Origin of the sequence: Snodgrassella communis, from assembly GCF_914768045.1 — a bacterium.
GTDB lineage: Bacteria > Pseudomonadota > Gammaproteobacteria > Burkholderiales > Neisseriaceae > Snodgrassella > Snodgrassella communis.
Genome location: NZ_CAJZCD010000001.1, coordinates 115,343 through 173,013, shown reverse-complemented (window position 1 = coordinate 173,013; position 57,671 = coordinate 115,343). Strand labels below are relative to the sequence as shown.

Annotated in this window: 52 protein-coding genes, 2 tRNA genes and 1 pseudogene (2 of these 55 running past the window's edge); 33 read left to right on the top strand and 22 right to left on the bottom strand. The window is 43.8% G+C overall.

The annotated features are described in order from the left end of the window. Positions 1-474, top strand: the 3' end of a protein-coding gene (locus MJ761_RS00730) for a fatty acid desaturase family protein (RefSeq protein ID WP_093091095.1). The gene continues 615 nt to the left of window position 1, outside the view; the window shows 474 of its 1,089 coding nt (coding positions 616-1,089); its start codon lies off the left edge, out of view; it ends in the stop codon at positions 472-474. Between the two features lie 206 nt (positions 475-680). Here the strand turns inward: MJ761_RS00730 and MJ761_RS00725 are convergent, their stop codons facing one another. The 5 genes from MJ761_RS00725 to MJ761_RS00705 form a co-directional block, all read right to left on the bottom strand. Continuing rightward, the gene (locus tag MJ761_RS00725; RefSeq protein ID WP_093091330.1) at positions 681-2,078 is read right to left on the bottom strand and encodes an RtcB family protein; all 1,398 of its coding nucleotides are present in this window, start codon (positions 2,076-2,078) and stop codon (positions 681-683) included. Between the two features lie 450 nt (positions 2,079-2,528). After that, positions 2,529-3,719, bottom strand: coding sequence for a molybdopterin molybdotransferase MoeA (locus MJ761_RS00720; RefSeq protein ID WP_093091093.1), 1,191 nt, complete (start codon positions 3,717-3,719; stop codon positions 2,529-2,531). Next, positions 3,716-4,327 carry a molybdenum cofactor guanylyltransferase gene (gene mobA / locus MJ761_RS00715; RefSeq protein ID WP_093091091.1) on the bottom strand — a complete coding sequence of 204 codons (612 nt, stop codon included), beginning with the start codon at positions 4,325-4,327 and terminating at the stop codon, positions 3,716-3,718. Before mobA ends, MJ761_RS00720 begins: the two co-directional genes overlap by 4 nt. After that, positions 4,318-4,779 (bottom strand): molybdenum cofactor biosynthesis protein MoaE, encoded by a 462-nt coding sequence (locus MJ761_RS00710; RefSeq protein ID WP_093091089.1) that lies wholly within the window; start codon positions 4,777-4,779, stop codon positions 4,318-4,320. The genes mobA and MJ761_RS00710 overlap by 10 nt, the downstream gene beginning before the upstream one ends. Position 4,780: 1 nt before the next feature. Further along, complete coding sequence (locus MJ761_RS00705; protein WP_093091087.1) at positions 4,781-5,029, bottom strand: MoaD/ThiS family protein; 249 nt, start codon at positions 5,027-5,029, stop codon at positions 4,781-4,783. 202 nt (positions 5,030-5,231) lie between these two features. Here MJ761_RS00705 and moaA point away from each other — a divergent pair, with 202 nt between their 5' ends. Continuing rightward, positions 5,232-6,206, top strand: a complete 975-nt coding sequence (gene moaA, locus MJ761_RS00700) for a GTP 3',8-cyclase MoaA (RefSeq protein ID WP_093091085.1) — start codon at positions 5,232-5,234, stop codon at positions 6,204-6,206. Positions 6,207-6,271: 65 nt separating this feature from the next. On the opposite strand, the gene MJ761_RS00695 is transcribed toward moaA, so the two are convergent. After that, positions 6,272-7,915: a lactate permease LctP family transporter gene (locus MJ761_RS00695; RefSeq protein WP_093091083.1), complete on the bottom strand. Its 1,644-nt coding sequence runs from the start codon at positions 7,913-7,915 to the stop codon at positions 6,272-6,274. A gap of 618 nt (positions 7,916-8,533) precedes the next feature. On the opposite strand from MJ761_RS00695, the gene MJ761_RS00690 reads away from it, so the two are divergent. The 4 genes from MJ761_RS00690 (at position 8,534) to MJ761_RS00675 (ending at position 13,389) form a co-directional block, all read left to right on the top strand. Beyond that, positions 8,534-10,150 carry an inorganic phosphate transporter gene (locus MJ761_RS00690; RefSeq protein WP_239392827.1) on the top strand — a complete coding sequence of 539 codons (1,617 nt, stop codon included), beginning with the start codon at positions 8,534-8,536 and terminating at the stop codon, positions 10,148-10,150. A 174-nt stretch (positions 10,151-10,324) separates the two neighbouring features. After that, positions 10,325-11,461 (top strand): polyamine ABC transporter substrate-binding protein, encoded by a 1,137-nt coding sequence (locus MJ761_RS00685; protein ID WP_093091079.1) that lies wholly within the window; start codon positions 10,325-10,327, stop codon positions 11,459-11,461. Between the two features lie 504 nt (positions 11,462-11,965). Beyond that, positions 11,966-12,718, top strand: coding sequence for a 5'/3'-nucleotidase SurE (surE, locus tag MJ761_RS00680; RefSeq protein ID WP_093091075.1), 753 nt, complete (start codon positions 11,966-11,968; stop codon positions 12,716-12,718). A 53-nt stretch (positions 12,719-12,771) separates the two neighbouring features. Beyond that, positions 12,772-13,389, top strand: a complete 618-nt coding sequence (locus MJ761_RS00675; protein WP_037406225.1) for a protein-L-isoaspartate(D-aspartate) O-methyltransferase — start codon at positions 12,772-12,774, stop codon at positions 13,387-13,389. 80 nt (positions 13,390-13,469) lie between these two features. Here MJ761_RS00675 and MJ761_RS00670 read toward each other — a convergent pair whose 3' ends face one another. Further along, positions 13,470-14,060 carry a CHAP domain-containing protein gene (locus MJ761_RS00670; RefSeq protein ID WP_093091073.1) on the bottom strand — a complete coding sequence of 197 codons (591 nt, stop codon included), beginning with the start codon at positions 14,058-14,060 and terminating at the stop codon, positions 13,470-13,472. A 498-nt stretch (positions 14,061-14,558) separates the two neighbouring features. Between MJ761_RS00670 and MJ761_RS00665 the strand changes: the two genes are divergently transcribed. Beyond that, entirely contained in the window at positions 14,559-15,599 is a 1,041-nt protein-coding gene (locus tag MJ761_RS00665; protein WP_093091069.1) for a zinc-dependent alcohol dehydrogenase family protein, read from the top strand. Between the two features lie 84 nt (positions 15,600-15,683). Here the strand turns inward: MJ761_RS00665 and MJ761_RS00660 are convergent, their stop codons facing one another. The 3 genes and pseudogenes from MJ761_RS00660 to MJ761_RS10900 all read right to left on the bottom strand — a co-directional run. Continuing rightward, positions 15,684-16,691 carry an aldo/keto reductase gene (locus MJ761_RS00660; protein ID WP_176715039.1) on the bottom strand — a complete coding sequence of 336 codons (1,008 nt, stop codon included), beginning with the start codon at positions 16,689-16,691 and terminating at the stop codon, positions 15,684-15,686. A gap of 197 nt (positions 16,692-16,888) precedes the next feature. Then, a complete protein-coding gene (locus tag MJ761_RS10890) occupies positions 16,889-17,350 on the bottom strand; it encodes a LysR substrate-binding domain-containing protein (RefSeq protein WP_338054943.1) in 462 nt (153 codons plus the stop codon). A 316-nt stretch (positions 17,351-17,666) separates the two neighbouring features. Further along, a pseudogene (locus MJ761_RS10900) lies at positions 17,667-17,725 on the bottom strand (hypothetical protein); the annotation flags it as partial. A 774-nt stretch (positions 17,726-18,499) separates the two neighbouring features. Here MJ761_RS10900 and MJ761_RS00640 point away from each other — a divergent pair. The 3 genes from MJ761_RS00640 to MJ761_RS00630 are packed head-to-tail and all read left to right on the top strand — an operon-like array spanning position 18,500 to position 20,091. Beyond that, positions 18,500-18,724: a hypothetical protein gene (locus MJ761_RS00640; protein ID WP_093091065.1), complete on the top strand. Its 225-nt coding sequence runs from the start codon at positions 18,500-18,502 to the stop codon at positions 18,722-18,724. A 37-nt stretch (positions 18,725-18,761) separates the two neighbouring features. Further along, positions 18,762-19,043 (top strand): helix-turn-helix domain-containing protein, encoded by a 282-nt coding sequence (locus tag MJ761_RS00635; protein ID WP_093091063.1) that lies wholly within the window; start codon positions 18,762-18,764, stop codon positions 19,041-19,043. Beyond that, on the top strand, positions 19,036-20,091 hold the full coding sequence (locus tag MJ761_RS00630) for a reverse transcriptase family protein (RefSeq protein ID WP_093091061.1): 1,056 nt from the start codon (positions 19,036-19,038) through the stop codon (positions 20,089-20,091). Before MJ761_RS00635 ends, MJ761_RS00630 begins: the two co-directional genes overlap by 8 nt. A gap of 178 nt (positions 20,092-20,269) precedes the next feature. Here the strand turns inward: MJ761_RS00630 and MJ761_RS00625 are convergent, their stop codons facing one another. The 8 genes from MJ761_RS00625 to tsaB form a co-directional block, all read right to left on the bottom strand. After that, positions 20,270-21,070, bottom strand: coding sequence for an ABC transporter permease subunit (locus tag MJ761_RS00625; RefSeq protein WP_093091059.1), 801 nt, complete (start codon positions 21,068-21,070; stop codon positions 20,270-20,272). Beyond that, entirely contained in the window at positions 21,067-22,011 is a 945-nt protein-coding gene (locus MJ761_RS00620) for an ABC transporter ATP-binding protein (protein ID WP_093091057.1), read from the bottom strand. Before MJ761_RS00620 ends, MJ761_RS00625 begins: the two co-directional genes overlap by 4 nt. A 1,079-nt stretch (positions 22,012-23,090) precedes the next feature. Beyond that, a tRNA-Asp gene (locus MJ761_RS00615) sits at positions 23,091-23,167 on the bottom strand. A 32-nt stretch (positions 23,168-23,199) separates the two neighbouring features. Beyond that, a tRNA-Val gene (locus tag MJ761_RS00610) sits at positions 23,200-23,275 on the bottom strand. Between the two features lie 65 nt (positions 23,276-23,340). Further along, the gene (locus MJ761_RS00605; RefSeq protein WP_176715044.1) at positions 23,341-25,314 is read right to left on the bottom strand and encodes a monovalent cation:proton antiporter family protein; all 1,974 of its coding nucleotides are present in this window, start codon (positions 25,312-25,314) and stop codon (positions 23,341-23,343) included. A 101-nt stretch (positions 25,315-25,415) separates the two neighbouring features. After that, positions 25,416-26,264: a uracil-DNA glycosylase gene (locus MJ761_RS00600; RefSeq protein WP_093091051.1), complete on the bottom strand. Its 849-nt coding sequence runs from the start codon at positions 26,262-26,264 to the stop codon at positions 25,416-25,418. Continuing rightward, a complete protein-coding gene (gene rimI / locus MJ761_RS00595; protein WP_093091049.1) occupies positions 26,258-26,689 on the bottom strand; it encodes a ribosomal protein S18-alanine N-acetyltransferase in 432 nt (143 codons plus the stop codon). Before rimI ends, MJ761_RS00600 begins: the two co-directional genes overlap by 7 nt. Next, complete coding sequence (gene tsaB, locus MJ761_RS00590; protein ID WP_093091046.1) at positions 26,686-27,369, bottom strand: tRNA (adenosine(37)-N6)-threonylcarbamoyltransferase complex dimerization subunit type 1 TsaB; 684 nt, start codon at positions 27,367-27,369, stop codon at positions 26,686-26,688. Before tsaB ends, rimI begins: the two co-directional genes overlap by 4 nt. A gap of 245 nt (positions 27,370-27,614) precedes the next feature. Here tsaB and gluQRS point away from each other — a divergent pair, with 245 nt between their 5' ends. From gluQRS to MJ761_RS00545, 9 genes are all read left to right on the top strand, one after another. Continuing rightward, positions 27,615-28,511 (top strand): tRNA glutamyl-Q(34) synthetase GluQRS, encoded by an 897-nt coding sequence (gene gluQRS / locus MJ761_RS00585; RefSeq protein ID WP_093091326.1) that lies wholly within the window; start codon positions 27,615-27,617, stop codon positions 28,509-28,511. A 48-nt stretch (positions 28,512-28,559) separates the two neighbouring features. After that, positions 28,560-30,260, top strand: coding sequence for a thiol reductant ABC exporter subunit CydD (cydD, locus tag MJ761_RS00580; RefSeq protein ID WP_176715038.1), 1,701 nt, complete (start codon positions 28,560-28,562; stop codon positions 30,258-30,260). Then, entirely contained in the window at positions 30,257-31,918 is a 1,662-nt protein-coding gene (locus MJ761_RS00575) for an amino acid ABC transporter ATP-binding/permease protein (RefSeq protein ID WP_093091042.1), read from the top strand. Before cydD ends, MJ761_RS00575 begins: the two co-directional genes overlap by 4 nt. A gap of 383 nt (positions 31,919-32,301) precedes the next feature. After that, the gene (locus MJ761_RS00570) at positions 32,302-33,846 is read left to right on the top strand and encodes a cytochrome ubiquinol oxidase subunit I (protein ID WP_093091038.1); all 1,545 of its coding nucleotides are present in this window, start codon (positions 32,302-32,304) and stop codon (positions 33,844-33,846) included. 9 nt (positions 33,847-33,855) lie between these two features. After that, on the top strand, positions 33,856-35,007 hold the full coding sequence (cydB, locus tag MJ761_RS00565; protein ID WP_093091036.1) for a cytochrome d ubiquinol oxidase subunit II: 1,152 nt from the start codon (positions 33,856-33,858) through the stop codon (positions 35,005-35,007). A gap of 62 nt (positions 35,008-35,069) precedes the next feature. Continuing rightward, the gene (gene cydX, locus MJ761_RS00560; RefSeq protein WP_093091324.1) at positions 35,070-35,186 is read left to right on the top strand and encodes a cytochrome bd-I oxidase subunit CydX; all 117 of its coding nucleotides are present in this window, start codon (positions 35,070-35,072) and stop codon (positions 35,184-35,186) included. Between the two features lie 265 nt (positions 35,187-35,451). After that, a complete protein-coding gene (locus tag MJ761_RS00555; protein WP_093091034.1) occupies positions 35,452-35,733 on the top strand; it encodes a hypothetical protein in 282 nt (93 codons plus the stop codon). Between the two features lie 271 nt (positions 35,734-36,004). After that, positions 36,005-36,364: a DUF423 domain-containing protein gene (locus MJ761_RS00550; RefSeq protein ID WP_093091322.1), complete on the top strand. Its 360-nt coding sequence runs from the start codon at positions 36,005-36,007 to the stop codon at positions 36,362-36,364. A gap of 32 nt (positions 36,365-36,396) precedes the next feature. Continuing rightward, complete coding sequence (locus MJ761_RS00545) at positions 36,397-36,885, top strand: hypothetical protein (protein ID WP_093091032.1); 489 nt, start codon at positions 36,397-36,399, stop codon at positions 36,883-36,885. 111 nt (positions 36,886-36,996) lie between these two features. Here MJ761_RS00545 and MJ761_RS00540 read toward each other — a convergent pair whose 3' ends face one another. Further along, the gene (locus MJ761_RS00540; RefSeq protein ID WP_093091030.1) at positions 36,997-38,367 is read right to left on the bottom strand and encodes an NAD-dependent succinate-semialdehyde dehydrogenase; all 1,371 of its coding nucleotides are present in this window, start codon (positions 38,365-38,367) and stop codon (positions 36,997-36,999) included. Positions 38,368-39,661: 1,294 nt separating this feature from the next. Continuing rightward, positions 39,662-40,177 (bottom strand): pantetheine-phosphate adenylyltransferase, encoded by a 516-nt coding sequence (gene coaD / locus MJ761_RS00535; RefSeq protein WP_037406287.1) that lies wholly within the window; start codon positions 40,175-40,177, stop codon positions 39,662-39,664. 384 nt (positions 40,178-40,561) lie between these two features. Here coaD and MJ761_RS00530 point away from each other — a divergent pair, with 384 nt between their 5' ends. From MJ761_RS00530 to nagZ, 11 genes are all read left to right on the top strand, one after another. Further along, positions 40,562-41,758 (top strand): efflux RND transporter periplasmic adaptor subunit, encoded by a 1,197-nt coding sequence (locus MJ761_RS00530; protein WP_369796817.1) that lies wholly within the window; start codon positions 40,562-40,564, stop codon positions 41,756-41,758. Between the two features lie 3 nt (positions 41,759-41,761). Beyond that, the gene (locus MJ761_RS00525) at positions 41,762-43,699 is read left to right on the top strand and encodes a MacB family efflux pump subunit (RefSeq protein ID WP_093091025.1); all 1,938 of its coding nucleotides are present in this window, start codon (positions 41,762-41,764) and stop codon (positions 43,697-43,699) included. A gap of 112 nt (positions 43,700-43,811) precedes the next feature. Continuing rightward, positions 43,812-45,185 (top strand): TolC family protein, encoded by a 1,374-nt coding sequence (locus MJ761_RS00520; protein ID WP_239392826.1) that lies wholly within the window; start codon positions 43,812-43,814, stop codon positions 45,183-45,185. A gap of 521 nt (positions 45,186-45,706) precedes the next feature. Continuing rightward, positions 45,707-46,453, top strand: coding sequence for a DNA polymerase III subunit epsilon (dnaQ, locus tag MJ761_RS00515; protein ID WP_176715043.1), 747 nt, complete (start codon positions 45,707-45,709; stop codon positions 46,451-46,453). After that, complete coding sequence (gene ispD, locus MJ761_RS00510; RefSeq protein WP_093091019.1) at positions 46,450-47,157, top strand: 2-C-methyl-D-erythritol 4-phosphate cytidylyltransferase; 708 nt, start codon at positions 46,450-46,452, stop codon at positions 47,155-47,157. Before dnaQ ends, ispD begins: the two co-directional genes overlap by 4 nt. Further along, complete coding sequence (gene ispF, locus MJ761_RS00505) at positions 47,154-47,636, top strand: 2-C-methyl-D-erythritol 2,4-cyclodiphosphate synthase (RefSeq protein WP_093091017.1); 483 nt, start codon at positions 47,154-47,156, stop codon at positions 47,634-47,636. Before ispD ends, ispF begins: the two co-directional genes overlap by 4 nt. Positions 47,637-47,719: 83 nt before the next feature. Next, complete coding sequence (gene rpiA / locus MJ761_RS00500) at positions 47,720-48,388, top strand: ribose-5-phosphate isomerase RpiA (RefSeq protein WP_093091015.1); 669 nt, start codon at positions 47,720-47,722, stop codon at positions 48,386-48,388. Positions 48,389-48,585: 197 nt separating this feature from the next. Then, complete coding sequence (locus tag MJ761_RS00495; protein ID WP_093091013.1) at positions 48,586-49,218, top strand: thermonuclease family protein; 633 nt, start codon at positions 48,586-48,588, stop codon at positions 49,216-49,218. 12 nt (positions 49,219-49,230) lie between these two features. Further along, entirely contained in the window at positions 49,231-49,872 is a 642-nt protein-coding gene (nth, locus tag MJ761_RS00490; protein ID WP_093091011.1) for an endonuclease III, read from the top strand. An 86-nt stretch (positions 49,873-49,958) separates the two neighbouring features. Beyond that, complete coding sequence (locus MJ761_RS00485) at positions 49,959-51,431, top strand: DegQ family serine endoprotease (RefSeq protein WP_369796833.1); 1,473 nt, start codon at positions 49,959-49,961, stop codon at positions 51,429-51,431. Between the two features lie 185 nt (positions 51,432-51,616). Beyond that, positions 51,617-52,714, top strand: coding sequence for a beta-N-acetylhexosaminidase (nagZ, locus tag MJ761_RS00480; protein ID WP_239392825.1), 1,098 nt, complete (start codon positions 51,617-51,619; stop codon positions 52,712-52,714). Between the two features lie 66 nt (positions 52,715-52,780). Here the strand turns inward: nagZ and adhP are convergent, their stop codons facing one another. Further along, positions 52,781-53,794, bottom strand: a complete 1,014-nt coding sequence (gene adhP, locus MJ761_RS00475; protein WP_037406309.1) for an alcohol dehydrogenase AdhP — start codon at positions 53,792-53,794, stop codon at positions 52,781-52,783. 662 nt (positions 53,795-54,456) lie between these two features. Between adhP and truB the strand changes: the two genes are divergently transcribed. From truB to MJ761_RS00460, 3 genes are all read left to right on the top strand, one after another. Then, the gene (truB, locus tag MJ761_RS00470; protein ID WP_093091009.1) at positions 54,457-55,380 is read left to right on the top strand and encodes a tRNA pseudouridine(55) synthase TruB; all 924 of its coding nucleotides are present in this window, start codon (positions 54,457-54,459) and stop codon (positions 55,378-55,380) included. An 89-nt stretch (positions 55,381-55,469) separates the two neighbouring features. Next, on the top strand, positions 55,470-55,736 hold the full coding sequence (gene rpsO / locus MJ761_RS00465) for a 30S ribosomal protein S15 (protein WP_037406313.1): 267 nt from the start codon (positions 55,470-55,472) through the stop codon (positions 55,734-55,736). 675 nt (positions 55,737-56,411) lie between these two features. Next, the gene (locus MJ761_RS00460; RefSeq protein ID WP_141683399.1) at positions 56,412-56,738 is read left to right on the top strand and encodes a hypothetical protein; all 327 of its coding nucleotides are present in this window, start codon (positions 56,412-56,414) and stop codon (positions 56,736-56,738) included. Positions 56,739-57,283: 545 nt separating this feature from the next. Here MJ761_RS00460 and MJ761_RS00455 read toward each other — a convergent pair. Beyond that, positions 57,284-57,671: the 3' portion of an acyl-CoA thioesterase gene (locus tag MJ761_RS00455; protein ID WP_093091005.1), read on the bottom strand. Its footprint extends 188 nt past the window's final position; 388 of the gene's 576 nt are visible here — the last part of the coding sequence; its start codon lies beyond the right edge, outside the window — the gene reads right to left on this strand; the stop codon is at positions 57,284-57,286.

Below are 57,671 nucleotides of genomic sequence, written 5' to 3'. Positions count from 1 at the left end.
GGCTGGTTTGCCTTTCTGATGATAAAAGGATTGCATGTGAGTCTGGCAATCGTACTTCCTTTAGTTATTTGTCCTCAATTCAGTGTAGGATTTATTCTCATCACCTATGGACTAAGCCAACTGTGTGCTTCACTGATCTTTGTCATACTGATTCTTGGTACCCACTGGGCGAAAGCCACTTTTTACCAAGCGCCCACTGATGGCCTTATGCCACATGGTTCAACACAACATGTATTTAATACGACGCTTAATTGGCGATTAAAATATCCTATTATAGAATACTGGTTAGGCGGGCTGAATTTACACCTAACTCACCATATCTATCCCGGTTTCAGCCATCGCCATTACTTACATTTAACGGCGATTATCCAACAAATAGCTAAGCAATTTCAGATTGATTATCATGAAATTACTCTGCCTGAACTGTTTATACAGCAGCAAATTTTTTTAAAACAGATGGGGCGGGTTGAATGATGTTTAAGGAATAAAAGCAACCGCATTAAATCTTATTCCAGCCGGAAATAAATTATATTTTATCTTCTTATCAAAGACTTATTGGTGAAAGCCTATTCGGATAATGGACAATTTAATAGCATAAGCAATAATTCATTCTCACGTTCAATATCTCAACAGAACAATAAAAGCAGCCCAAACTGACAAAACTTGGGCTGCTTTTGTGATTACGCTTTAAAAGTGATCCAAGGTTTAAGTTTTACTACCGGCTGAATTAAATCAGCATTTTCTTGGGCTTCGATTACCGGGGTAATCGGTTTATACGCCGCAGGGGCTTCTTCACGTAAACGTTCCTCTTTTAAAGTAATACATTGCCATGACAAATTATCCTGATCAGACATAATTTGTTTGCTACGCATTGATTGCCGTTTTTCAGCTCTGCCTGCACCGTGCGAGCAAGACCATAACCAATCTGGATTTCCTTTGCCAACTGCTACATAAGAATAGTCTCCCATTGAGCCGGGAATTAATACAAATTCGCCATCATTGGCTGGTGTAGCTCCTTTACGGTGAATATTCATGCCATGCTCAGGTAAAATAATGTTATGCGAAATATCCACGATTAATTGACTATTATCGTGCTTAAAAATCGCCATTAGTTCTTTACGTATTAACTCAGTGATGACAATGCGGTTAATCCATGCATAACGTGCAGCAACGCCCATCGCCTGTAGGTAATTTTGTGCATCATCATCTGCTAAGCCAAATAAGCCTGATGTTGGATATTTTGCATTTGCAGGCCATAAGGCTTTGGCTTTATCCTGCCAGCGGTTGCCAATATAAAATCCCACATCACGCGAACCGGTATGAATCATTATTACAATAGCGTTTTTCTTTAATCCCATTTGATAAGCTAAATGTCGATCAAGGATTTCATCTACAATTTGTAATTCAACAAAATGGTTACCCGAGCCAACTGTACCTAAGCTAGCTGGGCGGATAATGTTTCGCGCCTCAAAAAAGGCCTCCGGCGCATATTTGCTATCCGCTGTAATTAATGACTGCCCTGATATTTGATTAATCTCCGCCAGTAGTCGCTTAAAATTGACTTCTTGCCACAAACCTTGTTGTGGTAATGCCGCTACCCATGCAGCTATACCATCATCAAACAATGCTTGAAAGGATTGCGGTGTAACAGGAATATTACGCTCGTCTTGCAATAATACGCGTTTGAGTTGCGCGATAATAGTTGCTTTTTGTTCATTCACTTGATCATAGCTTAAGCCAGTTGCTAAAAGCCGCATACCGCAATTAATATCAGTGCCAATGGCTGCCGGAATAACTAAGTCTTCTGTTGTTGCCACAATACTGCCCACTGGTGCAATTGCGCCCGGGTGAAAATCAGGTGTTGCTCGAGCTGCGCACACGTGGCCTAAGCTGTCAGGTACGTTGACTGATGCAAAATCCAGTAACTGCCTGACTGCTTTTTCTTCTAAAGGCAAAGCCTGAGGTAATAATACTTGAGCAGTTGTATTTTGTTGATGAAAAGTATAGATATTATTATAAAAATGACATTCAATCCCAAGTCGGGATAATCGTTTTTGTAAACGGATAAATGTAGACATCATTGCCACCTAGAAAACAATAAAAAAGCCTCCTCTTCCTGAGAGGATAATTACTGTTTTCCTGCAGCAGCACGATTCAGGAAAGCGGGCGCATTGTATATAAAGATTATTAAATTGTAAAGTATCGATAAAAAAGATATTTAGCTGATCTGCTATTTAAAAAAACTGATTTTGATAAAGATGTCTCAAATAATGGGTGTGTTTCAGTATAAAACACGTTGCGGATGCCTGTATTAGTCAGGAATGGCAACGTCTTTCCTAATGCATTCAGCAATAAGCTTACTTATTGTTATGCAAAAGGCAAGCTTACGGGTAGGCTACACGAATGCATACGAATTTTTAGGAGGTAAGGTCAATTACCCTCTAAAAGGCACAAGCGAATCAATAAAAAATGACAGAAAAGCCTATGTTTAGCATAGGCTTTTTTTCTTTATTAAGTAAATCAAATATTTATATAGGATAAACAGTCAACCATTGCCCATGCTGAATATCGGTTTGCGCGGGAATGTCGATTAATACCTGTGCATCAACGCAACCAGACAGCATATGAGATCCCTGCTTAGCCAATGGCTGTACTTCGGGGCCGTTATTGGTAAAGCGGATCGTGCCACGTAAAAATTCGCGCCGTTTTTGCTGATTGGGCACAATGCTAAAGGCAGCTTTGGCCTGATAGCATTCGGGTAATGCCTGCATGATATGACGGCCAGCTGCGGTTTGCAGTGCCGGTAATCCGAGCAGTTTGAAAGTAACAAAGCTGGCAACCGGGTTGCCGGGCAGCAGCATAACGCGGCATTGCTTAATATTGCCCCAGCCAAAAGGTTTGCCCGGTTTTATCGCCAGTTTCCAGTGTTCAATATTGCCTAGCTGTTGCAGGGCTGGTTTAACCAAATCGCGGTCGCCTACTGAGGCACCGCCGGAAATAATGATGCTGTGGCTGCTGTCTGCCGCCTTGGCGAGGGTATTGGTGATGATATCAAGTTTATCAGGCAGAATGCCACCATCAATAATTTCAATAAACGCATATTCGCTCAGGCTGGCCAGCAGCATCGGACGGTTGCTGTCGTATATCTGATGCTGTTGTAGCTGGCTATTGCCGCTTACCAGCTCATCGCCAGTGGTAAATACGCTGACGCGCAACTTCTGATACACATGCAGTTCGTTTGCGCCTTGTGAGGCAGCCAGCCCGATTGCCTGTGCGTTTAGCAGGGCACCTTTTTCCAGCAGGGTGGCACCTTGTTTCAGCTCTTCACCACGGCGGCGGATATTGTCACCGGTAGCAGGTGTGCGGGTGCTGCACAGGTTGTCGCCATTAACGCTGGTATTTTCCTGCATGATAACGGCATCGGTATTGTTCGGAATGCCGGCGCCAGTATAGATGCGCACAGCCTGTCCGTGTTGCAGGGTTAATTGCTGAGTGTCACCGGCAGCAGCAGTGCCGATAAGTTGCCATGCAGTGCAGTCCAGTCCGCAGACGGCGTAACCATCCATGGCACTGTTGTCGAATGCAGGGGCATCGGCAGTGGCGATAAGTGGTTGGGCAAGAATGCGGCCGGCAGCCTGATTAAGGGGGACGATTTCACTGTCGACTATACGGCTGGCCTGTTGTAGTAAGGTTTCCTGTCCCTGATAAAAATCCATCATGATGTTGTTGCTCCGCTGCGCGTGCTGGTAAACATAGCGCTGCTGTTATAGTTAGTAAACGGGGTGCTATCGGCAAAAGTAACGATGGCGTGGCGATAAGGCTGAATAATTGAGCGTACGCTGTGTTTGCCGCTGCTGTTCAGTTGTTGCCGGATCGGCTGCAAATGACGCCGGCGCATCTGACAGACAATGGGGTGCAGATTGCTGGCGTCGGCAGCACAAACGATATCCAGCTCGGGCTGCTTATGCAGTTCCTGATACAGACGGGAGATGATATTAGCATTTAATCGTGGCAGATCACACGGTACGATTTGCAGGTATTCAATATGTTCCGGTAAGGCCTGTGCTGCGCTGATGATACCGGCCAGTGGTCCCATCTGTGCATATGCAGGCAGATCGCGGTAAACCGGATAGCCATAAGTCTGTATCTGGGCAATATCGCGGTTGGCACTGATAATAATGTGGTCGCTGCAATCGCCAAGCTGGCGCAGAATATGTGCCAGCAGCGGCTGGCCGTTAAGCGGTAGTAAGGCTTTGTTGGCACCGCCAACGCGAGTGCCAAGACCGCCGGCAAGGACAATCAGGCCAAGCTGAGCATCTATTGCCATGACTGAGTGCGCTGCTGGTCGCTGTGTTTCATTTCTACCCAGTGCTGCTGGCCGTTGGCAAAATATTCTTTTTTCCAGAATGGCGCTTCGGTTTTCAGGTAGTCCATGATGAAATGATTAGCCTGATAGGCATGTTCGCGGTGACCGCTGGCGGTAAGTACCAGTACAATTTGTGCGCCTACTGGCAGTTTGCCTACGCGGTGAATCACGCAGACATAGGGTAATGACCAGCGTTCTGCTGCCTGAGCAATGATTTTGCTGATTTCGTGCTCGGTTACTTCGGGCATATGGGTAAGATAGAGGTGGCTGAGTGGCTGCTGCGGATTATCATGGCCACGCACTTTGCCAATGAAACTGACCACAGCGCCGCAATCAGGTGCGCTGGCGTCAACCAGTGCCAGTTCTTGGCTAAGGTCGAAATCTTCGTTTTGTATTTGTATCCGAATTTGCATTTTAGCCTCCGGTTACTGGTGGTAGCAGTGCTATGCTGTCACCGTCTTTAAGGGCAGCACAGTCATGCTGAATAATATTATTGACGGCAATTTTGTATACTTTACCGGCTGCCAGCACCTCACTAAATGGGGCACCACGCTGGCGCAGGTAGGCTAAAAGAGCATCGCTGTCGGTAAAGTTGGGAGATAGCTGTTCCTGTGTCAGGCCAAGCTCTTCGGCAAAACGTGCCAGATAAATCACGGTAATCATGATAAAAACATGGATCAATCAATAATTGTTTATTATGCCGTGTTTTTTCTTTTTGTGGCAGATGATTGTTGCTGATGCAATTGAATTTAAGGAGTAAAATGGGATAAAATGCGACTTTTTTCTTAATTATTCCAAATATTTGTCTTGTTTTTGTTTTTTGTTTCTGAAATGATTTTCCTTCTTACAGGCGCTTACTTTTCTCATGCTGATTGACCGCTTCAACAGACGTATTGATTATTTACGCATTTCGGTAACGGATAAATGCGATTTACGCTGTACCTATTGTATTCCTCAGGGATTTACCGAATTTGAAAAGCCAGCTAACTGGTTGTCGTTCGCGGACATTGAGCGTGTTGCCGGGGCTTTTGCCCGCATGGGCGTGTCTCGATTTCGCTTAACCGGTGGCGAACCGTTGTTACGTAAAAATCTGCCGGAGCTGGTAGCACGGCTGGCAGCTTTGCCGGGGGTAGAAGATTTGTCTTTGACCACCAATGGTACGCAGCTTAAACATTTTGCTCATGATTTACGTAAAGCAGGGCTGAACCGGCTGAATGTCAGTCTGGATTCATTGCGGCGTGAATGTGTGCAGGAGATTTCCGGCAAGGATAGCTTCGATAAAGTAATTGACAGTTTGCAGGTGGCACGGGATGCAGGCTTTGAACGGATTAAAATTAATATGGTGCCGCTGCCGGGGGTGAATACCGGTGATATTGAGGATATGGTGGCCTTTTGTATTGCCAATGGCTTTATTCTGCGGCTGATTGAGGTAATGCCTATGGGTGTAAGCGGGCGGAAACTGGAATATTTTAATCTGCTGGAGCTGATTGAAAATCTGCGACCGAAGTATCAGCTGCATGAGAGCCAGCGGGTATACGGAGGCGGGCCGGCTAAATATTGGGAAAGTGTTGATGGCCGTTTCACCTTAGGACTGATTACACCACGGTCACAGCATTTCTGTGCCACCTGTAATCGCGTACGCATGTCGGTTGATGGGACTTTGTATCTGTGTCTGGGGCAGGAACAAAGTATGGCATTAAAGCCATTACTGCTGGCTGATTGTTCAGAAGCACAGCTGGAAGATGCCATTCGGCGGGCGGTGGATTTGAAACCGGAAAAACATGAATTTAATGAACAGCCGGACAAAATTGTGCGCATTATGGCGAAAACCGGTGGTTAGCCATAGCGGTTATCACAGCCAAACAAAAGCCCGCTGTATTGAGCGGGCTTTTATTGTATGGGCAATCAGAACAAGGTTAATGTCCATGGCAGCAAATAGGTTTGTACGACGGTAAACAGTCCGGCAATCACACAGAAGAGCAGGCTGTGGCGCACGGTGAAGCGAAACAGATCAGATTCTTTACCAGCCAGTCCTACCGCAGCACATGCGATGGCAATAGACTGTGGTGAAATCATTTTGCCAGTTACTCCACCGACTGAATTAACCGCAACAGCAAGCACCGGATCCATACCTACCTGCATGGCCGTATTGGCCTGTAGGGCACCAAATAAGGCATTAGCAGAAGTATCGGAGCCAGTGAGGAAAACACCTATCCAGCCGAGAAATGGCGAGAAAAACGGGAAAGCTTTACCAGTATCGGCCAGTACCAGTGCCAATGTTGATGACAGGCCGGAATAATTAACCACATAGGCAAATGCCAGTACCAGACCAATTGACAGTACCGGATAGCGCAAATCGTAGAGGGTGTGTCTGAACGTATCGATAGCCAGACGTGGTTTTATTTTCAGAATCAATACGGAAATGAAGGATGCCAATAAGATGGATGTACCGACTGCACCTACCAGATTCAGCTTGAATTCGGCGGCGATAGGCGTGTTTTCTGCGACAATAGGCGCGGTTTTAATCACCAGATTGTCCAGCATAGGCCAGTGAATTTTGATTTGGCTAAATGAATTAAACCACGCTTGCAGGGGTTTGATTGTCCAGACGGCAACGCAGACTGTCAGAATGATAAAAGGTGACCAAGCTTGGGCAATCTGGCTGATGCTGTATTCTTTGCGTTTGTGCTGTTCACTTGGCTGCTGCATACCACTAAAGGTGAATATCTGTTTTGGCTGCCATTTTTGCAGAAACAGTGCCAGACACACCAAACTTACCAGCGCTGAGGTGACATCTGGCAATTCCGGCCCGATAAAATTGGCAGTAATAAATTGAGTGGTGGCAAAGGAAATACCGGAAACCAGCAGTGCCGGCCAAGTTTGGCGAATTCCGCGCATTCCGTCCATAATAAATATCAGGTAAAACGGAATCACAATAGACATCAGGGGCAATTGCCGGCCAGCAAGCTGGCCGATATGAAACGGATCAATACCGGATACCTGTCCGCCTACCAGAATGGGAATGCCTAGTGCACCAAAGGCAACCGGTGCCGTATCGGCAATCAGGCATAAACCTGCTGCATATAAGGGTTTGAAGCCCAGTCCTACCAGCAGTGCTGCACTAATGGCAACAGGTGCGCCAAATCCGGCTGCGCCTTCCAGAAAAGAACCAAAGCAAAAGCCAACAAGCAGTAATTGCAGACGCTGGTCTTCAGTAATAGAAAGAATGGATGCGCGGATAATGTCAAACTGGCCGCTTTTGACAGTAAGATTGTAGAGAAAAACGGCAGTAATAATAATCCAGGCAATCGGCCACAAGCCATAGAAAAAACCATATAGCGCAGCGGATAAGGCGAGAGTGAAAGGCATTTTGTAAGCTGCTACTGCCACAATAATAGCCAGAATCAGGGTAATGGCACCGGCAATATGACCTTTCATGCGCAAGGCTGTCAGTGCCACAAAGAAGAAGATAATCGGTAACAGGGCAGCCAGCACGGTGAGATAAATGCTGTTGCCTAATGCAGAGTAATTTTGTACCCATGTGTGCATGTAATTCCTCCTCAATGTATGAGTTTGTTTGTCATCAATTTAATGAAATAGACGTGCGTGATTTATGAAAAATAAATGTTATTGATTATTAATACGGACAATACAGATTGCAATAGCAATTGTTACTTTAAAAAATAAAAGCATAAACGTCAATATTTGTATTTTTATTTTAATAGAAGTAATTGCTGGTAACTGGTCTGAATTAAGTCAGTTTTTGCTTAACTGCATGGTAATTGTATGATGTAAATATATTAATTTATTACGATATTTGTCTGTATACTAGATAAAATCAATTCCCGTAATTTCAGCTTTATTGTAGTGACATATATGCAACCGAATTGTTCAATTTTTGTAAGATGGCAATAGTAGAGTTTAATTACCTTCTGTATACTGATGTAACTCAATAATGCAGATGAGGAATTCAGCTTTGCATTGTCAATAAAACTGAATGTACTGTAGGCACAGATATGTGGCTGTTTGTAAACAGATCGCAAGTGACTGGAAATGGCGAAATAAGCAGAATTTCCAACAATAGACAATAAACTTTTGTCTGTCACAAAATTGTCATATTGGTCTTTTACAATAAGTCAGAATAAAAGCTGGTAACAGGAGAAAACTGTGTCTGCGTCATCTGCGACTTCTTCGTCTGGGGCAATTATGTTGGCATCCGGGAAAACTGGTAAAGCAAGTAAAATAGTGTTTCTGCTGATCCTGCTAGGCGGTCTGGCTTATGCAGGTATTTGTATTTACCATGATTTGCAGGGTGTGCCCAGTTCTTCATTAATAGTATATGCATTATTAACAGTAGCATTGCTGATTGCACTGGCATTTGAGTTTGTCAATGGCTTTCATGACACCGCCAATGCAGTAGCCAGCGTTATCTATACGCATTCACTCAAGCCAAATACAGCAGTTATCTGGTCAGGAGCTTTTAATTTTCTCGGTGTGATGCTGTCCACCGGTGCTGTGGCCTATGGCGTGATTTCTTTGCTGCCGGTGGAATTAATTCTGCACATGGGCAGCAATGTTGGCTATGCAATGATTTTTGCTTTACTTTCCTCTGCCATTATCTGGAATCTGAGTACTTGGTGGCTGGGGTTGCCGGCTTCCAGCTCGCACACACTGATCGGTTCAATTATCGGGGTAGGCGTGGCCAATCAACTGATGTCAACGCATCAAAGTACCAGTGGCGTGAGCTGGAATCAGGTCATTCATGTGGGTGAATCACTGCTATTTTCGCCACTATTAGGCTTTATTCTGGCAGCGTTGCTGCTTATTGTAGCAAAAAGGCTGCTGCGTATTCCTGCGTTGTATCAAGCACCAGAAAACGATGCACCGCCACCTTGGCCGATTCGTCTGTTACTGATTTTTACCTGTACTACAGTTAGCTTTGCTCATGGTTCGAATGACGGGCAAAAAGGCATGGGACTGATTATGCTGATACTGATTGGTACAGTACCAATGGCGTATGCACTCAATCATGCCGTACCACAAGAGGAATGGGCAAAATTTTCCGCCAATTCACAGGCGGCGCAGAAAACCATCGAAGAATTACTGCCACCGGGGCTAGTATTGCATACCAATACCGATGTGCGTACTCAGGTAACAGCGTTGGTAGAAGACAAACAGGGTACACCAGAGCAACTGGCTGCACTGGCACAACTGATACAAATCGTTGAACATAATCTAAGTAAAAGCGACAGCCTGCGTAATTTGCCGCCTGAACAAGTGGGTAATATCCGTAATGATATGTATCTGGTTTCAGAATCTTTAACATTATTGCAAAAAAATACCCTGCATAACCAATATACACTTAACACAGTACAGACAAATAATTTAAACGCCTACCACCGATCGATTGACCATGCCACCAAATATATTCCAGTATGGGTAAAAGTACTGGTGGCTTTAGCACTGGGGCTGGGTACACTGGTTGGCTGGAGGCGTATTGTAGTCACCGTAGGCGAAAAGATCGGTAAAACCCATTTGTCCTATGCTCAGGGTGCTTCTGCTGAGCTGGTAACCGCTGCACTGATTTTGGCAGCAGATCGTTTTGGTCTGCCGGTGAGCACCACCCATGTACTGACTTCAGGGATTGCCGGTACTATGGCTGCAAATAAAAGCGGTTTGCAGAAATCTACTATCCGTAATCTGTTGATGGCATGGGTACTTACCTTGCCCGTATCCATTGCGCTGGCCGGTGGATTATTCTGGTTTTTCCGCCTGATTTTCTGATTGCAGATTACTGTTTTGTGTCCTTACTGGCAGCTACTCTGTAATAATTTGCCAAATGCTCTTGCAAGGCGCGTTATTTCACAGTTTAATGTCGGTTTAGTGGTGGCTGTGCTGGTGCACGTCATAAATACTTGCTTCCCGCCTTACCGCGGGCATACAAATTGGAAATCATGTATGAAAAAATCACTGGTATTGTCAGCCATCGTAAGTGTGCTGATGGTTGCCTGTTCGGATGCCGGTACAGCAAATAAAAATGCTGCCTCCAGTAACGCAGTTATGAATTCAACTGACCAGCTCAATATCTATAACTGGTCGGATTATGTTGATCCCGATACAGTTAAAGCATTTGAGAAAGAAAACAAGATTAAGGTTCGCTACGATTATTACGACAGTAACGAAACCCTTGAGGCCAAAATTCTGATTGGCCGTTCCGGCTATGATCTGGTTGTACCATCTATAGCCAACGTAGGCCGTGAAATCAAGGCGGGTGCTTACCAGCCGATAAATAAAAGCCAGCTATCCTATTACAACAATATTGATCCTGATCTGCTGAAAATGATGGATAAAGTAGATCCGGGTAATAAATATGCAGTGCCGTATTTCTGGGGTATGAATACGATCGGGATTAATACCGAACTGGTAGAAAAGGCACTGGATGGTAAACTGCCGGATAACTTGTGGGATCTGGTATTTAATCCAGCCTACACACACAAACTGAAAAGCTGTGGTATTTCCCTGTTTGACAGTCCTACAGAACTTTATCCACTGGCTTTGCATTATCTGGGGAAAGACCCGAACAGCAGTGAGCCTGATGATATCCGTGCTGCTACCAACCTGATTAAATCCGTGCGCAATGATGTGAAACGTTTCAGTTCTTCCGGCTATATTGATGATATGGCTCGCGGTGACCTGTGCGTGGCTACGGGTTATGGTGGTGATCTGAATATTGCCAAAAAACGAGCCGAAGATGCCAAAAGCGGGGTACATTTGCAGGTACTGGCTCCGAAAGAGGGTGTTGGGATATGGATTGACTCCTTTATGATTCCCAAAGATGCTCAGAATGTAGCCAATGCCTTAAAATACATCAATTACACACTCGACCCCAAAGTGGCAGCGAAAAATGGTAACTATGTCACCTTTGCTCCAGCCAGCAAACCGGCGCGGGCGCAGATGAACAGTGAAATCAGTAGCGATCCGAGTATATTCCCTACACAGGAAGTACTGGAGAAAAGTTTTGTGGTATCGCCCAAATCGCAGGATGCAGTCCGTTTGGCTGTACGACTGTTTCAGCAAGTAAAGGCGGGGCAGTAGTGGCTTTGTATACCAATGCAGAATTTTCTGCTTGAAATTATCTGCTGAGCTAGCTTAGAATTGAGTAATAAACGAACCGTTCCGGTTCGTTTTCTGCATTTATGCTGTATACAATAATATAGCGATAATAGACCAACTGCTTTAACTGTTGGCACCGTGAACGCCTGATTCACGATCAATATCTGTACCGGATATTGGCGTAATAGGGCAAAAATTGCCGATAAGGCTGCCAGAATGCATATAAACCCTTATAATTAACTGTCGGGGAAATGCCAAATGTATACAGATTGTTATAATTGAAGGTGCACAGAAAAAAATGTGGAATAACAAGTAGCAAATAAGCATACTGGCTGCACCTGAAATAATATCTGCTTTGCGCAGACTGCTTTGAGTATTAACCGCCTCCATGTATCCTGACAAATAAACGGGGTTGACTGGTCATAACAGGATAAACAGTCCTGAAAATATAGAGGCAGCCGGACAGAAATTTTGAATTGGATGGTTATGAAAATATTAATTTGCAATGATGATGGTTATTTATCAGCAGGGATTGCCTTATTGGCTAAGGTTGCAGCACAGTTTGCCGAAGTAAGAGTAGTAGCACCGGAAAGCGATCAGAGTGGTGTGAGTAACTCTTTTACCCTGAATCGCCCCTTGTCCATAAAAAAAGCCTCAAATGGCTTTTATTATGTTAATGGCACACCAACTGACTGTATCCATGTCGCCCTACATACCATGGCCGATTTTAAACCTGATTTAGTTCTGTCTGGTATCAATCATGGTGCCAACATGGGCGATGATGTTTTGTATTCCGGCACCGTAGCTGCTGCTACCGAAGCTTTTCTAATGGGTATTCCTGCTCTGGCATTTTCTATTAATGACCGCAGCGGCCAGTACTGGGCTACGGCTGAAAAAGCAGTGCATACAGTTTTAGCCCGAGTGTGTGCGCAGCCAGCAGCCGAGCCCGTTTTATGGAATATCAATATTCCGGCAGTTAACGCAGAAGCAGTGCAGGGCTATCAGGTGGCCAAACTGGGACGGCGGCATCATGATCAGTGTATTGTACCGTTTAATAGCCCGCGTGGAGAAACCATGTACTGGATCGGAGGCGTGGGTGCTGCCGATACCAGCAGGCAGGATACCGACTTTTGCGCCAATGAAGCCGGTTTTGTTACCATTACCCCGCTGACACTAGATTTAACCAACTACCAGCAACTGGGTACAGTAAACACATTTTTGCAAGATATACAGTGGTGACAACAGTGGGACAGGGCGTAAGCTGGACCGGATATGAATTCCGACGAGCACGGATGGTGGAAAGACTGCGGCAGATGGGAATCACACGAGCCGAAGTACTGGCGGCCATGTCTGCTGTGCCTCGCCATGTTTTTGTTGAAGAAGCACTGCGCTCCCATGCTTATGATGATATGTCCCTGCCGCTAGGGCTGGGACAGACCATCTCCCAGCCCTATACCGTAGCAGTGATGACACAGTTGCTGTTTGACAAACGCCCGATAAATAATAAACTGCGCATTCTGGAAATCGGTACCGGTTGTGGTTATCAGACAGCAATTCTGCAAGCACTCGGTTTACGTGACATCTATTCAATAGAGCGCCTGCGCCCGTTGCATGAACGTGCCAAGCAGAATCTGCGCGCAGTGCGCTTACTGGCTCATGCCCGGCTTGTATGCGGTGATGGTTATCTGGGTTTAGCGCAGGAAGCACCCTTTGATGGCATTATTCTCACAGCCGCCCCTAAAGAAGTACCACTGCCTTTATTGCAGCAAATGTCAGTAGGCGGCCGCATGGTACTACCACTGGATGAGGGCGGAGTACAGTTTTTATGGGTAATCGATAAAACTGCTGAAGGTTTTCAGGAAACCTGTGTACAGCAGACTTTATTTGTGCCACTGGTAAATGACAATTAAATATTAATCGCAATCCCAGCGGGCATATATCAATGTAGCTGCTTGAATCAATGGCGTACTAAGCATGGATAGTCATGACTTCAGATTTTACGTAAATAGCCCAATACACGGAAATTATCAATCTTCCATAATCCATCTTTATAAATTAATGGATAAGTAGCGCGACTGCTCGCGTAAGGGCCTGGATTCTGTTGCACAATTTCAATTTCATTATTACTAACCTTACTTATAATGGCAACATGGCCATATTGCGACCAGCTAAAAACAATAATATCATCAACTTTTGGCCGAGTTGGCGAACCATTATGAAACTGTAGCAAATTACGCTTTGGATTAATATGGCCATCGGCAATCGAAGCATCAAAAAAATCTTTAGCATGGCCATAACTATCGGGCATTTTATGCTTGAAACGCTCATAATAATAGCGTTTTATAAATTCAACACATTGATATTTTTGCCCTAAATTGTAACCATCCTTAGTTAGGTTACGCCCGCTGACATGACTTATTTGCCCATTGTAATATACATTGACACCATTAAACTGATCGACAACCTGACCAACCTTTTGCGCACCTGTTTGTCTTTGATCAAAAAACTGAGCATAAACAATAAAACTAAATAGCGATAAACCCAAAAACAATACAACACTTTTTTTATATCTATTAGCCATATAAACTCATTAATAGAATGATAATAATTTAGGAATAAAAATATGATTTATTTCTGAATATATAAATATTATAGCGGTATATAATAGAAACACAATTAATTTTTTCTGCCATATGCACTGATTAACAACATAATACTTGACATAATCATGCACAAAAAAGACCATATCCATAGCATAGTTGCCACAATATAACTGCATCAGATTCAGTTCGTAATAACACATGAGTACTATACCAATCACGCCAAGTGAATATAAACAGAAGCATAAATCTAAATATATCAGATTAATGTTTAATCCGTTAATTAAATGTATTTTGTATATCTAATATCTTATCTGTAGCAATAGCATTACTGTTACATCAATACCGGCTATAAGCCACAGTCTAAAATATCATAACCTAAACGAATCTGTTCTTTATCAGCTGGCATGGTATGATGATTAAACCGCTATAAACTAACGGCAAAATTGATTTAATTCAACAGCTAAGGAAAGATAACCATGAAAGTAGCAGTATTTGTTGCGCCCGGTGAAGTGGCCATACGAGAAATGGATAAACCTGTTATCCAGCAGCCTACCGATGCCATTATCCGTATTGTCCGTGCCTGTGTTTGTGGTTCAGATTTATGGTGGTTTCGCGGTATCAGCCAGCGCAAAACCGAAAGCCCCGTCGGGCATGAAGCCATCGGTATCGTCGAAGCTGTAGGCCATGCAGTAACGCATATTCAGAGTGGTGATTTTGTTATCGTACCCTTTACTCATGGCTGTGGACATTGTGCTGCCTGCAAAGCCGGATTTGACGGCAATTGCCAGAATCAGGAGCAGGGCGGCAATGGTGGCTATCAGGGAGAGTATCTGCGTTTTAGCAATGCAGACTGGGCGCTGGTTAAAATTCCCGGCCAGCCACAGGATTATTCCGATAGCGTGCTGAATTCATTGCTCACCTTAGCCGATGTTATGGCTACCGGCTATCATGCCGCGGCCAGTGCCGAAGTCAAACCCGGTGATACCGTAGTTGTCATGGGCGATGGTGCAGTTGGTCTGTGTGGTGTCATTGCAGCGAAATTGCGTGGTGCAGAGCGCATTATTGCCATGAGCCGGCATCCGGACAGAGCACAACTGGCGCAGGAGTTCGGTGCTACCGATATAGTACCGGAACGAGGTGATGAAGCAGTTGAAAAAGTATTAGCGCTCACCAGTCAGGCTGGAGCAGATGCCGTACTGGAATGCGTGGGTACCAAACAATCTTTACAGACAGCCATTGCAGTTGCGCGCTCGGGCGCCATTGTTGGCTGTGTAGGCGTACCACAGCAGACTGAAATCAAAACCGGCGATATTTTCTGGCGTAATATCGGTTTGCGTGGTGGTATTGCCAGCGTTACCACATATGATAAAAACCTATTGCTGCAAGCAGTTTTGAATGAAGGAATTCAGCCGGGCAAAGTCTTTAACCAGCGCTTTGATTTAGCCGATATTCAGGCTGCCTATCAGGCAATGGATCAGCGTCAGGCAATTAAATCGTTATTAATTATCAGCCATTGATTTAACAGTACCCCGCCACAGATTAAATTCAGTGGCGAGGTAGTTACTGCTTATTCACTTACTCAGACATGAGTATGCCTAAATTCAGAAGATACCTTTCATTCCTTCAGGCGTATACCGTTCTCCTTGAATTTGAATACTGTTTTTCAGATCATTTAATAGATTGACATCCGATTCTTCTAATTGCAACAAACTGGCCTGATTATTCTCGCGCAAGTATTTCTCATTTTTGGTACTCGGAATCGGTACAATATGTGCCCATTGTGCCAGCAACCATGCCAGCGCAATCTGCCCCATAGTACAATTGTATTTGATTGTCATGGGTTCTAATGCCTGTAGCAGCCGTTTATTATGTTCCAGATTATTATCTTGAAAGCGCGGATTGGTACGGCGGAAATCATTTTCAGCCAAATCTTCCTTATTCTGAATCTGGCCGGTGAGAAAACCGCGTCCCAGCGGAGAGTAGGGCACCAGACCGATATTTAATTTTTTCAGCAAAGGCAGTAATTCATCTTCAATATCACGTGTCCACAGCGAATATTCAGTCTGCACCACATCAACCGGATAAACAGTACAGGCACGCTGCAAAACCGGAGCGGAAACCTCACATAAACCAATATGGGTAATCTTGCCGGCCTGTACCAGCTCGGCCAGAACCTGCATCGTATCCTCAATCGCCGTATCCGGAGCAATGCGGTGAATATAAAATAAATCAATTTGCTCAATACCCAGTCTGGCCAGAGAATCATCGCAGCACTGCTTAATGTATTGCGGACGATTATTGATATTGCGGCTATAGCCGGTGGTATGACTTCTATCAATACCGCATTTAGTAGCAATAGTGAGCTGCGCGCGGGTAGAATCTGACAGCGTTTTCAGTACCGAACCAATCAGCTTTTCATTTTCACCGTGGCCATACATATCCGCTGTGTCTATCAAAGTAACGCCACAATCAATTACTTGATGCAATATCTTTTGTGCATGTGCTGTCTCCACAGCACCATAGAATTCGCTCAGTCCCATAGCGCCATAGCCAATGGCTGAGACAGTAAGATGCTGGCCAAGTTTTCGTTGGGGTAAAGAATGAGTCATTATTTATTATCCTATCAGAATTAATTGTGCCTGAACTGCTTTATCCAGTATTCCATATACTTATTTCAAATCAGGCAGATGCTTGATTGCTGAAATTGATAGTAAATAATTCAACCTGAGAAGAGAAATACAAAATTATTGATATAAAAAACATATCAAACTAAAGTATCTTTTTAGCATAGCAGCATACAAAGACTTTATAACGCCACAGAGGCCGTATGGTGAAGCTTAAAGTACTCAATCATCTCATTGATTATGGTGTTGTCCGCTGCCGACTTATGCCAGAGCAGATGCATATCCATCGATAGCTGCTGCTCATATTTTGCAGACAGCCTTTTATACACCACTCCCTGCGCATGAGCCTGTGCCATTGATGCTGGCAGCAACAACATACCCCTGCCCATAGCTATTTCCATCAGCATAGTTAAGAAGTTAGGTAGTTTCTGCTGCAAAGTCAGTGGGGTTGGTAATTGGCTGATTATCTTTTGCAGCCGGTCGTACAACGCCGGATTCTGATAGCGTTTGCACCAGTAAAGAGGTAAATCCACCACCGCATTTAAATCTATTTTTTTCCTGTGCACAAGCCGGATGGTTTTCCGGTAAAGCCAGCAGCATGGTTTCCTGATAGACAAATAAACTGCTGGCCTGATGACTGTCATGTTTATAATCAGAGATGATCACCAAATCAATATTATTTTTATTGAATTCAGCCAGCAGCTCCTTAGAAGAATAGTCCTGCTGCAACAGATCAATGTGCTGCTGAAAACGGCTACTAAATTCATGGAACAACGGAACAAAATTAAATCCCAGAATTTTAGTAATACCAATTGTTAACCGGTCAGCAGAGTAGGGGTTGATATTGCTTATTGCCAGTGATAAACCTTCCAGCCAGCTTCTGGCCTTATCTCGAAATTGCCTGCCCTGTGCAGTAAGCAGCACATAACGGGTATTGCGTACAAATAGCGTGGTTTGCAGTTTCTCTTCCAGCGCCTTAATTTGCTGGATAGTGGTGGCTGGCTTATCCCCAGCCTGCTGGCAGCCTTGCGAAAATTGCCTTCCTCACATACCGCCAGAAAATATTGCAGTTGCTTAATTGTAGGCAGATGCCGGCTGTAAATAGCCGAATTATCCAGCGTATATTCCGGCTGAACCGGTAATTGATTACACATATTTTCCCGCTTATCTCCCTTATCCTAGCTAATAAACCGTTCTGCATAGCGAAAGTATTTACACTGATACAGACAAAGCCACTTTAAATTAAACATTATAAACATTATATAGACTTTCTCATCAATACTCTGCTGCTAAATAAAATATCAATTATGATCTGTTAAGGTAAATTTTGTAGAGGAAATTTTATCTTATAAATTAAACAAAAATTATTTGAGATTGAAAATTTAAATTTTGTGATGTCAATATTATTACTAATAGTAAATAATATTGACATTTATTAAAAGGCTAATTATAATAAATTTAATTGATGGATGAACCGTCCATTTCGATCTTTAATTTTATTTTGAATCTCTTAGTTTTAAGTATTGTTGTGGAGAATTAACCTATTTTGGGTGCCACATTGTGGATATTTGCTTTATATGTCAGCTACAGCGCGCAACAGACGTAGTTCGTAGGCCGAAGTAAACTGGATAACGGAAGACGGAAAGCAGTAGTTGTGCATATATAAAAAAGTGCCAGGGTCTGAACGTGTGTAGGTGGGCTTCTGTGGTTGCTAATCGTACTAAACCGGCAACAATACTTGAAATCGCCAGGGCAGGTGTCTTGCCCGGTTTATATTAACTTATGGAGATTTTATGAAACAAAATGAAATTAAAGACCTTATTTGTTTGATTGAAAAAATTCTTGCAGATAAGTCGAATACGATTAGCGACCCTGCTCGGAAAGAGCTAGAAAGTTTTCTTTTGCAACTGAAAGAAGACAAAAGTAAGTTTTCATTACTTCCATATTTAAATGGTATAGCAAAAGTAATGGATATTATTGAGGTCATCAGTGAGGCAATTGAAAAATACTTTAGCTAAATATGGGCAAGCCCTACATTCGTTTTGGAAAATATTAATGAATATCGGTAAAGCAATAAAATTTTGTAGAGTATCAAAAGATATCTCATTAGAAGAGTTGCAAAATCGGACTGATTTATCTCAATCCTATCTTTCTTTGATAGAGAATAATAAAAGAAAGCCTACTTTAGATACTATTGAAAAAATCTCTAACTCTCTAGGTGTACCTATTGAAATTTTAGTATATTTAGCATCAGATAAGCGCGAATTAAATTTGTCGCCAAATATTGCAAAACTTTTTGATGAACAAATAATTAATTCGATTAAAAATAATGCTTAATTTACAATTTAAATACCCCTTAGCTGCTATTCAGTCAATTGAATCCTTAGCCAAGCATCTTAATATTGATTGTAATACAATTATTTACTTGTTAGGAAATATAGACTTTCTTTATGAAGGACCTATACCAATACTTAAATCTAACGGTAAAACCCGACCAATTTATTTATGTAAACCACGGTTAAAATATTTTCTTAAAAGATTAAATTCTAAAATATTTAAAGTAGTCTCTTATCCAGATTTTTTATATGGAGCTCTTCCTAATAGAGATACCTACACCAATGTATCTCAACATTTAAATGCGAAAGTTATTTGTAATTTTGATATTAAATCATTCTTTACTGCTATTACTTATGAACATGTATTTGATATATTCAAGAATTTTTTTCATTTTTCTGCAGAGGTATCTCAGGTACTGGCAAAGTTAACAACCGTTAATAATCAAGTTCCGCAAGGTTCTCCATGTAGTTCTTATATTGCAAATTTGGTTTTTTATCGGTCAGAAGTTAACGTGGTACAAAAATTAAGAAATAAAAATTTTGTTTATACCAGATTTATTGATGATATTAGTGTTTCCTCCTTATCTGAAAAAAAGAAAAAAGATATAGAGGAAGTACATAGAATCGTAATAGGAATGATAAGAGCTTATCAATTCAGTTTACAGACTGAAAAAATATCAATAGCACCTAGTCATAAAACTCAGTCGCTTACTGTAAACAAAATTAATATTGTAAAATCAAGACTATCAATCCCAAAGAAAAAAAGAGCAAATATAAGAGCTGCTTTGTATCAATTAGAGCAACATTTTCAAGAAAAGGATATGAAATTTGTAGTTAAAAATTTCGAAAGTGTTCAAGGAAAAGTACAATATTTAAGCAAATTTCATCCCAAAATTGCTGATAAAATGATGAAGAGGTTAGAAAAAATTCACATTAAAATTGCTCAACCTTTAAATCATTATAAGCGTAATAGATTAAAATCAGATATTCGAAAGTATAGAAATATAAATTTTATAAGGAATAAATCAGTCCTTACCGAAAAGATTTAATAATTTTTCTGCGCATATAAACTCCAAGAGTTTATGGTTGCAAATTTAGATTATATAGATATATTTCAAACAATATATTACCATCAAAGGCCAGATTGAAAAAAGGTGGTTTTGGTGTTAATTATTTTCCAAAAATGCTTTTGAATCTGGCCTGTTACTGGTTGGAGTAAAATAATTATTAATTAGCCAATGAAATATCCCGCCGTCTGAATATCAGCACAGCTATTAGGACGAAAATGCACGCATAAGTAATGTTGGCTAGTAAGGCGATATAGAATTCATTCTGTGCAGAATTCTCGATTGCATCTTTCATTAAATCAAATAAATAGCTATTTATATTTAAAGGGCATAATTTATATAGCCATCCGTCTGTTGGTAGGTCAAGATAAATTAAATTGATTAACGCCCACAGACCAGCAGCAAAGAAATAATACACAATACAGCAACCGGTAACAAAGGCAGGGCTGCTGGTCAAAGAAGAAAGCATTAGTGCAAATGCAGTAAAAAATACTGTAATCCCTAATATGTATAGGCTACATATTTTAGTATATTTTATTATTATACTAAGTTCTGGCAAATGGTGTAGTGTTAGTAACTGTAATAATAAAGTGATGATTACAAATATAATCAGCATCACTGGCATTAATATTGTTATTGCTCCAATTTTTGCCAGTAGTATTTTGTAACGTTGATAAGGACGTGTGAGGATAAATTTAATTGTACCTCTGGATATTTCTGAGCTCAGAATATTGGAAGCATAAATAATAGCGATAAAATTGATAAAATAGTAGCAAATACTTATGCCATAAAAAAATGCCTTGTTACAATCTGCAACTGAAAGTGAGTGCGTTGTCTTCGAAAATATAAAACCTATAGTGCTAAAATAAATAATTAATATAATCAGTAATATCAGTGGTATGATAATTACGCTGCGGACGTTGAATAGGTATTTACGCCATTCATTAATCAGTAATTTCATTGGTTAACCCTTTTTTGATTATCGCTATTGATGGTATCGAGGAAAGAGTCTTCCAGAGAGTAATGTGTAAGTTTTAGGCCGATTAAGGGAATATTGTTTTCAACCAGTAGTTTGGCAATTTTTGCACGTGGGTCGTGATCATTCTGGTTAATTGTGATTTCAAGGCTATTGAGCTGGTTGGTAACCTGATATCCATTTTGCTGTAGTATTTTTTCTGCCAGTAATACATCGCCATCTACTTCTATAGAAATAAGATTATTAGATTTACTGAGGAAATCTGCCATTGTGCCTGTGTATATTTGCCTGCCGTGGTTGACGATAATGATATCGTTAACGATTTCTTGTAGCTCGGAGAGAAGATGGCTGGAAATGATGATGCTGTTTCCATTGCAGATAAAGTTTTTCATCAGGTTGCGGAAGTCTTTCATTCCCTCTGGGTCGAGGCCATTCATGGGTTCATCCAGAATTAATACTTTGGGCTGATGGATGGTGGCATTTGCTACCCCTAATCTTTGCCTCATGCCTAAAGAATAGCCTTTAACTTTTTGATGCTCAGCACCTTTTAGGCCGGTAGTGGCTAGGGTATGCATTATTTTGTTTTTGCTGATTGGCTGGCGGCTCATATCAGCAAATACCTGTAGATTGTTAAAACCGGACATATAGTTATAAAACTCAGGGTTTTCAATTATGGTACCCAGATTGAATGCTGCCTGTTCGTGGTCTTGTTGGATATTATGGCCACAAATTTTAATTTCTCCTGAAGAGGGAAACATTAAACCTGTGAGCATTTTCAGCATGGTGGTTTTGCCGGCACCATTGGGGCCAATGAAGCCCATTATTCTGCCGGGTGCAATTTTAAATGAGATGTTATCCAAAATTTGCCGGCTTTTGATTTTTTTGGAAACATTTGTTACTTCAATCAGATAATCGGTATTTCCCACGATAAACCTTTCTTATTTTCTGGTTTGATGTAAATCGTTTTGTTGCTGTGTGATTAAATGCATTGTATACCTCTATATATAAAAATAAAAATTTATGTTGTTTTACCAATAATATAATCAATAAGATTTAAGTAAACATATTTTAACAATCATACTGGGCAATTGTCTATGGGTGGATGTTATTGGGTAGTTAAAGTTGTGTCTTTTGTATGTATATTGATGTTTTGATTGGTGTTTTATGGTGGCTTCCAGTAGGTTGTGTTGTTATTTATCGGGGTATGCTTTTTTAAATTTTTTATAGAGCCTGAAATCTAGCAGTTGTTTTATTATCTGGAAATTATTTTTTATCTCTTTGGTTATGCTAAGGGTAGAACTTTATTTTTCTGTCTATGCGCTATTCATTATTTTAGTATTTAATATATATATCTGTGTTGTTCTTCAAATCCGCTATTGTATTCTTGGTGGCTTTTGATGGTTATTTTGGGTTTTATGGCTTAGTTGGTCGCTAATAATTTGACAGTCTGGAAATAAGATTGATGAAAATACGGTGGATAATGGAATCTGTATTCTATGCTTTCTTTTTTGTTATTTATTTTTGATAAATGGTGGCGATTTTTGGTTTTGCTCTTTTCTGTAATTATGTTCTGGATTTTGAGTTTTTAATCCTGCTCATTTGTTTCTGTTTATTATTGCTGCGCAGAAGTTTTTATAATTTGCTGCTTGTTCTGGAGTGTTTATTTGTCTTTTTAGTTGTTAAAAGTATCGATATGTTTTTTATTCGTGTTGAGTGCATTGTTAATTATTTGGGTTGGGCAGGTTTGTATTATTTTTATATATAAAAGTTGATTCGATGTGTATGGTGTTTTCGGTTGTTTTTATTGGTGCTGGCTGGTTTTCTAAAAGATAGTGGCTATTGTCTTTATCAGTACTATTGCTGAATGGGGGAGCTATTTGTTTAAGGCTGATGATTCTGTTGCTTGCTGGTCTGGCTGCTGTAGCAGCTATGGCTAAGTTGAGGTTATTGGTTTTGGTTGTTAATAAAAAAGCACAGCAGAAGCTGTGCTTTTTTTATATTATTTTGGCGCGGCGGACGGGGCTCGAACCCGCGACCCCCGGCGTGACAGGCCGGTACTCTAACCAACTGAGCTACCACCGCGCAAGTTTCATGCTAGGCATAAAACAGTAAACTGGTGGGTGATGACGGAGTCGAACCGCCGACATTCTGCTTGTAAGGCAGACGCTCTACCAACTGAGCTAATCACCCGTGCTTTGGAAAGTCGGTATTAAACCAGATATGCTGTCTGCTGGCAAGTGCTGATTGTGAAAAAATTAGCTTGTTCCTTGTAGTGACCAGTTTTCAAAGAGAATTACTTTGTCTCTGAGACCCAATACTACTAGTGTATCGGAGGCTTTGAAGCGGAAATCCGGTGCAAATTCGCGTAGCTGGTGTGCGTTGCGGCGTACGGAGAGTAGTTTGATGTTCAGTTTGTCCAGCGGCAGTTCGTTGATGCTTTTGCCCACTAGGAAGGCATCTGGTGGCAGGGTGAAAGCCTGACGGTAGTAATGTACATTTTCATCAGAAATTTCGTCATCACTGCCAGCAAACAAGCCTTCAAGTTCTTGATAGCGGTTTTGGCGGATACGCTGCATGATCTGATAGACTTCATCAAATGGTCTGCCTGAGCTTAGCAGTGCTTCGCTGGCCAGTGTGAGGCTGGATTCTTTTTCGTCGGAAACGATGTCGTCTGCACCTATTTCGGTGAGGGTGGAGATGTTGTCATCGCTGGTGACGCGTACGATTACTGGCATGGTGGGGGCAATCAGCATGATGTTGCTGAGGATGTGTTTGGCCTCGGTCATGTCGTTGATGGTGATGAGTACGGTATTGGCGCGTTTTAATCCGGCTGCCTGTAATACTTCCTGTCTTTTGGCGTCTCCGAATGTAACTGGTTCTCCGGCTGCTTTGGCGGTAGCCACGCGTTCTGCATCTAGATCGATGGCGTAGTATGGTGTTTCTTCCTGTTGCAGGATGCGGGCTATGCTCTGGCCACAGCGACCGAAGCCGATAATGAGGATATGGTCGGATTTGCTCATGGTATCCACCAGTATGCTCTGTAAGTCGACTGCTTGTTCGTCCCAGCTGCGTTTAACCAGTAGTTTGGCAATTTTATCGGCACTTTTCATGATGAAGGGTGCCAGTACCATGGAAAGCAGGATGGCGGCAATGGTTGCCTGTTGCAGCTCAAGTGAGACTAGTTTGAGCGCACCGCTGATTGCCAGCATGACAAAGCCGAATTCACCACCTTGTGCCAGATACAGTGCAGTTTTGATGTTGTCGCTGATGTTTTCTTTCATGTAGCGACAAATACCATAGAGTACCAGTGCTTTGAGGATGATCAGTAATGCGCACAGTGACAGTATGGTTAACCAGCTGGACTGTAATACTTGTATGTTGAGTTTCATGCCGATGGTAATGAAGAAAAAGCCAAGCAGGATGTCGCGGAAAGGTCGGATGTCGTCTTCTACCTGATAGCGATATTCTGTTTCGGAAATCAACATGCCGGCAACGAAGGCGCCCAGTGCCAGTGACAGGCCAGCTAGCTGGGTGAGGTAGGCAACGCCCAGTGTGACCAGTAATACGTTAATCATGAACAGTTCGCTGGATTTGGTGCGCGCAATCAGGCGGAACCATGTCGGCATGATTTTGCCACCAACCACCAGTAATAGGCCAAGTGCCAGTATCATGGTTAGCAGGGCTTTGCCCATTTGTAATATCAGGCCGTCACTGCTGTGTGCCAGTGCGGGAAACAGAATCATTAGTGGTACGACGGCGATGTCCTGCATCAGTAATACGCCCATGATCATGTGGCCGTAGTGTTGCCCCAGTTCGTTTTTTTCTACCATGATACGGCTGACGATGGCGGTAGAGGACATGGTCATGGCGGCGGCGAGGGTAAATGCCCATGTGAGCTGGATACCCATGATGCCCAGGATGATGAAAAGAGCTGTTAGGGTGAGTGCAACCTGTAACCCGCCTAATCCGAGTACCAGCCGGCGCATGGCTTTAAGTTTGCCAATGGAAAATTCCAGTCCGATGCTGAACATGAGGAAGGTGATGCCGATTTCGCCAATGAATTCGGTGGCATGGTTCTGGTTGATTAAATGCAGCCAACCCGGGCCGGCAATGAAGCCAACTACGAGGTAGCCGAGCATGGCAGGGATGTGCAGACGGCGACAGATGATGGCAGCTAAAACAGCTACCAATAGGATCATCACGACAGGACCAAGAGAAATATGCATAATATGTTGATTTTATTTAATTAAAATTTTATTATCATATTTTAACATAGATACTTTGGCTTGTGCGGACTTATCTTTGGTAAGACTGTTTTTTTTGATGCAGATTATTGTAAATAGTTACGCAATTGTTTCAGTGCTGCCCATGCTGTGGCTTTTAGGTGGCTCTGGCGCAGTAAGCGTGCCGGATGAGGGGATATGACGTATGGGATGTTATGCAGGTTCTGTGCTAGGGTGTTCTGGTCGAGCTGGCTGTATATCTGACCCAGTAGGAGGATAGCTTGTGGTCTGATGTGCTGGATTTGTGCACTCAGGTAGGGCAGACATGCGCGCATGTGCTCGGCTGAGATGCGCAGGCTGACGTTGGGCGCACACTTTACTTGGCTGGTATAGAAAACTTCTTCGGCTGTGATATTGATGGCAGCCAGCATGTTGTTGAGTAGTTTGCCTACTTCTCCGCTGAAAAGTTGCTGGCTGCTGTCGTCTGGTGGTGCCGGATTGGAGCTGACCACCAGCAGACGTGCGTTGATTGCGCCGTAACCGGGCAGGGGAGTGCAGCGTTCCTGATGCAGATTGCAGCGGGTACAGGTTGGCAGTGTGCTGGGTATGGTGTCAAAACTGATGTTCAGTTCGTCTGCGATGGGGTTTAGGCTGCTGCTGTCGCTGCTTTCGTCTGTGTTTTTTTGTGCTACAGGTAGGGCAGCAGGAGCGCGCTGGCTGATGATTTGTTGTAAGGCGGCACGGTGACGGTTGACTGGTTGGGTTATGTGGGCATCAGTTGTAGACGGCGATTTGCCCGTGCTGACGGGTACGGTTTGGTGTGCGGGTGTTGCTTCGCTGTCTGTTTCTGTATTTTTTCCGGCTGTTGCCGGAATGATCAGATGAGCACTCTGTGATAACCACATGGGCCCGAGTCCCATGGCTTCGTGTAGGTAGAGATAGCGGCTGTCTAGCATGGTTTTTCCATTAGCACGGCATCTTCGCCATTGTGATAATAGTTTTTGCGCAGGCCACAACGTTGAAAACCGTTGTGTTTGTATAATTGTAATGCGCCGTTATTGCTGGCGCGAACTTCGAGCAGGATGCGGTTAATGTGGTGCTGCTGTGCCCACTGAAATAAATGTTCTAGTAATTGCTGAGCATACCCTTGTCGTCTGTGTGCCGGATGGGTATTGAGTAGATGGATTTCTGCTTCATCTGGTAATTTTTGCCAGACCAGCATGGCGATAATTCCGTGTTCAGGCTGGTCGATTACCCACACAGGCTGTAGCGTATTAATGCTGCTGCTAAGTTGTGCTGCCGACCATGGTGAGGGGTTGCACTGTTGTTCCAGTTCTTGTAAAGCGGGAATGTCGGTAAGAATGGCGTTGCGGATATTCATGCGGTCTGATTCGCAGCGCGTCTGGCTGCCTGTTCGGTGGCGGTTAGCGCAATTTTGTTGCGTACGTAAAGCAGGCTGGCATGGGCAGCATCGGTAGGGGCGTAACGGCCGGATAAGGCCAGTTGGGCATATTGCTGTGCGCCCGGCATAAGATTCTGCCCTGAAACTGGTAAGGTGATATCCAGTGCATAGGCGTTGCCAACGCCGCTAGCGGTATGCTGGCCAGCTGGCAGTCTGATGTTGTCGGCAGAATCGACTTGATAATCACTTAAGCGTTTATGATTCCGGGTGTCATACCAGGCAAAGAATAGTTCGTTCATGCGTGCATCTGTTGCGGCTAGTACGCAGGGTTGGTCTGGAGCCAGTGCAGCTACGGCATCCAGACAGGGAATGCCAATTAGGGGTAGGTTATTCGGCAGTGCCAGACCGGTAGCTACGCCCAGTCCGATACGTAATCCGGTAAATGCTCCCGGCCCTTGAGCGTATACTATGGCATTCAGTTGCGTCAGTTTGAGGTTGGCTGTGTCTAATAATTGCTGAATACGCGGTAGTATCAGTTCGGATTGTTTTGCACCCACTGCTTCGTAAATGCTGTGGGTGTGCCCGTTCTGATGAAGTCCCAGTGACAGGTAGTTGGTGCTTGTATCGATTATAAGCAGGCGCGAGTCGGAGCTAATCATGGTGTGCCTATATGTTCAGTTAGGTTGGATTATACCTTTTTATGGTTCTTGTTTTTAGTTCTGTTGCTGCTTTGATGGTAAAGGTGAAAATTATATTTGCTGATTCGGGGTGATTTTTTAATAAGTAATTGTTTATGTTGTTGTGGCTGCTGCTGATGGTGCATATTGGTTTGTACTTTTGCAGGGGTAATGTTAAGTTAGTTGTTATGTTGGCTGTATAGGGATGGATGTTGTCTGTGACTGATTTGTATGTGGGGCGCTTTGCTCCCAGTCCTACTGGTTTATTGCATATTGGTTCGCTATTAACTGCGGTGGCATCTTATCTGGATGCGCGTAGCCGGCATGGCCGCTGGCTGGTACGTATGGAGGATTTGGATCCGCCGCGAGAAATGCCCGGTGCAGCCGCGGCTATTCTGTCTACACTGGAGGCTTTTGCGCTGCATTGGGATGGAGAGGTGGTCTATCAGAGCAGGCGCTATCATTTGTATGCGGCGGCGCTGGCGCAGTTACGTGCACATGAGTTGGTTTATCCGTGTTATTGCAGCCGTAAAACTGTGCAGGCCGAAGCGCGTGGTATGGGTGTGGATGGGGTTGTTTATGGTGGGCGTTGTGCATCGCTTAGTAAAGATACATGCTTGTGTGCTGATAAAATGCCGGCGTGGCGTTTGCGGGTAGGGTCTGAGTTAATCAGTTTTCTGGATGCGGTACAGGGCTGGCAGCAGCAGTGTCTGGCCAGTGATGTGGGTGATTTTGTTTTGTTACGTGCTGATGGTTTCTGGGCATATCAGCTGGCGGTGGTGGTGGATGATGCTGCGCAGGGTATTAATCATGTTGTGCGCGGGCAGGATTTGCTGGTGTCGACACCGCGTCAGATTTATTTACAGCAGTTACTGGGTTTGCCTCAACCCACATATGCTCATTTGCCACTGTTGACTAATGCGTTGGGGCAGAAGTGGTCGAAACAGACGCAGGCACCCGCATTGGATCTGCACAGACGCGAGGCTTTGTTGCGGCAGGTTCTGGCTTATCTGGGACTGCCACAGGCGCCACAGGTGGATAGTCTGGCCGATTTGCTTGGCTGGGCAGTGCAGCACTGGCAGCTTGAGCGGGTTTTACCACAGGCAATTGTGGCTGTTCAGTAGTTATGAGCAGAATGTTTTTTGATGATTTTATGCAAAGGGAGAAGCAGGTTGGCTAGACAGAATGTACAAGCCTCTGTGCCGCGGTCTTATCTGCGTTTATGGCAAAAGCAGCAACGCCGTTCATTCCTGTTGGCATGGATGCTGATGATTACGGTGGCGATACTGATTATTGTACAAAGTGCACTATTGGCCAATCTGTTTGCTCGGTGGCTCAATGGTGAGGGTGTGACTGCGGCATTACGTCAGTTTTTACCGGTTTTGCTGTTTTGCTGGTTGTTACGGCCGTTGTTGAGTTATGTTAAGGAACGGTTGTTGTTGCGTGCCAGTATGTCGATTCGGCTGCATTTGCGCAGCCGGTTATTAAAAGCACTTGCTTTTCTGGGGCCGGAACGCAGCCAGTACGGTAGTGATGGTGCGTTGTCAACGCTGGTGCTGGAACAGGTGGATGCTCTGGATGGCTATTTCAGCCGATATGTGCTGCAACAGCAACTGGCTGCATTGATGCCGTTACTGATTGCTGCGGCAACTTGTTTTTATAGTCCGTTTGCTGCTGTTCTGTTATTGCTGACTGCACCACTGGTGCCGGTTTTCATGATTTTGCTGGGGCAGGCTGCTGCACGCAAAAACCGGGCTCAGTTATCTGCTTTGGCGGCTTTAAGCGGGCGTTTTCTGGATTTGTTACGCGGTTTGCCAACTTTACGCCGTTTGGGCGCGCAGCTACAGGCTCAGCAGGCCATTGATTCGGCTGCCGAGTCTTATCGTATGCGAACGATGGCCGTACTGCGTCTGGCTTTTCTGTCTACAGCGGTACTGGAATTGTTTGCATCGCTGGCAATTGCGCTGGTAGCGGTTTATCTGGGATTAGGTCTGTTGGGGGTGTTGCCGTGGGCCAATGGTCAGATTCCGGTACCTTATCAGGGTGCGCTGTTTATTTTGTTGCTTGCACCAGAATTTTATGCACCGCTGCGTCAGCTCGGAGCTGATTATCATGATAAGGCGAAAGCTGAGGCGGCAGCAGAGGCGTTGATTCCTTTATATGAGGTGGTAAATAGTGTGGCTGCTGTGCCTGCTAAAATGGATTTTGTGTTACAGACTCCACCGTGTTTGCGGGCAGAAAATCTGGTGGTGTACGGACGAGATAAGCGTATTCGTTTGCCACAATTCAGTTTTAATGTGCAAACCGGCGAACGTGTTTTGCTCAGTGGGGCAAGTGGCTGTGGTAAATCCAGTCTGTTGCAGGCTTTGCTGGGGTTTGCGCCTTATTCTGGTACTGTGTGGATTAATCAGCATAATTATGCTGATCTGAATCTGCCGCTGTTGCGGCAGTCGGTAGCTTATCTGGCGCAGATGCCGCCGATTCTGCCATTATCGATTGCTGAAAATTTACGTCTGGCTAATGCTGATGCCACTGATAAGCAGTTGCAGCAGGTCTTGCAGCAGGTAGGACTATGGACACTGGTGCAGGGTTTACCTAAACAGATGGCTACTTTACTGGGGGAACGTGGCCGTGGATTGTCTGGTGGTCAGTTGCAGCGGCTGGCTCTGGCGCAGATGCTGTTGCGCAATGCGCCACTGTGGCTGCTGGATGAACCAACGGCTCATCTGGATGCGCAGACTGCGGCGGACATTATGCAGCTGCTGGCGCGTTTGAGTGTTGGTAAAACGGTGCTGCTGGTGAGTCATGATGTCAGTTATGCGGGGTGGGTAGATCGAGAGATTGTGTTGTCTGGCCATCAGGAGCAATTATGATGAAACATTACCATTTGTTGTGGTCGGGACAGCAATTAAAATTATCGAATCTTTTATTGAGCCGCAAGGGTGTCTGGATGCTGGCGTGGCTTCTGGGGCAGGCAACGGCTATTGCCAGTATTGCTTTGCTGGCTTTATCAGGCTGGTTTATTACAGCTGCCGGGCTGGCGGGGGTGGTGAATCTGGCAACAGCCTATACGTTTAATTATTTTACGCCCGCTGGGGTAATCCGTTTGCTGGCCATTGTGCGAACGGCCGGTCGCTATGGTGAGCGTCTGGGATCGCATGATGCGGTGCTGGGTTTGCTGGCAGATTTGCGCAGTAGTCTGTTTGCGCGTCTGGCTACAGGTAAACAGCAGCAATCGGCATCTTTACGCCAGATGCACCGTTTGCTCAGTGATATTGAACTTCTTAATAACTGGCCGCTGAGTGTGGTTTTGCCATGGTTATGGGCACTCATTATGCTGCTGTGCATTCTTGGTTTAACTTCAATTGTGGCCAATGGGTTGCTGGCGTTGTATCTGGGTATTCCTTTATTGCTGGCAACAGTGCTTATTCCTGCTGTGGCCGTCTGGTACGGGCAAAGCTGGGGTAGGCAGCAGGCTGCGCAAGCTGAGCAACGACGTTCAGCTTTGCTGCAACCGCTGGAAGCGTTAACTGCGCTATTACAGTGGCAGCAATGGCCGCGTTTTGCTACTGCTTTTCTTGCTGAAGACCGGATTTATGTTCATGAACAGTTACGCCAGCAGCAACTGGCGGGTAAGGTAGTGCTATTACAGCAGGTATGTCTGGCTGTAGCAGCAGCAATGCTGCTGTGGCTGGGGAGCACGCTGTCAGGCAATGGCACTTTATCTGTTGCGATGTTACTGGCCTTATTACTGGCTGTGTTTGGCTTTGCGGAATTGGTGCTGGTACTGGGTATGAATATGATGACATATGGTTTGTGCAGGGCTGCGTGTGTGCGACTGAATGCTATTGTGCCAGCACAGATATCGGAGGAATGCGCCAAACAAATCTTACCGGTACGATTGCATTTGCAGGCGCGGGGAATATCTGCGCGCTGGCCGGATGCGTTGAATGGTGCTGAAAATGTTAATTTTGATGTAATTAATGGTGATATTCTGCTGTTACAGGGCGCATCGGGCGCAGGGAAGTCAACACTATTGTCTGTGTTGGCGGATGAGCTGCAACCTGCAAGTGGCAAGCTGTATTGTAATCAGCAGCCATTTTCAGCATGGCAATGGCAGGGACAGATAGCCTATCTGGCACAGCAGCTGGATATATTTGATTTGACTTTGGCCGAAAATCTGCGTTTGGGTAAAGCAGAGGCTACGGATGATGAGTTATGGGCGGTATTAACTGATGTCGGGCTGGCTGTATGGGCTGAGAATCAGCCTGAAAAACTGGATACGCCCTTGGGTGAATATGGTGCAGCGGTGTCGGGTGGGCAGGCGCGGAGGATTGCTCTGGCGCGTTTATTGCTGCGCCCTTATGCGCTAATGATTCTGGATGAGCCTTTTGCTGGTATTGATGAGCACACTCAAATGGCACTGGCATCGATGCTCAGGCGGCATCAGCAGCATGGGATTCTGATTGTGGCCAGTCATCAGCTTAATCCATGGCCGGATGCGCAAGTACTGCATATAGGTGGAAACTGACTTTGATAAATTGTTAGCTGATGTAATTTTTATTATGGTGCTGGCATGTTTATTTTTGAAAAGGAAATATTATTTGATGTAAATCAAGTTTATGTTGTGCAGATAAAATCCATTGTTTTATAATTAATACTTCTATGTATGTAGAATTTATGTTGTTAATGCAAAAATTTAATTGTTTATCTGTAATGTAAGTTTTATTTATCTTAATTTTTGCTTTTTTTGATTTAAGTTTAAATATGTTCATATCAGGAAATTTTTATTTTAAGTTTAAAATTTCTGATTTGTTATAGTACATTTTGTTCTATGTAATCAGGATAATATTGTAACTGGTGCTATTAAGAACTGAATAAAAATTTATTAATATAAATATAGGGAACAAAGCTATGGATTTGGTAGAACTGTCTAGGTTGCAGTTTGCACTGGTCGCGCTTTATCACTTTTTGTTTGTACCGCTGACACTAGGGATGACATGGATTCTGGTAATAATGGAATCAGTCTATGTGTTAACCGGCAAGCAGATTTACAAGGATATGACGCGCTTCTGGGGTAAATTATTTGGTATTAATTTTGCTCTGGGGGTAACCACTGGGATTACAATGGAATTCCAGTTCGGTACTAACTGGTCGTATTACTCGCACTATGTCGGGGATATATTCGGTGCTCCACTGGCTATTGAAGGGCTGATGGCTTTTTTTCTGGAATCTACCTTTGTAGGTTTGTTCTTTTTTGCCTGGGATCGGTTAAGTCGCCCCGGTCATCTTATGGTTACTGTATTGATGGCTTTGGGCACCAATCTGTCTGCATTGTGGATTCTGGTGGCCAATGGCTGGATGCAAGACCCGGTAGGCGCGCATTTCAACTTTGAATCCATGCGTATGGAAATGACTAGTTTTGCGGATATTTTCCTTAATGAGGTGGCGCAGAATAAGTTTGTGCATACGGTATCCGCTGGTTATGTAACCGGTGCGATTTTTGTGATGTCTATTTCTGCCTGGTATCTGTTAAAACGTCAGGATGTGGAATTTGCTAAGAAAAGCTTCCGTATCGCTGTTGCTTTTGGTATGGCGTCAATTCTGTCGGTGATTGTGCTTGGCGATGAGTCTGGCTATACAGTTGGTAAGTCGCAGCAAACTAAAATGGCTACGCTGGAGGCAATGTGGGAAACTGAACCAGCTCCGGCTTCATTTAATTTGATTGCTATACCAAATGAACAGGCAATGAAAAATGATTTTGCAATTGAAATTCCGTGGGCAATGGGGCTGATTGGCACTCGATCGCTGGATAAGCAGATTCCGGGGATTAAGGAAATTATTGTTGAAAATATTGAGCGTATCCGCAATGGTCGTGAGGCGGTAATTGCTCTGGAAGTGTTACGGAAAAATCGTACTGATGAACAGGCACAGGCCACTCTAAAAAAATATGGTAATGATCTGGGCTTTGGTCTGTTGTTGAAATCTTATGTACCGGATGTACGTCAGGCTACTGAAGCTGATATTGTTCATGCTGCACGAGAAACCATTCCACGTGTGACTCCGATGTTCTGGAGTTTCCGTATTATGGTATTGAGTGGCTTTTTGATGCTTTTATTGATGGCTGTGGCCTTTTATGCTTCGGTTAAAAATAATTTTGCTGAAAAACGCTGGTTGCTCAAGTGGACTTTCTGGAGTTTGCCATTGCCATGGCTGGCCTGTGAAGCTGGATGGTTTGTAGCAGAATATGGCCGCCAGCCATGGACAGTATATGGTGTATTACCAACCAATTTGTCTGTTTCTTCGTTAACTGCCGCCAATATCTGGGGATCAATTTTCGGGTTTGTAACGCTGTACACGATATTACTGATTGTGGAAATGTATCTTATGGTACGGTTTTCGCGTCAGGGGCCGGGCTCATTGGGCACGGGATGTTATGCCAATGAAGCTGAGCATTAGGAGTAGACTATGGAATTCTTCTTGGATTATCCAGTATTGAAGTTCATTTGGTGGTTGTTGCTGGGGGTTCTGCTGATTGGTTTTGCCATTATGGACGGGCAGGATATGGGTGTAGGTGCTCTACTTCCATTTGTAGGCAGAAGCGATAATGAACGCCGTGTGATTATTAATACGGTAGGCCCGCACTGGGATGGAAATCAGGTATGGTTTATTACCGGTGGTGGTGCCATTTTTGCCGCTTGGCCATATGCTTATGCAACCGCATTTTCCGGTTTCTACTGGGCAATGATGGCAGTGTTGTGGGCTTTGTTCTTCCGTCCGGTAGGTTTTGATTATCGCAGTAAAATTAATAATCCGCAGTGGCGCTCCTCTTGGGACTGGCTGCTGTTTGTCGGCAGTTTTGTGCCACCGCTGATTTTTGGTGTGGCATTTGGTAATCTGTTGCTTGGCGTACCGTTTCATTTTGATGATGATTTGCGTTCTTTCTATACCGGCACATTCTGGGGGCTGCTCAATCCATTCAGTCTGTTGTGTGGTGTGGTATCTGCTGCAATGATTATTTTCCATGGTGCAATTTATCTGGCTTTACGTACCGAAGATGTGGTGAGAGAACGGGCGCTGCGTGCCAGTACAATTGCATTAATTGTGGTGGTAGTAACGTTTTCGCTGGCCGGTATCTGGATTGATATGGGGATTAATGGATACACGATGGTAGCCGGAAGCTATTTACCAGCTGCTGCTCCGGATCCTCTGAATAAGCAGGTGGTTACTGCGGTTGGTTCATGGATGAAGAATTTTCAGCAATATCCACTGTTACTGTTGATTCCAGTACTGGCATATGTAGGCTTTATTCTGGCATGGTTACTGGCGAAGAATGGTAAGAATTTTGTGGCATTCTGGTCTTCTGCACTTGGTCTGGCCGGGGTAATCGGTACAGCCGGTGTGGCGATGTTCCCTTTTATTATGCCCTCCAGTACAGACCTGCGTTCCAGCCTGACAGTGTGGGATGCCAGTTCCAGTGAATTTACTTTAACTGTGATGCTGGTGGCTGCAATTATTTTTGTGCCGATTGTGTTGTTTTATACCGGCTGGTGTTATCGGGTAATGCGCGGCAAGGTAACTGGCGAGCATATTCGCAAAAACGATCACAGTGCATATTAAAAATGGCTTTGCCTGCCAGTGCGCAGTGGCTGACAGGCAGAACACAAATCAAGGAGTTTTTTATGTGGTATTTCGCCTGGTGTTTGGGAATTGGCTTTGCCATACTTTTGGGAGTAGTAAATGCTTTGTGGGGTGAATATCAGCAGGACAGGGAAGCATCAGACCAGCAATCGCAATAACTGAAAATAGTTTGCAGGTTTAGTTTCAGCTGTATATATCCTGAATATTTGCTCAATTTAATGTTACTTTAGCTGGCTGTATACCATGAGTTGGTATACAGCTTTTTATGTGTAATTATAGTTATAATGAGTGTATTAATAACAATATTATGCTTTTGGTATGCTAATTTCTGCTGAGGTGAGGTAAGTTACAATAATTTTTCTGGAAAATCTTGCGCGTTTGCTTTAGTATATTTTGTGGTTTTTCTTTTAGGAAAGGAGCCCGATGAATAAATTGATACGAAATGGCTTGATGCTTTCTTTAGGGCTGTTGGTAGCGGTAAGCGCTGGCGCTAAGGATATTAAGATTGCAACTAATAATACTGCCTATGCACCAGAAGAAGTACAGAAACTGGCCAGCACCGCAGTGAAAATGGGTGTGAAACAACCCCTGAACATGAATCTGGCTGCCGGAAGTCTGACTGTATCTGGTAGCAGCAGTACCAGTTGTGTTATTAAGGTAGGTACAGCAAATACGCCACAAATAGCTGGTATTAGCTGTAAATAATATGATAAAAGGCTAATTGTGGCCTGAATGCTAAAAACTGACTAATCCGGTAGATTAGTCAGTTTTTATTTGTGGTTAAGACAATCTGGCAGTCGCTATGATAAATATGGATCTGTTGTGGCTGAGTATTTTAATACACGCCATTAAAGTGATTTGCTAGTCGATTCTGTGGTCTTATACTGTGGCTTTCTGGCTGAATGGTGTGGCTGTACAGCTAATCAGCTTTAAGCGGTACGGATTTACAGGCTATGTTAATGATGAGGAGTATTTTATGTGGTTAGGTACGGCAGCGGTTAATCTGGCTGTAGCTGTTATGCTAGGGGCATTCGGCGCGCATGGATTAAAGCATACGGCTAGTGCGCAGCAACTGCAATGGTGGTTTACGGCTACACAGTATTTTTTCTGGCATGCGCTGGGCTTACTGGCATTGGGTGTACTGGCAAGAGTTATGCCGTCATTTGCGGTAAAAATGCCGTTTTGCCTGCTACAGCTGGGGCTGATTATTTTTTGTGGTTCGCTGTATCTGATGGCTTTAGGGTTACCACGCTGGTTGGGTGCGATTACTCCGGTGGGCGGAATATTAATGATTATTGGCTGGCTAATGTTGGCATGGCTGGCTTTTAAGCAGTAGTCATTTTCATTGATTCTGGCAGGAGGTATGCGATGTGTGGTTATATTCGCTCTATATGTTTTTGTCTGGTGCTGGCTGGCTTACTGGGTGGTTGTAATCATCCCTCGATCATGGCAGCCAAGGCTTCGGCTCGGCTAGGTAGCCAAAATGCAGTGCCGGTATCTTACCAGCAGGCGAGTAATTATTTTATTAAAAATACGGTAACTGAATCAGTACCACGGCATATTACTTCGGCAGAAGTATTTGCCCGTTATTTTTCGGTGGCTGCAACCATGGGCGAAGCAGGGAAACCTACGCCGATTGATTTTACCACTCAGGACGTACTGGTATTTGATGTCGGAATAGTACAGCAACAATTGGATATCAGGCCATTGATTCTAAAACTTGTTCAGGACAGGCTGGTATTAAATCTACGTATCCGATCTGGTGCTGAGCTGGGCTATCAGATGCGAGCGTTTGTATTATTGATTGTGCCTAAAGGCTTGCCTAATCGGGTTGAATTCAATGTACAAAGTGATTAGGCGCAATGGCTGTTGCTGTTTGTTATGATAAATTCGCAAAATTTTATTCTTTCAGCCGTTAAAAAGCAGTCTGTTATGACAGACTGCTTTTTAACTGGCAATTAGAAAGATTTATTTCTGACTTACAACCACCAGTTTGTGATTTACAAACTCTTTAATACCTAAATCACTCAGCTCACGTCCAAAACCAGAGCGTTTTACTCCACCAAAGGGTAATTCGGCTACTGAATCACCAAAGCGGTTGATAAATACCATTCCGGTTTCGATTCGGGAGGCCAGCTTTTTTGCTCGCTCAATATCTTTAGAGAACACGGTGCCACCCAGTCCAAAATGGGAATCATTGGCCAGAGCAATGGCTTCATCATCATTTTTAACCACATACAGTTGGGCTACCGGGCCAAAAAACTCTTCAAAATAGGCCGGATTGTCACGACTGATATCGGTAATCAGGGTAGGGGTGAAGAAGTTACCTTCGGCTGGCTGATTGCCACACAATACTTTAGCACCATGGGCGATGGCTGCATCAAGCTGTTTCTGCAAATTTTCTTTGCTTTTACTTGAGGAAAGTGGTGCCAGTGTAGTGTTTTCATCCAGCGGATCGCCCATTATGACTTTGGCAAAGCTGTCCTGTACAATTTGAATAAATTGCGGTGCTACTTTTTCGTGCACGATATAACGTTTTGCCGCGGTGCATACCTGTCCGGCGTTATATAGCCGGCCACCCACAGCGGTATGTGCCGCAGCTATTACATCTGCATCATCTGTCACTATGAATACATCATTGCCGCCCAGTTCCATGGTGGTTTTTTTCAGTTTGCTGCCGGCCTGTGCGGCCACAATGCTGCCAGCACTTTCGGAACCGGTTAGGGCAACACCCTGCACCCGTCTGTCGCTGATAATGGCGGCAATCTGGTCTGGGCTGACGAACAGGTTGGTATAGGTACCAGCCGGTGCATTGGCTTCGTGCAGTAAATCTTCTACCAGTTGCGCACACTGTGGTACATTGCTGGCATGTTTGGCTACTACCGGATTTCCTACTGCTATTGCTGGAGCAATGACGCGAATTAGTTGATAAATCGGAAAGTTCCACGGCTCGATAGCCAGAATAATGCCAATAGGATGATGTTCTACCCAGCCATCTCCTAGTTTGCTAGGATACGCTACTGGTTTGAGTAGGTCGGCAGCCTGTTCGGCATAGAATTGTACTATTTCGATGCAGTTGGCAATTTCGTTGCGACTTTCAATCAGAAGTTTACCCATATCCAGTGTGATGGTACGGGCAATTTTTTCCTGATGCAGAATCATAACATCTGCCAGACGGCGCAGTAATGCCTGTCTGTCGCTTATGTTTTCTGGTTGCGCCCATGCTGATTGGTACAAGGCATAAGCCTGATTCAGTGTATTTTCTATTTCAGTATCGGTGTGATTGCTGAACGTTTTAACCACTTCGTTGGTAAACGGATTGATAGTTTGGTAAGCCATATGCTGCTACTCCTTATAGATGTGATGGTAAGAATATTTTGTCTGTTAATAGGTGAGGCAGGGAAAACCTGTCATCTGGTTCAGGGGTATACGACTTTAGCGAAATAAGGAATAGAATCAGATATTAAAAATGATTGTACGGCAGTGATAAAGATTTTGCAAAGTGGCGTACGAGCCGTATAACAGACGATGTGGGTTTGGCTAATAGTATGAATAAATTGGCCAGAATGTTGGTCTGATTGGTCATAATATCTGTATCTACATGGCATAAATGATACCAAATTCATGGGCAGCATTGTCAGTTAATGTACGGTTAGCCAGATGCTGGCGACTATAAGCGGATGCTATAGTAAGCTCACCAATCTGTATGCCTACCAGCTTGGTTTTGATGGTAAATACTGATGGCAGGGAGACAGGCTGTAGCTAACTTTATGATTAAATGTAATAGATGTGCTATCGGGTGGGTTCTGTCTGCGTTGACACGCTGGTGCTGATAAGTGTGGATAACAGTTAATGCATGATTTCCTGATACTGCGATACCGGTAGGATAATGGCGGCTGCGGTGGGGCTGAACAAAATGGACATAGCGTTGTATTCTGTGTAGCTGATGTTATGCCACTGCATTGTGGTTGTATTAATATGTGCAAGGTAATAACTGGTAACAATTAAGTAGATTGGGTGCTACGGTATTTTTCCAGTACATATGGGTTTTTGAATTTTTTTATTATTACTCAAGCTGATATTGTTCAGTTTGAGTAAAGAGATGCGGTTAATACTAAGATATTTTTATCCGTTGTAATTGATATATATTGTGTTTAATTACTTGAAGGAGACAAAATGGCTGGAAATAAAAAACATCTCCGAGTGTAGTAATCAAGGCTGCTAAAACGCTTATTGATCCAAATGCTTCTGCTATCCAAGGAGGTTGAGCTGGTTCGGCACTTGCTTAGTCTGGAACAAGAAAACAAACTGGGAAGGAAATGCAAACTCTTATATCAAATGTTTTAGCTAATGGTAAATATAGTTAGAAAATCAATGTCTTTGCTGCATCTGTTTTAACACAGTCAAATTAAGTACGGTTAAAATTTGATTACAATCAATCTTTTATATGTAGGATACTTGTGCAAATAAAGCTGCTTATAAAAGTAGATATTTTAAAACTGGAATTATTGTTTTAAATTCTCGTTTCTGTTTCCCAAATTATTTTTATTAGAAAACGGAAATTTAAGATTAAACCAGTATTGCAATTAGTTGTAATACTGGTTTAGGTTATGGATTTTAAAAGTCAGCCAGTTCAGCCCTCATGATACATATGATCCTGCATGATTTTTTCATATACTGCATCAGGTACATAGCGGCGTATCATAGCTTGCCAGTTTTGTGGCCCTACCATTCCTTTAACCATGGTTGAGGAAACTTCGGCAAATTCGCGTGGCGGCATCAGAAAAATAGTGGATATATCCGGCTGTAAATCATGATTGATGTGGCGCATAGAGCGCTCATATTCATAGTCTGAGGCGGTACGAATACCACGTACGATGAAATCTGCGCCTATGCTGCGAGCATAGTTAACTAGATATTGATTCTCAAAGCAGGAGATTTTTACGTTGGGAAAGTTGGCTGTAATGGCACGCAGCATTTGCTTGCGTTCTTCTATTGAATATGTGGTGGTTTTTTCCGGATTAATTCCGATGGCGACGGTAAGTTCGTCAAACAGTGGCTGGGCTTCACGAATCATCCATAAATGGCCGTTGGTGGGCGGGTCAAAACTGCCGGCATATACGGCACGGCGAATGGTTGAACTGGTCATTATGATATGTTCCAAACTGCTTTGTTTAAGTGCGTCTGAATAATTTATCAGTATGCTGATGTTGTTGGCCGCACATTAATGGTGTGGTTGTAATCCGATTATGTTTGTTCAATGCTATGAATGCAATGCTGCGCAGCTTAATCATTTATGCTGTTGTTGTCAAAGTATAATGTGTTTTCATTCGGATTGGTGTGAAAAAGTTTTTTCAAGGTAAATAATGGTTAATAAAAGCTGTATTCTGTCTGTTTCATAGCAGACTTACAGGATTATCTGGAAGATAGGTTGATGAGAATGGTTTTCATCCTTTACAATTTTAATCTTTTGCCGCTATTGATGAGTTGTATGTTTTAATTAGGGCAAAAATGCTTGAATGTTAAACGGGTAATGAAGCAGATGAAAAAAAAATGGGTTAAAAGGGTAGTATGGCTACTGGTTTTGCTGCTGTTGGCAGCGGTATTGTGGAGCCTGTTTTTCAAACCTGAAGATCAGATGAATTTTGTCACTGATGAAGTACGCCGTGGTGATATAACACAGACTGTGAATGCTACCGGTGAAATTGCCGCAGCTCAGCTGGTTGATGTGGGTGCACAGGCATCTGGTCAGATTAAGAAATTGTATGTCAAGCTGGGGCAGCAGGTGAAAAAGGGGGATCTGATTGCTGATATTGATTCCACTACTCAGTTAAACACGCTCAATACGAATAAAGCCAGGCTGGATACTTATCGTGCACAGCTGGTGTCGGCTGAAATCGCTTTGAAAATGAAGCAGCGGGCATTTAAGCGTGAACAGGCATTAATGGCTCAGGATGCGACATCTAAAGCTGATTTTGATAATGCGCAGGATAATCTGGCGGCGGCACGTGCCAATGTGGCTGAATTAAAATCTCAGATTCGGCAGACTCAGATTGCGATTAATACTTCCGAAGCTGATTTGGGTTATACCCGTATTACTGCTCCGATGAATGGTACTGTGGTTTCTATTCCGATAGAAGAAGGGCAAACGGTAAATTCCAGCCAGAATACGCCGACTATTGTTCAGCTGGCAGATTTAAGTAAAATGCTGAATAAAATGCAGATTGCCGAGGGCGATATGAGTAAGGTTAAGGCGGGTATGCCTTTGACTTTCACTACGCTGGCAGATAATAGTAAAGTTCGTAATGCTACGCTGGAGGCAGTGGATCCGGGTTTAACCAAGATGTCGCAAGGCGGTTACAATACCAGTACTGATACCACTGATACGGCTATATATTACTATGCCCGTGCATTGGTTCCGAATGATGACGGTGCGTTGCATATTGGTATGACAACGCAGAATAATATATTTGTAAAATCTGCCAAAAATGTACTTACTGTATCCAATCAGGCCATTAAGCATCGTCGCGGTAAAAAAGTGGTGCAGATACTGGGTAATAACCAGCAGATAGAGGACAGACAGATTCAGACTGGTATTACGGATGGAATGCGTACGGAAGTGAAATCAGGTTTGAAAGCTGGTGATCAGGTAGTGCTGTCGTCATTAAGCAAAGCTGATGCCAGAAATGGTGTCGGTAAAGACCCGAAAATGCGCGGCTCGAGAATGTAAGCCATGAGTTTATTGGAAATTAAGAATATTAATCGCTGGTTCGGCCATGGTGAAAACCGGGTACAGGTGCTTAAGGATATCAATCTGAGCATCGAAAAAGGCGATTTTGTGGCTATTATTGGCCAGTCTGGTTCTGGTAAGTCTACGCTGATGAATATTATTGGCTGTCTGGATGTGCCTTCTAGTGGTTCATACAGAATAGACGGTGTGGAAACTGCGGCTATGACAGCAGACGAGCAGGCTGCTTTGCGGCGCCGAAGTTTTGGTTTTATTTTTCAGCGTTATAACCTGCTCAGTTCGTTAACTGCGCGCGAAAATGTGGCCTTGCCGGCGGTGTATGCCGGTATGGAACACGGCGAACGGCTGAAACGGGCAGATGAGTTACTGGCGCAGCTCGGGTTAGCGGGTAAGGAAGCAAATCGACCCAGTGAACTCTCTGGTGGCCAGCAGCAGCGAGTGAGTATTGCTCGGGCGCTGATGAATGGTGGTGAAATCATTCTTGCGGATGAACCAACCGGCGCACTGGATACCGGTAGCGGGCAAAATGTGATGGAAATTCTGCATAAGCTGCATGATGCAGGACATACTATTGTAATGGTCACCCATGATCCGACTATTGCTGCCAATGCCAATCGGGTGATTGAAATTCGCGACGGGCGCATTATTGCTGATCATAGTAAGAATACAAGTATGCGCCCCAGCAAGATTGAAAGTATTGCAGAGCATAATTCCTGGCATTTTTACCGTGATCAGTTGTTTGAATCGTTTCGGATGTCGATTCAGGCAATCATGGCGCATAAAATGCGCTCCTTTCTCACTATGCTCGGGATTATCATTGGTATTGCTTCGGTGGTATCGGTGGTGGCATTGGGACGAGGTTCGCAGGCAAAAATTCTGGAAAACATTAATGCTATGGGCACAAACACGGTTTCGGTCTATCCGGGATATGGGTTTGGCGATCGTCGTTCATCGCGTATTAAAACGCTGACTGTGGGTGATGCTGAAGTATTGAGACAGCAGGATTATGTGGACAGTGTCACGCCGGGAGTCAGTTCCAGTGGTACATTAACCTATGCTAATCAGTCTCTTTCTGCTCAGATGTATGGGGTGGGTGATCAATATTTTGATGTACGCGGTATTAAGATAGCTGTTGGTCGCCTGTTTAATGAGGATGATGTTACCCAGAACAGTCAGGTGGTGGTGATTGATGATAATACTAAGAATAAGTTGTTTGCTGATGGTACTAATCCGCTGGGGCAGGTGATTTTGTTTAATAAACGGCCATTGCGGGTTATAGGGGTGACAGCACCAAATAATAATGGTTTTATGGATAGTGACAGTTTACAACTTTACACGCCCTATACCACGCTGATGAATCGGATTTCAGGTTCAAAGTATATTACTTCGGTAACGGTTAAGGTGAAAGATAATGTCAATTCGCAAACGGCTGAAATAGGCATTATTGAGTTACTGAAAGCCCGGCATGGTGCGGAAGATTTTTTTACCCGTAACAGTGATACTATCAAGCAGACTATTGAAAGCACCACCGGTACTATGACATTACTGATTTCCAGTATTGCTCTGATTTCTCTGGTAGTGGGCGGTATCGGGGTGATGAATATTATGCTGGTGTCGGTAACTGAGCGGGTAAAGGAAATTGGTATCCGTATGGCCATCGGGGCGCGGCAGCACAATATTCTTGAGCAGTTTCTGATTGAAGCGGTGCTGATTTGTCTGATTGGCGGGGTGGTTGGTGTCTTGTTCTCTTTTGCTATCAGTATGCTGTTTAATCTTGTGGCTAATGATTTTGCTATGTCGTTTTCACCGTTGTCTATTGTGATGGCTGTACTGTGTTCCAGTGTGATTGGGGTGCTGTTTGGCTTTATGCCGGCAAAACGGGCTTCGCAATTGAATCCGATTGATGCATTGTCACGTGATTAGGTTTGTTTTTCCTGAAAGCTGTAGTTGAGGGTAAGTGTTTGCGCTGGTGTATTGATCCGGCAGGGTTCGGTTGCCGCTAAAGTTTAAAGTAACCATGATGAAAAATATCTCTATGAAAAGAAGCACTGCTGTATTGGTGCTCAGTTTAAGCGTACTGCTGGCTGGCTGTGCTACGCATACTTCATATCCGCAGCAAAGTCTGCGTAAGGCCGGAATGTTAAGCAGTGCAGAAATTGCTGCGCAATATCAGGTTAATGCAAACTGGTGGGAAATTTATCAGGATGCCACTCTGAATCAGTTAATCAGCATGGCACTTGCCAATAATGCTGATTTACGTCAGGCGGCGTTAACCGCTGAAAAAGCGCGCTATAGCGCCCGATTGAATGGTGTGGATTTATTTCCCAAGGCTAATGGTTCGCTTGGTGCCAGTAGTACTAAAGATCTGAAACATGGTGGGGTATCCAGCCGCAATTTTAGTGGACAGCTAGGTTTGAGCTATGAACTGGATGTGTGGCAGAAAATACGTGCCAATACCGATGCAGCCTTCTGGCGTTATCATGCCAGTGAGCAGGATATGGCCGCCAGCCGGCTGTCGTTGATTAACAGTGTGGTGGATAACTATTTCCATCTGGCTTATATTGATGGTGCCATTAATCTGACTACAGACAGTATCAGGCAGTACCAGCAGATTGCACGTATTGCGCAGGCACAATATCAGGTGGGTAAGGTGAGCAGTATTAATGCCACCAATGCCAAGCAATCGTTATTGAATGCAGAAAACAGCCTGATTTTGCTGCAACAAAACCGGATAGAAGTGGTGCAGAATTTGCATAATTTACTGAATCAGCGCCCTAACGAACAAGCAGATATCCGGCCGACACCATTAAATCAGATTCATTTTGGCGGGGTAAATCTGGATGTGCCGTTATCTGTATTGGCCAATCGTCCTGATTTACGCGCGGCAGAATATCGCTTACAGTCTGCCTATGCCAGTCAGCAGGCTGCGCGGAGAAATTGGTACCCGAGTATTAGTCTGAGTACCGTGGTCAATTCGCGTTCTGATACGTCTGCTTCTGCCTTGCATTTTCCAGTTGGGACAGCGAGTGTTAATGTTAATCTGCCGTTTCTCGACTGGCAAACTCTGTACTGGCAGAATAAGCAGGCCAAGGCTGATTTTGATAGTGCGAAATTAACTTTTGAACAGTCGTTGACTACAGCGCTTAATGAGGTGGCGCGCTATTATCAGCAATATTCGCTTAGCCGCGTTACTCTGGCCAATACTGAGCAGAAATATCAGTTTGATTTAAAAAACAGCCGTTATTATCATGCGCGCTATCAGTATGGTACCAATCCGCTCAGTGACTGGCTGAATGCATTAAATACGCAATATTCTTCAGCACAAAGTGTATTGAATAACCGTTATAATGTCTTGCAGAATGAAAATCTGATTTATCAGGCTATGGCTGGACGTTATCAGCCGCGCTGATGGTGATACTGATTGAGCAAGTTTGTATATTGCATTAAATAACCAAACAAAAAAAATCGCCCCTAAAAAAAAGGGGCGCTAAAAGGAACACAAACCACTACCAATAGTTAACTTGCAGAATAAACTGTTGCGCAGACAACAATTTATTTAAATAGATTTTTCAATTACGCCAACAAGTTATTAGTGAATAACTGTGTTGTTGCATGACGATAAGGACATCATAAACAAATTGGATTCTAATTGCAAATGATAGTTATTATTATTTGCATAGATATCTAGATTTAATTTTTATATTATTGATTTTAAATCGAATAAATATAATGTTATGTGTGCTGTTTAGTCGCTTATATGACAATAATTTGAAAACTATGGTGGTTTTGCTTGTATATACTGTGAAAAATCTTACTTTGCTACTTAGGTCTGAAAATTAATCTGTAACGGGTTGTACGGGCAGGTATGCGCAGTAATAGATTTTTAGTATGATTATTGTTTTAAATCTGCGGTGTTCAACCGCTTAAAGCATCAATATGCGTCAAATTATTCTCGATACTGAAACCACAGGTCTGTCGGCAAACAACGGTGACCGTCTGATTGAATTTGCCGGTGTGGAAATGATAGACCGGCGTCTTACTGGTAATAATCTGCATTTGTACGTTAATCCTGAGCGTGATATTCCTGAAGAAGCAATAGCGGTGCACGGGATTACGTTGGACAAGCTGAAAGAAATGAATGCGCCGGTATTTGCTGAGGTGGCACAGCAGATTGCCGATTATCTACGTGGTGCCGAGCTGATTATTCATAATGCCGCGTTTGACGTCGGTTTTCTGAATATGGAGTTTAGCCGTCTGGGAATGCCTGAGGTTGAAAGTATTACTAGCGATATCACTGATACCCTCAAAATGGCACGGGACAGATATCCGGGGCAAAAGAATTCGCTGGATGCTTTGTGTACACGGCTGGAAGTTGACCGCAGCAAACGTGTGCTGCATGGTGCACTGATTGACTGTGAGCTACTGGGCGAAGTATATCTGGCCATGACCCGTAGCCAGTTTAGTCTGGTTGATGAACTGATGGATACAGCCAATACCAGCAATAATCCGGCTGGTGGCAGCCAGTATCAGATTAAACACTCGGCACTGCCAATAGTCACGCCCAGCAGTGAAGAGCTGGAGGAACATGAGGCCTATTTGCAGGCACTGGATAAAATTGTTGGCGCGCCCTGTGTCTGGCGGCAGTGGCAGCAGGATACTGAGGATAAATCTGCATGACCCGCTATGTAGGGCTGATTCCGGCTGCCGGCATCGGTGCCCGCTTTGGCGCAGCGTGTCCGAAACAATACGTTAAGCTGGCGGGTAAAACTGTTTTAGAGCATACCGTGTCGCGGCTGACACAAATCAGTGTCATTGATTTATTGCTGATTGTGGTTGCTGAACAGGATGATTATATTGATAGCATCTATCCGGCAGCGGCGTTACCGGCGCATGTTCATATTCTGCGCTGTGGTGGTGCCACACGTGCGCAGACTGTGCGTAATGGCATTGCGCAGGCACAGCAGCAATTTGGCTTACAGGATAATGACTGGCTACTGGTACATGATGCAGCCCGTTGCTGTGTGAGTGCAGATTCGGTGCAGCGTCTGCTTGCAGCTACACACAATCATGCCGTAGGCGGGTTGCTGGCGCTGCCGGTAGCAGATACTTTAAAGCAAGCTGATGCAGCGCAGCATGTATGCTGTACAGTCAATCGGGCAGGCTTGTGGCAGGCACAAACACCACAGATGTTCCGTGCTGGTATTCTTGCCAGAGCACTAGCACAGGCAGATTTAGAGGCAATAACAGATGAATCTTCCGCTGTGGAAATGCTTGGTCTGGCGCCGCTGCTGGTGAGTGGCGATGTATGCAATTTTAAATTGACTAGCGCACAAGATGCTATGTTAGCCACTTATTTTTTACAACAGGAAACCGGTGAATGAATTCGATAAGAATCGGACAGGGCTATGATGTGCATCAGCTGGTGGCAGACAGACCACTGTTACTGGGCGGGGTAAATATTCCTTTTGATAAAGGTTTGCTTGGCCATTCAGATGCCGACGTTCTCTTACATGCCATTACTGATGCGCTGTTAGGTGCTGCGGCTTTAGGCGATATTGGTAAACTTTATCCGGATGACGCAGCTGTGAATAAAGACGCAGATAGTCGTGTGTTGTTACGTGGTGCTTATGCAGCAGTGCAGGCTGCTGGCTGGCGGGTGGTGAATGTTGACAGTACGGTGATTGCTCAGCGGCCAAAGTTGCGTCCTTATATAGATCAGATGCGGATGCATATTGCTTCAGATTTGAATCTGTCCTTTGAAGCGGTGAATATTAAGGGTAAAACCAATGAGAAATTAGGTTACCTTGGACGGGAAGAAGCTATTGAAGCCCAGGCCATTGTATTATTGACAGCGGTTTAATCCGGCATAAGCTTGGGCTATAATTTTTTATGTAGATAAATTATCGTCTGCGCATCAATCAAAATAAAGAAGGAGCAGTAATTATGGCAGTACAAGATGAACTGAAGCGTCAGGCCGCTGAAAAAGCACTGGAATACGTACAGGAAAACGAATATTTGGGCATTGGCACGGGTTCAACTGTGCGTTTCTTTATTGAAGCGCTGGCGCAAAGTAGAAAAAGAATCAAAGGTGCGGTTTCTACTTCTGCCCAGACAAGTGAAGCTTTGAAAAGCTTTGGTATTCCTGAAGTAACGCTGAATGAAGTCAATGGTTTGCCCTTGTATATTGATGGTGCAGATGAAATTAATCATTTATTGCAGATGATTAAAGGTGGTGGCGGTGCTTTGGTTAATGAAAAAATTGTGGCCAGTGCGGCGGAAAAATTCATTTGTATTGCTGATGAAAGCAAGTACACCAGCCGCTTGGGTCATGTCCCGTTGCCGGTAGAAGTTATGCCAAATGCGCGTTCACTGGTGGCACGCAGATTATTAAAACTGGGCGGTGAGCCGGAATTACGCTTAGGCTTTACGACTGATAATGGCAACCAGATTCTGGATGTGGCCAATCTGAATCTGAACGAGCCAATTAAAATGGAAGATGCGATTAACAATATACCTGGCGTGGTAGACAATGGTTTGTTTACCCATTATGCGGCTGATTTGCTGATACTCGGGTGCAGCAGTGGCGTTCAGATATTAACGGCTAAAGTCTGAAATCGCTGGGATAGAAGTATGTAATAATAATCTGAATTAGTATCTGTCAGCCAGTTGCCTTAAACAGGGTGACTGGCTGCTGTTATTTGAAGTAATTATTCTTTGCAGCAATAATTGACGGCAATTACAGGCAGCTAGTTAAGCTGACAAATCATATTCAGAATATTGTTATGATATAATCATAAAAGGTAAAAATTTTGACTAAATGGCGTAAAATTCTGCTGTGGGTAGCAGTTGTTCTGACAATAGCCAAGGTCTGGTTACCAGACAGCATGATTGCACCACTGGAAGACTGGATTTATAAAGCTGATGGCATTGTTCGTTCTGTGCAGGATATTTTCAATGGCAGACCGGCAGGCAACAGAGGCAAAAAATGGGTAGTTGCCGGTAAAGGACATTATACTGGCAGCATTGATAGTGTACATGACGGGGATACCGTACATATCAGAGACAGGGATGGACATATGCATAAGGTACGTCTGGCCAATATAGATGCTCCTGAAATCAAGCAGGCCTACGGGGTTGCCAGTCGTGACGCTTTAAAGGCACGTATTGAAGGACAGCCTGTAGATGTCAATGTAGTTGCCATTGATCAGTATCAGCGTGAAGTTGGTCAGATCATGCTCAATAATGTAGATATTAATTTATGGATGGTGCAACAGGGACATGCTTGGCATTACAGTACAATTGCTAAAAAACAGCAGGATCGTTTAGGTTTTAGCCGTTATCAGAATGCTCAGCTTATGGCACGCCAAAAGCGGCTGGGTTTGTGGCACAATGCGCGAGCAATTGCACCCTGGCAGTTTCGTCAGCAACAAAAAAACAGATAATAGTCGAATCTCATGAATGCACATAAACGCAAGGAAATTTTTACCCGTTTGCAGGCCGCCTGTCCGCATCCGACTACAGAACTGATATACCATTCACCATTTGAATTATTAATTGCGGTGATGCTTTCAGCTCAGGCTACGGATGTATCCGTAAATAAATGCACCGTCCATTTATTTCAGCTGGCGCCTTCGGCAGAAGCCATGCTGGCTTTAGGCATGGACAAAATCATGGATTGTATCCGCACGATTGGTTTATACAAGACCAAAGCCAAACATGTAATGGAAACCTGCCGAATTCTGGTACAGCAATATAATGGAGAGGTACCGCAAACACGGGAACAACTGGAGGCTTTACCCGGAGTAGGACGCAAAACTGCCAATGTGGTGCTGAATACGGCATTTGGTCTGCCAACGATTGCTGTAGATACCCATATTTTTCGCGTAAGTAACCGTACTGGCCTTGCACCGGGTAAAACGGTGCGGGAAGTTGAGGATAAATTAATGCAGACTGTTCCCAGACAATTCAAAGTAGATGCACACCATTGGCTGATTTTACATGGCCGTTACGTATGTAAAGCACGCAAACCCCTGTGCGAGCATTGCGTGATTAGCGATTTGTGCGAATATCCAGCCAAGACAATTTTAACCCTCTGATCGTGTAACTTAACGCCTCTTTTCGTTACAATATTATTGATAACCGCTTGTGTAAGAAAACAAATAAGATAGGGTAGTTGATGCGGATAAATCGCAAATATATGTTGACGGCAACTATGTCGATGTTGTTAATAGCAGCCGGCTGTGACAGGCTGCAACATTGGTTTGGCAAAGGAAATTCCGAGCAGGGTTTTGTGAAGGAGATTCCTGCGGGCGCGGATGACAATAGTAATCAAGTAGCCATGTTATTGCCTGATTTCACTCAGTTGGTTGAACAGCAGGGCCCAGCGGTAGTCAATATTCAGGCAACACGTGATAACCATACTATCGATGGTGAAAGCGAAGACAGCACCGATGCCTTACCTGATAACGATCCGTTTTACGAATACTTCAAACATTTGTTACCGAATGTTCCCAAAACACCGCAGTCAAATGATGATGAATATAATTTTGGTTCCGGATTCATCATCAGCAAAGATGGTTATATCCTTACCAATACCCATGTCGTCAATGGCATGAACAACATCAAGGTGTTACTAAATGATAAGCGTGAATTTCAGGCCAAACTGATTGGTGCTGATACTCAGTCAGATGTTGCGTTATTAAAAATTAGTGCCAATGAATTACCAGTGGTACAGGCAGGTAATCCAAAACACCTGAAAGTTGGAGAGTGGGTGGCTGCAATCGGTGCACCGTTTGGTTTTGATAACAGCGTGACAGCCGGAATTGTTTCTGCTAAAGGGCGCAGCCTGCCAGAAGAAAATTACACCCCATTTATCCAGACTGATGTGGCCATCAATCCGGGAAATTCGGGTGGACCACTGTTTAACCTGAAAGGACAGGTCGTCGGCATCAACTCACAGATTTATAGTCGTAGTGGCGGATTTATGGGTATTTCCTTTGCCATTCCGATTGATGTGGCGATGAATGTGGCTGAACAACTGAAAGCAACAGGTAAAGTACAACGTGGCCGTCTGGGTGTTGTTATTCAGGAAGTTAACTATAATCTGGCTAAATCTTTTGGTCTGAATAAAGCTAATGGCGCACTGATTACACAGGTTGTTACTGGTGGGCCGGCAGCTAAAGCGGGATTATTAGCAGGCGACATTGTCGAAAGCGTGAATGGTGAAGAATTAGAAACTTCCAGTGATTTACCGGTTCGGGTAGGTCTGTTACCACCGGGTAAAAAGATTATTTTGGGTATCTGGCGTAAAGGTAAAAAAGAAGAAATCAGCGTCATACTGGATAATATGTCTCCGGCCATTACTAATCCACCCGCTATTGCCAGTACCACTATGCCAACCGACGGCACCAATTTTACCGAACAGCTCCTTGGTCTGACTTTACGGGCAACAACAAAGGGGCTGATGATAGAAGACGTCAGTGGGATAGCTGCACAGGTAGATTTACGTCATGGTGATATCATTGTGGCCGTTGGGCAAAAACTGGTGCATGATAAAAATGATTTTGAGCAGGCAGTACAGGCTAGCGGTAAAAGTCTGCCACTATTAATCAGACGAGGCAGTGGCACACAGTATGTCGCCCTGATACTGCCCTGATATGTTGTAAAACAGCTCATAAATTGCAATCTTTTCTTGCCTGTCTGGCTGCAAAATTAATCGGGCAGGCAATTGATGCCACTTATATGCAGGTTTTCCGTACTCAATTAATTCAATTATTGTGAGTAATTCACACTTAACCTGATTGAATGGTTAATTCATTTAATATCTAATGGAACAAATTTATGTTGTCAGCACAACCTAAAGCATTAGCACGTGGCCCAGTTATGGCCGATGTAGCAGCCTATCAGCTCAGTGCCGCAGAACGTGAACGGTTATGCCACCCTGCAATAGGTGGGGTAATTCTTTTCCGGCGCAATTATCAGTCTCGTGCGCAACTAATCGAACTGGTTGCAGAAATCAAAGCTTTACGAAACCCGCAACTAGTTGTAGCCATTGATCATGAAGGTGGGCGGGTGCAACGTTTTATTCCGGAATTTACCCGTCTGCCAGCAATGCGTACACTTGGACAGTGCTGGGAACAGCATGGTTCAGCAATGGCTGATAAAATGGCCGAAACAGTAGGCTGGGTACTGGCAACTGAATTACGTGCATGTGATATAGATTTGTCATTTACGCCAGTACTGGATCTGGACTGGGGCGAGTGTGCTGTTATTGGTAATCGCAGCTTCCATCAGCAGCCAGCTGTAGTCAGTGCTCTGGCGATTGCTTTACAGCGTGGACTGGCTCGTGGCGGTATGGCTTGTTGTGGTAAGCATTTTCCCGGCCATGGTGCCGCCAGCGGCGACAGCCATCTGACTATGCCTGAAGATAACCGCAGTTGGCAAGAATTATGGGTAGATGATATTCAGCCATTCAATGATTTGATTCATCATGACATGCCGGCACTGATGCCGGCGCATGTTGTCTATCCGCGAGTTGATCCTACCGAACCAGCCGGATTTTCCACTATCTGGCTAAAAGAAATTCTGCGAGACAAAATGCAGTTTGATGGTGTGATTTTTTCTGACGACCTTACCATGGAAGGTGCCAGTAGCGCTGGTGATATTAAACAGCGTGTAGCACATGCATTTGCTGCCGGTTGTGATATAGCGCTGGTATGTAATAAGCCAGACTGGGTAGATAATTTGCTTGACGGCTTTGTATGGCCGGATACCAGCCGGCTGGCACAACGCTGGCAAATGATTGCCGGCAGCGGTACAGCAGCACAGTACTGCGCCAGCATGCAAACCCCCGAATTTCAGGCAGCACAGCAGCTAGTAGCGAGTCTCGCTTCCGTGCAGGATACCTTTAACGGCGTACAGGTAGGTGAAGCTTGTTAATCATCGAATTTCTATTAATAAAAAAAGCCATAGTAAAACTATGGCTTTTTTAGTGATCAGCTTGGATCAGGCATTTTTGAAATCAATCACCATACGGCCAGTGAATTTACCGGCAGTCATTTCATCAAAAATATCATTGATGTCTTCAAGAGGGCGCAAAGTTACTTTCGGTACCACTTTACCTTCAGCACCAAATTGGAATGCTTCACGTAAATCTTCACGTGTACCTACCAGAGAACCAACTACCTCAATGCCATCCAGTACCAGACGTGGAATATTCAAATCCATAGTATCTACTGGCAGTGCCACAGCGACAATGCGTCCGCCTGCACGTACAGCAGCCACAGCAGAATTAAAGGCTGATTTGGCTACCGCAGTAACCACAGCTGCATAAGCACCGCCCACTTTTTCCTGAATAATGTCTTCTACCTTTTCCTTGGCCGGATTTAAGGTCATATCTGCACCCATTTCCCGCGCCAGTTCAAGTTGCTTATCGTTTACATCAATAGCAATCACTTTAGCATTGAATACATTCTTCGCATATTGCAGCGCCAGATTACCCAAACCGCCCAGACCATAAATCGCAATCCACTGGCCAGGCTGAATATGAGAAACCTTAATTGCCTTGTAAGTAGTGACACCAGCACAGGTAATGCTGCTGGCTGCCTCAGAACTCAGACCATCTGGTACCTTAACTGCATAATCAGCAACCACAATACATTCTTCTGCCATACCACCGTCTACAGTATAACCGGCATTTTTAACTTCCCGGCAGAATGTTTCGCGACCGCTATTACAATATTCACAATGTCCGCAGCCTTCAAAGAACCAGGCAACACTGGCGCGGTCACCTACTTTTAAAGAAGTAACATCTTCACCTACAGCAGTAACCACCCCGATACCTTCATGTCCCAGAGTGACACCGGTAACGTCACCAAAATCTGCATTTTTAACATGCAAATCAGTGTGACAAACCCCGCAACATTCCATTTTCAGTAACGCTTCATTCGCTTTCAGAGGACGTACAGCTTTGTCCTGAATGGCAACTTTTTTGTCTTTTGTTACTACGGCTGCTTTCATAATGAACCCTTTTCATCAGTAAAGATAGAAGTGTTTGGCCTGTTTATTTCTGTTATCAGACAGACCGGTACAACTAAAAATCAATTGCCGGCCAGAATCACTACCAGTATAGATATCATCCATAATCAACATGGCTAGTTAATTATCTGATGGGACAACTGACTCCATCAAACAAGCAAATTGCCATTTAAATCAGGACTCAGTGTAGTAGTGCTCTGGCAACTATTCTGACAGATGTATTAATGTATTACCAGCAGTAAAACTTAAATAATTGTAACTCTAACAAAGCTGTTGCGTAAGATTTAATTACAGCCAGATACAATATATGCAGAAGAATTTGTAATAAGTTTTAACTATTCGTTTCTAACTGATTAGCATTAAAATACAAATCAGCCAATATGCACCAACGTCATTATAACCACAGCTAAACCAGAATTAAACAAATAAATCAATATGCAAAGTTATCCATTCTAAACGTAAACAGCATCTGTCATACCCGTTTGCGCACAAGCACAGCTATGTATTAATGATAGCCGGATCCGGTTTCGAAAAACTGTGAAAAAGAGCTGGTTGCAAACCTGTAACCTTTAAGGCACAAACAGCCATATAAAGCATGGTATGATGCGCACGCTCGATCACTCAGAAACCAGATCATAACCATCATGAATACCCAGATTAGCCGGCGCAAACGCGCCCTTAACGGAGTGCTGCTGCTGGATAAAGACAGCGGTATGAGTAGTAACAGCGCTTTACAGCGGGCACGATTCTTATATGGCGCAGCCAAGGCCGGACACACCGGTGTACTCGATCCGCTGGCTACAGGCCTGTTGCCTGTGTGTTTTGGCGAAGCCACCAAATTTGCCCAGTATTTACTGGATGCCGACAAAGCTTATATAGCCACTTTGCAGTTAGGCGTGGCTACCAGCACCGGCGATACTGAGGGTGAAGTTGTAGCCACTGCGGATACCAGCATCACACTAGAACAGATACAGGCGGCAATCATGGCTTTTAGCGGTGAAATTAGCCAAACCCCGCCCATGTACTCTGCCATCAAACATCAGGGTAAACCGCTGTATGAATATGCCCGTGCCGGCATCACCATCGAACGTAAAAGCCGGCAGGTGACTATTTACCAGATAGATATTCTGGAATTTGCCTTTCCCAGACTAGTAATAAGTGTGCGTTGCAGCAAAGGAACCTATATCCGTACTCTGGCCGAAGATATGGCCAGACACATGGGCACAGTAGCGCATCTGACCGCTTTGCGGCGTATTGCTACGGCTGGTTTTGCAATTGAAGACACATATTCACTGGCTGCCATCAGCAGCGCAGATGAAGTAACACGTGATAACTGGCTCTTACCCTGTGATGTGCTGGTGCAACATTTTACTGCTGTTACCCTGACAGATAAGGATATTTTGCAGTTACAACATGGCATAGCCGTGCATTCCGAGCAAAATTATGGCACAATGTGCCCCTTGCGTATTTATGCTGCTAATGGGCGTTTTATCGGATTAGTGCAATATCAGGAAGCCAGCCGGCGCTTGAAAGTACTGCGTCTGATGAATACCGCTTCTGCCGGTTAAATACGTATCTGGAGTTGGTAGTTGTTAATCACATTATGATTAGCTTGGCCAACTTGTCTGCCGCAAGGCTTTTTTAAAGAGTAAATTACATGTTAACTGTTGAACAAAAAGCACAAATCGTTAAAGATTATCAGCGTACTGAAGGTGATACCGGTTCTTCTGAAGTACAAATCGCGTTATTAACTTTCCGTATTAATGACCTGACTGGCCACTTCAAAGCCAACCCAAAAGATCACCACAGCCGTCGTGGTCTGTTGAAAATGGTAAGTGCCCGTCGTCGTTTGCTGGCGTATATCCGTCGCACCAAACCGGATACCTATCGCGAACTGATTGCTCGTCTGGGTCTGCGTAAATAAGCATATCCCGTTTGACCAAAAAAGCCGTCTTTTTAAAGACGGCTTTTTTATACCTTATCATACCTTACTACTTTGAGCGATTAACAATGGCAATTGGCCGAGGCATAGACAGCCTTCGGAATGTCTATAACAAGCTTAAAACAACGGTAGAGAATAGGTTGAACGTGCGACAGGATATTTGACCAGAAAAAAACTAAAAGGGTTGCGATTGCGCCGAGTAATGATAGGGATGATGACGAACCAAGTATGTGACAAGATTGAAACAAAATAAACGTCAACTTATTGATTTCTATTTTAATTCGATTTACTATAAATTTACCTATTTTCCAGCAAATAGGAGGAATTTTGATGTTAAAGCGTTTAATTTCTTGATCAATACTGGTAGCTTTAAGTATATCAGCAGTAACTGCTACCACTGCTGACTAAAAGCATTCTTGTAGCTAGTATATTGAGTAGTAAGAAACAGAATCAAAAACAAGATAATGAAGGATTGCTGCGCTTATCAGTAAGTCAGCTTAACCGGTGCAGCCAGCAATATAATCGCTGTACTGAAGGCCTTATTGCTAATATAGGGTTTCATCAGTGTTATGCGGTCTATATGTATTGTCTTGGTTCTGCTAGTGGAGGTATTTTTGACTTACCTGGCGGGGCAGCGAATCATCATTGGTAATGGGTATGGACAAATCAGAATTTTCTCATGAGCAACTAGTTGAGATTAACCAGAGAGCTAATGAATTAGGTAAGGCTCTTGATCAATTTGCTCTTGATCTACGACATAAATATCATTTTTACCCTGATCTAACAGTTCATGCATGTGGAGCAGCTTTAGGTAATATGATTAACATAAATATGCTTGTCTATAATCTGTGTCCTGAATTAGCACCACCTTATTTACAAGGTACTGATTATTCCGTTGTTGTTGAAAGGATCAAACAAGAAAAACAAGAATTTGATAATGAGATAGCGCGATATGAACAGAAACAAGCTGCAAAATCTGTGTGAAATTAAATAAAGTCCTAAACAGGGTCTTGTTGTTATTTAGCTTACAGTCTATGACTTAATCACGCTTCAGCATGTACCATAAAATTTAATAGCTCGCTTATGATACAGACAGCTTGTAATTGTTCTAGCGTCCCTGTTTCAAGTCACGTTTTATCTTCTGTCAGAAAGAGCAGGCAGCGGCATAAGCACGATAACTAATACCTTGCACGCTAAATACTTTGGCTTCCTGTTTTTGGTTAAAGCTTAGCCGTACCCAGCGTATTTCGCGCTTACATTTTCTAAATGAAATATCAATATTAAAATCAGTATTGGCATTGATTTATTCAACTGCTGGAGCAATTACGAATCCTTTAAGGCTACTAATTTTTTTGTATCTGTCGCCAATAGCTAAAAAATTCTCTAAAGTCATTAATTTCAAATCCATACTGGCGATTGTGCAATAACGCCAGACAGGGAGATGGTGATAAGTAGAGCAAATAGCCTTGAATCACGGCTGAAAGATCAATACTACACATCGGCAGAAGAGAAGTGCAAACAAAACTGTATTATTCTATTTTATTATACAAATCAGCATTTAGCTGCGCATTCTGCGTCTGACACCAATCCAGATGATCTTTATTTAAATGAAAGGTTTTAACCTGAAACTCTTTCAGACTTTCCTGTTGTTCCATTTTACGCGCATATGAGCGCACAAAGCGGCGTACATCATTGGGCGTTTCCAGAATCAGACCGGGCACAGTTTGCGGTTTGCTGGTGGAAGAATCAATCGCTACCATAGTGAAATAACTGGAATTACTATGGCGTACTTCACCGGTAATCAGATTTTCCGCCTCCACACGGATACCAATCATCATAGATGATTTACCTACATAATTTACCCGTGCCTTAATGGATACCAGATCGCCGACATAAATCGGTGTGCGGAAATTAACT

Coding starts and splice junctions, on each gene's coding strand:
- MJ761_RS00725 (WP_093091330.1), bottom strand. CDS start 2,078: ATGTCTACATTTATCCGTTTACAAAAACGATTATCCCGACTTGGGATT.
- MJ761_RS00720 (WP_093091093.1), bottom strand. CDS start 3,719: ATGATGGATTTTTATCAGGGACAGGAAACCTTACTACAACAGGCCAGC.
- mobA (WP_093091091.1), bottom strand. CDS start 4,327: ATGGCAATAGATGCTCAGCTTGGCCTGATTGTCCTTGCCGGCGGTCTT.
- MJ761_RS00710 (WP_093091089.1), bottom strand. CDS start 4,779: ATGCAAATTCGGATACAAATACAAAACGAAGATTTCGACCTTAGCCAA.
- MJ761_RS00705 (WP_093091087.1), bottom strand. CDS start 5,029: ATGATTACCGTGATTTATCTGGCACGTTTTGCCGAAGAGCTTGGCCTG.
- moaA (WP_093091085.1), top strand. CDS start 5,232: ATGCTGATTGACCGCTTCAACAGACGTATTGATTATTTACGCATTTCG.
- MJ761_RS00695 (WP_093091083.1), bottom strand. CDS start 7,915: ATGCACACATGGGTACAAAATTACTCTGCATTAGGCAACAGCATTTAT.
- MJ761_RS00685 (WP_093091079.1), top strand. CDS start 10,325: ATGAAAAAATCACTGGTATTGTCAGCCATCGTAAGTGTGCTGATGGTT.
- surE (WP_093091075.1), top strand. CDS start 11,966: ATGAAAATATTAATTTGCAATGATGATGGTTATTTATCAGCAGGGATT.
- MJ761_RS00675 (WP_037406225.1), top strand. CDS start 12,772: ATGGTGGAAAGACTGCGGCAGATGGGAATCACACGAGCCGAAGTACTG.
- MJ761_RS00670 (WP_093091073.1), bottom strand. CDS start 14,060: ATGGCTAATAGATATAAAAAAAGTGTTGTATTGTTTTTGGGTTTATCG.
- MJ761_RS00665 (WP_093091069.1), top strand. CDS start 14,559: ATGAAAGTAGCAGTATTTGTTGCGCCCGGTGAAGTGGCCATACGAGAA.
- MJ761_RS00660 (WP_176715039.1), bottom strand. CDS start 16,691: ATGACTCATTCTTTACCCCAACGAAAACTTGGCCAGCATCTTACTGTC.
- MJ761_RS10890 (WP_338054943.1), bottom strand. CDS start 17,350: ATGACAGTCATCAGGCCAGCAGTTTATTTGTCTATCAGGAAACCATGC.
- MJ761_RS00640 (WP_093091065.1), top strand. CDS start 18,500: ATGAAACAAAATGAAATTAAAGACCTTATTTGTTTGATTGAAAAAATT.
- MJ761_RS00635 (WP_093091063.1), top strand. CDS start 18,762: ATGAATATCGGTAAAGCAATAAAATTTTGTAGAGTATCAAAAGATATC.
- MJ761_RS00630 (WP_093091061.1), top strand. CDS start 19,036: ATGCTTAATTTACAATTTAAATACCCCTTAGCTGCTATTCAGTCAATT.
- MJ761_RS00625 (WP_093091059.1), bottom strand. CDS start 21,070: ATGAAATTACTGATTAATGAATGGCGTAAATACCTATTCAACGTCCGC.
- MJ761_RS00600 (WP_093091051.1), bottom strand. CDS start 26,264: ATGCTAGACAGCCGCTATCTCTACCTACACGAAGCCATGGGACTCGGG.
- rimI (WP_093091049.1), bottom strand. CDS start 26,689: ATGAATATCCGCAACGCCATTCTTACCGACATTCCCGCTTTACAAGAA.
- tsaB (WP_093091046.1), bottom strand. CDS start 27,369: ATGATTAGCTCCGACTCGCGCCTGCTTATAATCGATACAAGCACCAAC.
- MJ761_RS00575 (WP_093091042.1), top strand. CDS start 30,257: ATGATGAAACATTACCATTTGTTGTGGTCGGGACAGCAATTAAAATTA.
- MJ761_RS00570 (WP_093091038.1), top strand. CDS start 32,302: ATGGATTTGGTAGAACTGTCTAGGTTGCAGTTTGCACTGGTCGCGCTT.
- cydB (WP_093091036.1), top strand. CDS start 33,856: ATGGAATTCTTCTTGGATTATCCAGTATTGAAGTTCATTTGGTGGTTG.
- cydX (WP_093091324.1), top strand. CDS start 35,070: ATGTGGTATTTCGCCTGGTGTTTGGGAATTGGCTTTGCCATACTTTTG.
- MJ761_RS00555 (WP_093091034.1), top strand. CDS start 35,452: ATGAATAAATTGATACGAAATGGCTTGATGCTTTCTTTAGGGCTGTTG.
- MJ761_RS00550 (WP_093091322.1), top strand. CDS start 36,005: ATGTGGTTAGGTACGGCAGCGGTTAATCTGGCTGTAGCTGTTATGCTA.
- MJ761_RS00545 (WP_093091032.1), top strand. CDS start 36,397: ATGTGTGGTTATATTCGCTCTATATGTTTTTGTCTGGTGCTGGCTGGC.
- MJ761_RS00540 (WP_093091030.1), bottom strand. CDS start 38,367: ATGGCTTACCAAACTATCAATCCGTTTACCAACGAAGTGGTTAAAACG.
- coaD (WP_037406287.1), bottom strand. CDS start 40,177: ATGACCAGTTCAACCATTCGCCGTGCCGTATATGCCGGCAGTTTTGAC.
- MJ761_RS00530 (WP_369796817.1), top strand. CDS start 40,562: ATGAAGCAGATGAAAAAAAAATGGGTTAAAAGGGTAGTATGGCTACTG.
- MJ761_RS00525 (WP_093091025.1), top strand. CDS start 41,762: ATGAGTTTATTGGAAATTAAGAATATTAATCGCTGGTTCGGCCATGGT.
- MJ761_RS00520 (WP_239392826.1), top strand. CDS start 43,812: ATGAAAAGAAGCACTGCTGTATTGGTGCTCAGTTTAAGCGTACTGCTG.
- ispD (WP_093091019.1), top strand. CDS start 46,450: ATGACCCGCTATGTAGGGCTGATTCCGGCTGCCGGCATCGGTGCCCGC.
- ispF (WP_093091017.1), top strand. CDS start 47,154: ATGAATTCGATAAGAATCGGACAGGGCTATGATGTGCATCAGCTGGTG.
- rpiA (WP_093091015.1), top strand. CDS start 47,720: ATGGCAGTACAAGATGAACTGAAGCGTCAGGCCGCTGAAAAAGCACTG.
- nth (WP_093091011.1), top strand. CDS start 49,231: ATGAATGCACATAAACGCAAGGAAATTTTTACCCGTTTGCAGGCCGCC.
- nagZ (WP_239392825.1), top strand. CDS start 51,617: ATGTTGTCAGCACAACCTAAAGCATTAGCACGTGGCCCAGTTATGGCC.
- adhP (WP_037406309.1), bottom strand. CDS start 53,794: ATGAAAGCAGCCGTAGTAACAAAAGACAAAAAAGTTGCCATTCAGGAC.
- truB (WP_093091009.1), top strand. CDS start 54,457: ATGAATACCCAGATTAGCCGGCGCAAACGCGCCCTTAACGGAGTGCTG.
- rpsO (WP_037406313.1), top strand. CDS start 55,470: ATGTTAACTGTTGAACAAAAAGCACAAATCGTTAAAGATTATCAGCGT.
- MJ761_RS00460 (WP_141683399.1), top strand. CDS start 56,412: ATGGACAAATCAGAATTTTCTCATGAGCAACTAGTTGAGATTAACCAG.